Source organism: Biformimicrobium ophioploci (genome assembly GCF_030270605.1).
GTDB classification, from domain to species: domain Bacteria; phylum Pseudomonadota; class Gammaproteobacteria; order Pseudomonadales; family Cellvibrionaceae; genus Biformimicrobium; species Biformimicrobium ophioploci.
In genome coordinates, this window is the sequence record NZ_BSYJ01000001.1 from 632,794 (window position 1) to 690,464 (window position 57,671).

Consider the following 57,671-nt stretch of genomic DNA (forward strand, 5'->3'; position numbering starts at 1 on the left):
GGCAGTCTGCGCGGCCACCATGTCCATGCCCACCAGCAGCGGTGCGTAACCCAGTGCCTGGCTGGCGAAGGCCTCGAACTGGGTGCCGCTGCGGGCCAGGTAGTCCAGTTTGACTTCCTGCTCGTAATAGTAGGCACCCACTACGGCGTTGAAGCTTTCACCGCTGAAATCGAGGCGCAGTTCCTGCGACAGCGAGCTGAGCTCTGCATCGTTGGTGACATCCAGCATGTCCACGTCGCTGAAATCGGCATCGATCAGGTCAAACGACTCATATTCGCGTGAGGCGGTGATGGAGGTCAGGCGCATGCTGTCGCTGAGATCCCACTGCACGTCCACGGAGATACCGGCGTCCATGCTGCTGGATTCCGGGATCACATTGCTGGCGGTGCGGTAATCGTAGTAGTCATCGCCATCGAATACGGTGCCGCCAAGACCGGCGATCACCGCATCGGAGCCCGGTACCATGCTGCCATCGATGGGGCTGATCACGCTCAGGCTGTCCTGCACAGTGAGGGCCGCACAGCAGATCTCGTCGATCTCGGACTGGTCCGCAATGATGCGCACGGACAGGTCGTCATTGGGGGTGTACAGCGCCTGCAGGCGCACGCCCCAGCGGTCGCGGCTGTTGAGTACGTCACTGCCAACGCCGGCCACATCCACATAGCCATCGCGCTCGCTAGTGAAGCCGGTGGCGCGCACTGCCAGTACATCCTCTATTAGGGAAACGTTGGCGGCGCCGGCGGTGTTGATCAGGCCGTAGTTACCCGCGTTCACCTCCACAAAGCCGTCAGTCTCATGGCTCGGTGCTTTGGTGCGGAACTGCACCGCGCCGGCGGCGGTGTTCTTGCCGAACAGGGTGCCCTGCGGGCCGCGCAGCACTTCCACCGCTTCCATATCCACCATGTTGTTGATCATGGCGCTCTGGCGCGCGCGGTAGGTGCCGTCTACATACATACCCACGGAAGACTCGAGGCCGAAGTTCTGGCCCGAGGTACCGATGCCGCGGATGGCAAAATTCGAGGTGTTGTTGGTCTGGTTGCGGTTCGCGGTGAGGCCGGGGGTGTTGGCCTGCAGGTCGAAAACGTCCTTGATGACGTTCTGCTGCAGCGTGTCACCACTGATGGCGCTGACCGCGATCGGCACCTCCTGCAGGTTCTGTTCGCGCTTCTGCGCCGTTACGGTGACCTCTTCCAGTGCGCGTTCCTCCTGGGCGACGGCAGCGGTGCCGGCCGCCGCGAGGGACAGGGTTGCGAGTTGGATGGCGAGTGGGAGCTTCCTGAGTCCGAGCATGCTTCTCTCCAGATTTATTATTCTATTGGCGGACAACCTAAGCCGCCGGGAGCGGGCAATCTGTTCGGACAGAACACGTAACTGCTTACATATCGCGTTCAGAGGCAGGTGATACAAGGTTCCCGCTCAGTGAGCCCGGATACAGCAGATTGCCGAAAAACCAATTCGAGTGACAAAAGCTAACAGGTTTTAAGCCGGGAAAACACAAAATGAGGTCAACTTGCGCCTTATTGCGTCGAACTACCCGTTCCTGAGAAGAAACGTAACAATGACATCGCAACCGGGATTGCATGCCGTCGGGGTGGCCTTTGGCGCCATCAGGGCGCGGTAGTTAGTCGGGCGGGGAGATAAACACCACTAGCGGGTTTTGTCGCGGACATAAAAAAAGGGCCGGCAGAGCCGGCCCTTTCCAGGTTTTTTCACCCCTGGGGGTTAATTGACCTTATCAGGCTACCTTGCGGCGGCGGATGAACCCGGCCGCTGCCAGCAGAGCCAGCAGGTAGTAGACGGAACCACCACCGCTGCTCTTGCGCTTCGGCTGCTCTGGCGCAGAAGCCTGCTGCACGGTAACGCTTACTGTGGCTTCGGAGCTCATGCCGCCAGCGTCGGTGACGGTTACGGTGAACAGGTGCTTACCGTTGCTCAGGCCGTCGACAGTCGGGGTGGCCGTGTCGGCACCGTTGATGGTACCCGGGCCAGTCCAGCTGAAGCTCAGCGCATCGCCTTCAGCGTCGTAACTGCCGCTGGCATCCAGGGCAGCGCTTTCGCCTTCGGTAATGGTCACGTCACCGCCAACCATGGCCATCGGCGCGTCGTTAACGCCCATTACGCTCAGGGTAAAGCTTGTGGAGGCCTTGTCGTTCGGGAACAGGGCATCCGCTACAGTGACGGTTACGACGGTTTCACCGTCGAAGTCCGCGGCCGGGGTGATATCGAAGGTCGCGCCCGGCTCATTGCCGTTCACAACCGCGGAGATATTGTCACCGGTTACGGTAATGACGTTCACGCCATTGTCGTCGTCCATGTACGGAACTGCGATACCGCTCAGGGTCTCGTCCTCGTTCACCATCTGGTCAGCGATGTAGCCCAGTACGATGTTGGACGGCGCCACGATGTCTGCGGTTACCTGCAGGGTCTCCAGGCCTTCAACCGCGTTGGCGATATCGATGGTCTGGGTAGTACCCGCGCCACTCGCGTTCACGCGTACCTGGAAGGTTACGTTAAACGCAGAGCTTTCCGGGCCAACGTAGTCGAAACACCAGACCATGTTGTCCTGCAGGATCTGCGGCAGGTTGAAGTTGCCAACCGCCCTGGACGGCGTGCCATCAGCACCGAGGCCACCAACGGGGGTGACCGGGCCACGCACGCCGCGCACGCCGGCGGTCGCCAGGTCGTAGAACGCATCGCCCTGACCGAGGGATCCCCAGTTCAGGTTGTCGTAGGCCAGGTACATTTCGTACGCATTTTCGCTGTGGTCGTAACCGCGGGTCAGGATGAACTGCACGTCGTGGTTATTGTCCATCGGCTGGTAATCGTACTCGCGATTACCCAGGTAAACCGGGTTCAGGGTGCCGTAGCGGTCCCACTCCACGATCAGGTGCTTGTCGGTGAACGCGACCGAGGTGCCGGAGTTGGCATTGTCATCCGTGCTCGGGTTGTACGGTGCACCGGCCACCTGGCCCGGGAAGCCGAACCACATGCCGCCCACGACCTGCATCGCCGAGCCCCAAGGATAAGCGCCACCGAAGGACGCGTTGGACCCGAAGAAGCCCATGATGCCGTTCAGGTCAACGGCCGCGTTCGGGTGAACGAACAGAGTGTCGCTGGCCAGGTTGCTGCCTTCGTTATGGTAGAAGGTGTAGTCCTTGAAGCCCGGCCAGACCCAGTCGAACGGGAACGGCGTGACGCCATCCACATAAGCTGTGTTGAAGTAACTGGACGGGAAGATGCCGGCCTTCTTCAGGTCGATATAGCCACCGTCCGGATTCACGCCCACGTTCGGGTTGCGACACATGGCATCGTCAACGGAATTGGTGATGTTGTAGTCCGGTTTCCAGTCCTTGCTGCTCACCTGGCTGCCGGCGATGCTGAAACCGTTGCCGGTTTCGGTGGCGCCTGCCATGTAAGCGGCATTGCTGCTGAGGCTGCCCGCGACCAAGTCGAGGCCTTCCGGCAGTTCGGTGGAGAACTCGAAGCTGCGGTCGTAGCCGGACAGGTTCGGCTGCACCTTCAGGGTAACGTCGATCAGGTCACCGGCGCGTGCGCGGTCCTGGCTGGTGGCAAGGGCCACATCGTTATCGCCACGGGTCAGCTTGAGCGGCACCATGCCGAGATTACCGATATTTTCGGCACTGCTGCCCAGGTCGAAGGCGGTGTAGAAGAAGTCACCGGTCTGCGCGTCCAGGTTGGTCCAGCTGATGGTGGCAGCGAACTCCTCGCCCAGCTTGACGGTGGCCGGAACCTCGATGCTCATGTCGCTGGCTGTAGTCTCGGTTACGACACCGGTGGCAACCACGAATTCGTCGACGAAGTTTCCATCGCGGGTAGAGTGGTTCTGCCAGACAACCCAGTATTCACCGGCTTCCGGCTGGTTGATGTTACACCAGTCCTTACCGTCGATACTGTTGAGAACAGACTTACATACCGCTTCGCTGGCGAACTGTGGGATGCCGTCGCCATTGACGTCTTTACCAACGTAGATGCCGAGGTGGCCCCACTCTCCCGGAGTACGACTCTCGTCGCGGATGTTTTTCGCCGCTTCGGCAATGAAGCGCACCGCATTTTCCGGCACGGAAACCCAGCTGACCGCGATGGTCGGGTCTTCCATGTTATTGGTCACTTCCCACAGGTTGCTGCCGTTGCCGTTGGCGCGTTGGTTGACCTTGATGGTTTCCAGGGTCGGAGCAACTTTATCGAACACACGAGCGGTCAGCTGCGGCGCTTCGCGTACGCTCAGGCCGCTGATCACGTGGGAGTCGCTGTCACGGTTGGCAATGATGTGGTCGGAGGTCGGCAGGCCGCCCTCTGCAAGCACCATTTCCACCGGCAGGCGCGCCACGTTGACGCCTGCGTTGGCGGCGTTCTCGATGGCCACTTCACCGAACACGCTCAAGCCGTAAGGCGCGGAGTACATGTTCTGGGATTCAGTCCACTCACCGGTGATGACGACAGACTGCTTCTGGCCAGCCTTCAGGGTGAAGCTGGACGGGTTGGCAGTCAGCTTGATGCTGGTCTCGTCGGTAGTGGTATTGACATTCCAGCTACCGTCGACGGTCGCCTCGAAAGTACGAACCCAGGTACAGTTCAGGCGGCAGTTGGTGTCGACCATGTACGGGGTGTTCAGTGCGCCGACGTTGCCGCCGTTGGCCGGGTTGGCCTGCATGTACTGCTCAACCGGTACATCCATGATCAGTTCTGCGTCGATGGCCTTGGCCAGGTCCATGCGACCGGAGCCGGTCGCCCACATCAGGGCCTTTTGGTTGCGGGCCATGTCCTGAACTTCCGGGTTAGCGGTCAGCATCAGGGCAGACTGGACTTCAGCCGGGGTCCAGTCCGGGCGCGCCTGGTGGATCAGCGCCATGCCGCCGGCCACATGCGGAGCGGCCATGGAGGTGCCCCCGAGGGTCGCGTAATCGGAAGGAGACGGGAACGCGGTGAACGGCTGCTCGTCGGAGTAGGCCGCGTAAATGGACACGCCCGGTGCACCCAGGCTCGGTACCATCACTTCGCGGTTTTCCGCGTAGTAGGACGGGCCCTGAGAGGAGAAGTTGGCCAGTTGATCGGCCTTGCTCTCGTCGATGGTGCGGTTTACCTGTGACTGGCCGATGGTGATCATGTGGCCCTTCTCGGAGTAGCTGTCCACCCAGTCCTCGAGGCCGTCGTTCGGCCATACACCGTTCCACTGGTCGTAGGTGAAGTGTACGGACGGCAGCTCGTAAGAGGCCGGTACAGTACCCTGGTCACGATCGCGATTGAACATGATGAAGCCGTCGGCGCCGCCGGCCTTGACATTTGCAACCTTGGCGGTACGCGCATTGGCGCTCGGGTCGGTCGGGACGTGGCGCTGGCAGATGACGAACACATTGACGTCGCCGTTGGCTGCGGTGCCACCGGTGACCGGGTCAGTGATCGGGGTGCCGTCTTTGTAGAAGTCAAAGGTGCCGGCCGGGTACTCGGCGGTACAGTAGCCGTTGTAGTCCTTGAGGCCATTGATGTCTTCGTAGTCCTTGGCCCAAACCACAACACCGGTTATTTCAGTGCTGTTGAGGGAACCGCCCACCAGGCCGGTATCCGCCCACTTGGGTACTTCGGAGCCCAGCAGGGGGTCGATAAAGCCCGCGTAGGAAACCGGTACGTCGATGGACATCTGGCGGCTGTGGGTAGTCGCGGCCACGCTGGTCAGCCACGGGGATACGTGGTTGGCGGTCAGCAACGCTGGGCCCGAGTTACCGGCGGAAGCAGCAACGCTGATACCGGCTTCACGCGCGGCCAGGAATGCCAGCTCGGTAGAGCTGTTCCACGGGTCCATGCCGCCGGAAATGGAGTAGTTGATAACGTCCACGCCATCCATGATGGCCTGCTCGATACCCGCCACCAGGGCATCACCCGGACAGCCCGCATACGGGTCGCCGGCATTGCCCGGGTAGCATACCTGGTAGGAGATGATGTTGGCGTGCGGCGCAACACCGGAAATCATATCGAAGTCGAAGCCGGTGTCGATACCGTCGCTCACTTCCATGCCGGACTCAGGCAGGGAGTAAGGCGCACTGTAGAGTACGTTACCCGCAACGGTGCTCGCGGTATGGGAGCCGTGGCCGTTGTAGTCTTCACCTGTTGGCGGGCGCAGTTGCGGGCCCGGGCGGCAGCCACGGAAGCCGCAGACTTCTGGGCCCGTGTAGCTGGCGGTGATGGTCGGGTGGGACCAGACACCGATGAGCTTGTTGTTACACAGGCTTTCCTGACCTGTCACGGTACAGTCATGCATGAACACACCGTCACCCAGCGGGTTTATCACGGTGTAGCCGTCACCGCCGGTTTCGGCGAAGGACGGGTGGTCAGTGTTGATACCGGTGTCGAGGATACCGGCAACGATGCCCTCACCCTTGAATTCGATGCCCTGGGCATTGGTGCCATCCCAGGCTGCGCCGGCGCCGACAAATTCCGGGCCGATGTCGGTGTTCAGCTCATAGATCTTGACGCGCTCGATGCCCTGTACGCTCGGCAATTGTGCCAGACGCTCGGCATCGTCCTGGGTCAGCTCGATAGTCACCGCGTTCAGGGCGACCTGGAAGCTCTCCAGAACTTCTACGCTGACACCCTTGCCGGCAGCCGCGTTAACGAACTCGGACTGCACGCCTTTCAGGTGGTTGGTGTAGCTGTCCAGTGCCTGATTGCCGCGTACATTGGCGCCGCTCATGAGTAGGTCACGGGTGCCCTGCAGGCCTTCAACGCCACCTTCGTATACGGCAGCCGGTGCTTCGTGGAAGCGTACAAAGTACTTGTGGCTACCGGTGATGCCTTCCTCGCGCACAAACTTGCTGTGGGTGTCCGCGTTGCGAAGCTGGATGTTCGCGCCACCATTTTCTTGTACCTGGCTTTGCTGGTACTGCGCCTTGTACTCCCGGTACATCGGCAGGCTCAGGTCGAGGGTTCGCAGGGTCTGCGCCTCGTTGCCAGCCGCATGCACCGCGGAGATCGCGCCGAGGCTGTAAAGCCCGGCAGCGATGGCGCTGCTTAACGTCTTGATTTTCATTTCGACTCCCTAGTCGTTTTTATTATCGCGGATGCCTGTGCAGCGCAAAGGCAATCCCGCTGAGGGCATTGTATGGGGGGAGTGCTAGACAATTAATCGGCAGACTGTTTCGTTTTGATTCCTTTCGTTTCAATTTGTTTTAACCTCTTGCGTTGCAGTCACAAATTGTGCGTTTCTTGGTGCGCGGCTTGTGGTAGCCTTGCCGCCCGGCCAGATTTAGTAATTATCTATTTGTACAAAAAGTGAATATTGCAGCCATGTGGGCAATAAAGTTTTTAGTGATGGCAGTTTGCTTATTCGGCGCCGCCGGTGTTGCGCTGGCGGATGCGCCCCGCAGCGAATGGCAGCTTTCCCTGGCGGCGGGCACGGGCAATATCGAGAATCCGCTGAACGGCTGGTCTGAGCAGGCGGTCAGCGTGCTACCGTCCGTGCGCTTCCGCAGGGACCGCTTTTTTATAGAAAACCTCAACCTCGGTTACACCCTGAAAGAGGGCCACGACTTTTATGTGGACCTGCTGTTGCGCCCCAACGAAGACGGCTTCTATTACCAGTTCGAGTCCGCCCATGAAGAGGTGAGCAGCTTTGGCCTTTTGCCTGGCCGCGGGCCGGGGAGCGCGGTGTTGGATGCCACCTCGATGGAGCGCGACCTGTCATTCCTGTTCGGGCCTAGCGCAACCTTTATCACCCGCCTTGCCGATATTTCGTTCGGTTACTTCCAGGATGTCAGTGAGGTCCACTACGGTAGTGAAACGCACCTGTCCTTCTCCAAGAGTCACCGCCTTTTCGGCGGCGCAGTCGGCTGGAAGTTCGGTGCCGTGCAGAAATCTACAGGGCTGGTGGAATACTATTACCACCCCATGGGAGAAGAGGCCGCGGTGCTGCATTTCGCCCTTTCCCGTGAATTCCCGGCTGACAAGGTGCTAGACCAGTATTTCAACCTGCATCTCGAGTACCCGCTGACCAAGCGCCTGAGCGCGACCGCGGTTGCGCGCTACGACAAGTTTGACCTGGATGGACGCAACCCGGAAATAATGGGGGTCGGGTCAGCTTTCAGCTGGTTTGCCGGCCTTCGCTACGCAATAGGCTCGGGCCGGTGAAACAGCTCGCGGGCAAAATTCTGTGCATGATTCTGTTTGCCGGTGCCAGCCCGGTGTTCAGTGCCGAGCTGCAGATACTGCCAAAGGTTTGCGCGGTTACCCAGGATACCGGTAGCTGTAACGTTACTGTGAAAATAAAATTCAGTGGCCCCGATGCTGCCGAATATTGTCTGAAGATAGAGGGCCGCGGCCTGATTCGTTGTTTTCAGAACACCGGGCAATTTTCCGAAACTGTCAATGTCAATACAAAGGACAGCCTCGTTTTTCATGTCGAGGACACGCGACAGCGAAAATTTGTAGCGAAAAATACGCTCGTTGTTCGACATTTTAAACCCAAGCGTCTTGTGCGCCGTTATGGCTGGGATCTGTTGTGAATGAATGTGGCTACCTCAACATCCTGTTGTTAGAAGATGATATCCAGCTGGCCCGACTGATCGTGCAGTTCCTGAGCCAGTATGACTGCAGCGTTGCGCATGCGGAGAACAGTACTGAGTTCGAGCGCCTGCTGAAATTGGGTAACTATGATCTGCTGATCAGTGACGTAGTACTTCCAGATACAAACGGGTTTAAGTTGATCGAGCATTTTCGTGAGGAAATCAGCTGCCCGGTCATATTTCTTTCTGCGTTGGGTGACACTGCGGACCAGATCCGTGGTCTGGAGCTGGGTGCGCATGATTATCTGGTGAAGCCGATCGATCCCGAGTTGCTGTGGGCCAAAATCAAGGTCAATGCACGTAAACGGCTACCTCCAGCAGCCCAACCTGCTCGTGTCGTCGCAGAAGCGGAATTGCCAGAGCATATAAGGTTGCTGCTACGTAGTGCAGCCGATGCACATAAGCAGCGTCAGCTGACCTATCAGGATTACAGCCTCCTCAAACTGTTCGCCGAATTTCCGGGGGAAATGTTGAGCCGCGATTTCCTTTTTAAGCAGATGGTAGGACGCGAGTTCGACGGCCAGGACCGTACTGTCGATATGCGCATATTCCGCTTGCGCAAAAAACTGAAACGCCTCGGCATTGATGTCGGCTTCTCCTCTGTGCGTGGTCGCGGTTATGTCATGCAGGGGATTGGCGGCCAGTAATCATGCGATGGCAGTTGTTGCGTTTTCTTGGTCTGCTGATTCTGGCCGTGTCGCTGTTGCTCCTTGGTATTGGGACGTTGTTTGACGAGTATTCAGAGGATCCTGGGCGCTACTCTGTGGATGCGCAGCAGCTGACGGAAATTCTCGCGAGTGGCGAAACCGAAATCGTCAGTCGCATGGACCCTGAGACCCTGTATTTTCCCCCTGAGCTCGCTGATCCGCTTGAACGCGGGGAGGTAATCGGGCTTGGTGGAGAGGCGGGTGAAATTTTCTTCTATCGCAAGAACGGTTCAGAAGTACTGCGCATCGGACCATTCCGTGATCGTGCGCCAGTCAACCTGGAACAGTGGCAGTTATTGATGTTCGGGGGCGTGTTGCTTGCGTTCTTGTTGCTTGTCGGCCCCATGTTCAGGGATCTGAGTAGGGTACAGAAGAGTGCCCTGCAATTTGCTAAAAAGCCGATTGCGATGACCCCCAGTGTGGCTCGACACTCTTTGATATTCCCATTGGCCGATACTTTTCGCCGTGTAGGTAACCTGGTCTTGGGTTATTGCCAGCTCAATCAGGATCTCGCGCGCACCCTCGCGCATGAAATCCGGACTCCGCTGGCGCGGATCAAGTTCCAACTCGCGATTTCGGAGATATCTCCGGATTCGAAGGCGGTGATCAAGCAGTCTGTGGTTGAAGTCGAATCGTTGGTTGGTAAGTACCTGAATTTCTCGCGTATGGAGTATGGAGAGCAGTTCATCCGGCGCCTTTCAACCGATGTTGAGCCCATGTTCGCGCGGCTAGCCGATACTTTGGAGCATGACGCGCCGGATTTGGATGTGCGTTTCTACTACCCGGATGGAGAAGTTTGGCTTGAGCCTGAGTCGCTGCTCATCGCGATTCAGAACCTCGTGGCCAATGCACGTAAATACGCAGGGTGCAGGCTGGACATTCGACTCGAAGTTATCAAGGGCGAGTGCCGCCTCATAGTCGAAGATGACGGCCCGGGCCTCGATAGTACTAACGCGGATGAACTCACACGTCCTTTCTATCGGGCCACAACTGAAGAGCAGGGGTATGGCTTGGGGCTGTACATCGTCAAGAAAGTGATGATGTGGCACGACGGGTCACTGGAACTTAGCCGTTCTGAGCGCCTTGGCGGCGCCCGGGCAACCATGACCTGGCCCAATTGCCCTTAACAGCTACACCGGGTCGGGGTGCCGGAATTTACTTCTCTGGACGATAGACGCTGAAATTGACGTAGCCCGCGTCCGCAAGGTGCGAGGCATGCAGCTGGCTCATCACACCCTTGTCGCAGTACAGCAGGTAGCTCCTGTCCTTATCCAGTTCCTGCGCCGCAGTGCTGAGGCGGTAGAATGGAATGGCCTGCACTTCGATGCCATCCATTTCCAGCGGGTTGATCTCCTCGTCGGTGGGGTGGCGGATATCGATGATCACCGCACCGGCCGGCACACTGGAACTGACCCGCACTTCCTGGTGCTCGTGCAGCACATCCTCCATCACCTCATCGATGTTCTGCGCCACGCGTTCCTCGATCGCGCGGTCCAGCACACTGAAGTCAAAATTGTTTTCTTCTTCCAGCACCCGCTCCAGCTTGGCTTTGGTGGTGGGGCGCACGGAGATCACGCCGCAGTACTCAGGGATATTCGCCGCGAAATCCTCGGCGCCGATCTCGCGCGCGGTGCGGATGATGTCGTTCTTGTCCGAGGTGGCAAGCGGCCGCAGTACCAGCATGTCGGTGGCACGGTCGATCACGGACAGGTTGCGCAGCGTCTGGCTGGAAACCTGTGCCACCGCCTCGCCGGTAACCAGCGCATCCACGTTGTATTCATTGGCCACCTCGGTGGCGGCGCGCAGCATCATCCGCTTGAGGATCACGCCCATGTGCGAATCGTCGACATTCTCCAGGATCTCCGCCACCACACCGTCGAACGGCACGGTGATGAACTGTACCCGGTGCGAGCTGCCGAACTTGTTCCATAGGTAAAACGCAATCTCCTTCACGCCCAGCTCGTGCGCGCGCCCGCCCAGGTTGAAGAAGCAGAAGTGGGTGCGGATGCCGCGTTTTACGGTCAGGTAGCTGGCCACGGTGGAATCGAAGCCGCCGGACACCAGCGACACCACCGCCTCCTGGGTGCCGAGCGGGAAGCCGCCAAGGCCTTTATGCTGCTGCTCGATCACATTGACGGTGTCCTTGCGGATCTCCATGCGCACGGTGATATCCGGGTGCTTGAGCTTGACCCCGGCGCTGTCGAAATGCTGGTTGAGGCCGCCGCCGACGTACTGCTCCACGTCCAGCGAACTGAAGTCGTGCTGGCCGGTGCGCTTGACCCGGACGCAGAAAGTTTTGCCCGCCAGCGCCTTGCCCCAAATTGAGGCAGTCTTCTCGTAGATATCGTGCAGGTCGACCAATGGGAACTGCTGTACCCGGGCAAAATTGGCGATACCCGGCGTATGCGCCAGTACCTCTTCCACGCGCTCGCCCAGATGCGCCTCGCCGTCCGGTACGGACACATCGATTTTCTCCCAATCCTGGCGAACCTTGATGCGCTCATCCACCGCGCGCAGTAGCCTGCGCAGGTTTTCCTTGAGCTGGCGCGACATGCGCTTGCGCACCGGGTTGCTCTTGATGGTGATTTCCGGGAAGAATTTGACGACAAAATGCATGGATTTCGGATTCCGGTGGATGAAGTGAATGCTGGCACCATTATAAACTAGCGACTCGTCAGCAGCCCGACGGATGTTCTGCACCAAAAAAGTGCGCCCTGTTTTTGGGTGCGCACCATAATAGTGCTTCGGTCCCCGCTGCAGTCCGGCAATTCACGTAAAACCCCGCGCCAGCTGCGGCTTGGCAAAGTGGCACGCAAATTGCTGGTAATGGATCATTCCGGTCGCAACCGCGGCCGTTCAACTTGAAATCTGGAATTCACTGGAGAAGCCTGAATGTCACAGAACACCCTGGGGTTAATCAAGGAACACGAAGCGCGCTGGGTAGACCTGCGTTTTACCGATACCAAGGGCAAGGAACAGCACGTTACCCTGCCGGTCTCTGAAATCGACGGCGAGTTCTTCGAAATCGGTAAGATGTTCGACGGCTCCTCCATCGCAGGCTGGAAAGGCATTAACGAATCCGACATGGTACTGATGCCGGACGACGAAACCGCCTTTATGGATCCCTTCACCGACGACGCTACCGTGATCCTGCGTTGTAACATCGTTGACCCGATCACCGGCCAGGGCTACGAGCGCGACCCGCGTTCCATCGCCATGCGCGCGGAAGAGTACCTGAAGTCCACCGGTCTGGGTGATGCGGCGTTCTTCGGCCCGGAGCCGGAGTTCTTCGTATTCGATGACATCAAGTGGGGCTCCGACATGTCCGGCGCCTTCTACAAGATCTCCTCTGACGAAGCAGCCTGGTCTTCCGGCGACCACTACGACGAAGGCAACACCGGCCACCGTCCGGGCGTAAAGGGCGGCTATTTCCCGGTTCCGCCGGTTGATTCCCTGCACGACATCCGTGCCGCCATGTGTACTGCCATGGCAGACATGGGCCTGACCATCGAAGTACATCACCACGAAGTGGGTACTGCGGGCCAGTGTGAAATCGGCGTTGGCGCCAACACCCTGACCAAGAAGGCGGACGAAGTCCAGATCCTCAAGTACGCGGTACACAACGTTGCGCACGCTTACGGCAAGACTGCGACCTTTATGCCGAAGCCGCTGGTTGGCGATAACGGTTCCGGTATGCACGTGCACCAGTCTTTCGTTAAGGACGGTGTAAACCAGTTCGCGGGCGACGCTTACGCTGGCCTGTCCGAGACCGCACTGTACTACGTTGGCGGCATCATCAAGCACGCACGCGCACTGAACGCGCTGTGTAACGCTTCCACCAACTCCTACAAGCGTCTGGTACCGGGCTTCGAAGCACCGGTAATCCTGGCGTACTCCGCGCGTAACCGTTCCGCTTCCATCCGTATCCCGTACGTGGCGAGCGCCAAGGGCAAGCGTATCGAGACCCGCTTCCCGGATCCGACTGCCAACCCGTACCTGGCCTTCTCCGCGCTGCTGATGGCTGGCCTCGACGGCGTGAAGAACAAGATCCACCCGGGCGATGCTGCGGACAAGGACCTGTACGACCTGCCGGCGGAAGAGCTGGCCGAGTACCCGACCGTTGCTTCCAGCCTGGAGCAGGCCCTGGACGCGCTGGACCAGGACCGCGAGTTCCTGACCGAAGGCGGCGTATTCACCGACGACGCGATCGATGCCTACATCGAGCTGAAGCGTGAGGAAGTAGAGCGTCTCAATATGACCACTCACCCGGTCGAATTTGAAATGTACTACTCCGTGTAAGTCGCGACAGCGCTTACCAGAAACCCGCGCCACGGCGCGGGTTTTTTTATGCCTGCAGCTAGGCTTGTTAGGGAGCCTGTGAACGAGGCGGGTGCAGCCCTGTCTAAATCACGGTATACAGGTCGCAGGTAATTGGGATGATTGGATCATGAGAACACTGGCATCAGCTGTGCTGATACTGCTGTGCAGTACGCTGGCACTGGCGCAGGGCAATCAAGGGAAAAGCGATGGCAAGACCATCTACAAGGTGGTGGGGCCGGACGGCACTGTCACGTTTACCGATGTGGCGCCGAAAAACGGCAAGGCAGTAAAGCTGCCGCAGCGCCAGGTCAGTACCGTACCGGCAGTGAAGCCGAAGATGCCGGAGCGCAAGCTGAGCGTGGATGACGGGCGCGCGCCAGCGATGCAGGGCGGTGACTTCTATATTGTCTATCCCGCAGACGGCAGCACCATTACCCCCGGTGAGCGCGTGCTGATGATGGAGGTGGCGATCAACCCCTGGCCGCTCGGGGGCCACAGTGTCATTGCACTGATTGACGGGCGCCCGTCCCCGGCCGTGCCCGACAGCACCGCCGTGAATATCTCCGCCATCGAGCGCGGCACCCATACCCTGCAGGCGGTGCTGCTGGATGCGGACGGGCGTGAACTGGGCCGTAGCCAGGTGATTACCGTATTCGTGAAGCGCCCCGGCCTGCAGGTACCGGATATCCCGGCCGCGGGTGCCCCCCAAGCGCCACAGATGCCCGCCGCACCGGGTGTGCGGCCCCGCCCGCAGCCGCTCAATCGCTGACCGCTAGTCCGTTTTATTTGAGATGCCGGCGCCCTCGCACCATAATGGTGCAAGGGCGTAATCCCCTCCCGGGCGTCCGCCCATCGTATTTACCATCAGCCGGCGTTCCGCCAGTACAGCAGTTCGCCGAAGTTTTTTATCGCGCCTGTAAAAAGTTGGATTGCTTTTTGCAGTGTTGAAAACAGCGAGGATGGATTGGGAATTCCAATGCTCAACGACAGCCAGGTGCGCCAGATACTGGACAACCTCAGTACGGCCCTGCTGGTACTGGATGACGAATTGACGCTGCGCTACATCAATGGCGCCGGTGAGGATCTGCTGGCGACCTCCAGCGAGCGCCTGCTCGGGCAGTCTGTTACGCAGCTGTACGACGAGTCCGGTGATGCGCCGGCAGAAATGCACAGCGCACTCGCCAACGGCCTGCGCTTCACCAAGCGCCGGGTCGAGTGGCACCTGCCGGGTGGTGGCTCCTGTACCGTGGATTACTCCGTGACCCCGGTTCAGGACCAGGGCCTGCTGATGCTGGAAGTGCAGCCGATGGATCGCCTGCTGCGCATCGCGCGTGAGGACGAGTTGATCGCTGCGCACGAGACCACCCGCGACCTGGTGCGCGGCATGGCGCACGAAGTGAAGAATCCGCTGGGTGGTATCCGCGGCGCGGCGCAGTTGCTGCAGCGCGAATTGCCGGAACCGGGCCTGGAGGAATACACCCGCATCATCATCGATGAGGCGGATCGCCTGCGCAATCTGGTGGATAGACTGCTGGGCCCGCGCCGCGCGCCCAAGCTCAAGCCGAGCAATGTGCACCAGTTGCTCGAGCGGGTGGCGCAGCTGATCGATGCGGAGTGCAAGGGGCGCCTGCGTATCCGGCGCGATTACGACGTTTCCATCCCCGATCTGCCGCTCGACGGTGAGCAAATGGTGCAGGCGCTGCTGAATATTGTACGCAACGCGATGCAGGCCATTGCCGAGGGCCCGGGGCTGGAAAACGGTGAGATCACGCTGCGCACCCGGGTGCAGCGCCAGTTCACTATTGGCCGCCATACCCATCGGCTGGTATGCCGTATTTCGGTCATCGACAACGGTCCCGGTGTTTTGCCGGAGATCCGCGAGCGGATTTTCTATCCGATGATTTCCGGCCGCGCGGCCGGCAGCGGTATCGGCCTGTCGATGGCGCAGCAGATCGTCAACCAGCACGAAGGCCTGATCGAGTGCGATAGCGCTCCGGGCAATACCGAGTTTTCAATATACCTGCCGCTGCAAGCCGGGCAGGGTTAAGGGGATTTACAACCGATGCCGAAAAGAGTCTGGATCATCGATGACGACCGCTCCATCCGCTGGGTACTGGAGCGCGCCCTGCAGCAGGTCGATATCGAGACGCGCTGTTACGAAAGCGGCGACGATGCGCTCTCGGATTTCTACAACGAGCAACCGGATGTGGTGATCAGCGATATCCGCATGCCCGGCATCGATGGCCTCAAGCTGTTGCAGCGGATGCAGGCCGAAGCACCGCAGATGCCCATGATTATCATGACCGCACACTCGGACCTCGACAGTGCCGTGGCGGCCTACCAGGGCGGTGCTTTTGAATACCTGCCGAAGCCATTCGATGTGGATGAAGCCGTAGCCACAGTGCAGCGCGCACTTGCGCACTCGGATGAAGTGCTGAACGCCGGTGGCACCGTTGAGCCACCGCAAGAGGCGCGCGAGATCATCGGCGAGGCACCTGCGATGCAGGAGGTGTTTCGCGCGATTGGTCGTTTGTCCACTTCCAATATCACTGTATTGATCAATGGTGAATCCGGCACCGGTAAGGAACTGGTGGCGCGCGCGCTCCACAACCACAGCCCGCGCCGCGACCGGCCGTTTATCGCCCTGAACATGGCGGCGATTCCGCGCGACCTGATGGAATCCGAATTGTTCGGCCATGAGAAGGGCGCGTTTACCGGCGCAACCGCACAGCGTGCGGGTCGTTTCGAGCAGGCCGACGGCGGTACCCTGTTCCTGGACGAGATTGGCGATATGCCGGCGGAAACCCAGACGCGCTTGTTGCGGGTGCTGGCCGATGGCGAGTTCTATCGCGTTGGCGGCCGCACGCCCGTGAAGGTGGATGTGCGTATCATTGCCGCAACCCACCAGGACCTGGAGATGCTGGTGGAAAAGCACCAGTTCCGCGAGGACCTGTTCCACCGCCTCAACGTTATCCGTATCCATATCCCGCGCCTTTCTGATCGGCGCGAGGATATCCCGCGTCTGGCCGAGCATTTCTTTGCCGCCGCCGCACGCGAGCTGGGTGTGGAAGCCAAGAAGCTGTTGCCGGAAACCGCCACCTTTTTTTCCGACCTGGACTGGCCCGGCAACGTGCGCCAGCTGGAGAACACCTGCCGTTGGATTACCGTCATGGCATCCGGCCGCGAGATTCATATCGAAGACCTGCCGCCGGAACTGCAGCAGCGCCCTGCGCCTACCGCCATTGCCGGCAGTTGGGACAGCGCCCTGAAAATGTGGGCGGACGCGGAGCTGGCTGCAGGTCATCGCGACATCCTTGCCGAGGCCGTACCCAAGTTCGAGCGCGCGCTGATCGATGTGGCCCTCAAGCACACCGGCGGGCGTAAGAAAGAAGCTGCGGAACTGCTGGGCTGGGGCCGCAATACCCTCACGCGCAAGCTGAAGGAACTCGATATTCAGTAAACGTGGTACTCTTTGCGATCTCAATTCGTATCAAGAGCAAGCCATGTTTGTCTATAAAATCGAACCGCGCTTTTGCGAAACCGATGCCCTCGGCCATGTCAGTAATACCGCACTGCCGAAGTGGTTTGAGCACGGGCGCGAGCCAATTTTTCGCATGTTCAACCCCGCACTTTCCATCGCGGACTGGAACCTGATCCTGAAGAAGATGGAAGTGGATTTCATGGCGCAGATCTACCTGTTCAAGCCGGTGGAAATACGCACCAGCCTGTCCAAGGTAGGCAACTCCTCGTTCGGTGTGCACCAGGAAGCGTGGCAGGACGGCAAGCAGGTGGCCGCCGGTGACTGCGTAATGGTGCACTTCGACTATGCTGCGCAGAAGTCTGCGCCGATTCCCGACGATATCCGCGCCCAGCTGCAGGCCCACCTGGCCAGCTGAATTTAAACGTACCCATTTTCTTCTAGGAAGGAGTGCACATTGATACTCAAGCGCATGCTGTTACTGGTCGGCGCACTGTCGGTCGCCTTTTCATTGAATGCACAGGAATTGCAGCTGCCGCAGAAGTTACCGGAGCTGAAAGTCAGCTCCGAAGCGTCCCTCGGCAAGGGTGCGCAGGGCCTGCGCCCGGGGGCTGCCGTACCGAAGTTCAGTATCGATTCCTACAAGGGCGAGCCGGTCAGCTGGGATAACCTGCTGGAACGTGCGCCGTTGCTGGTGGTGTTCTACCGCGGCGGCTGGTGCCCCTACTGCAATGTGCAGATCCGCCAGCTGACCGAGGCCTGGCCGGAGTTTGAAAAGCGCGGCGTCACCCCGGTACTGATCAGCGCCGACAAGCCGGACGCTGCTGCCATCGCCCAGGCCGGGTACAGCATCCCGTTTCCGGTACTGTCGGACCCGGATATGGTGGCGCACAAGGTGTTCGATGTGGTGGTACAGATCGATGAGGCTACCGCCAGGAAATACCGCAAGTACGGCATTGTGCTGGAAGACTGGTCCGGGCGTGAGCATCACCAGATCGGCGCGCCGGGCGTTTTCCTGGTGGCCAAGAACGGCCGGGTGACCTGGGCGCACGTCTCTGCCGACTACCGCGAGCGTCCGAGCGTGGCGCAGCTGCTGGCGGCCATTGACGCGCAGTAAGTACTTGCGCTGACTATTCCTCCACAGCCCCCTGGCTGGACATTCTCTTCGCCGCGGTAATAATGCGTGACGAGAATAAGAGAATGCCAGGGGGCAATATGCAACTCAAATCACTGGTCGCAGCCATCGCGCTGTCCGGCCTGGTCAGTGCCTGCGGCAACGCGGACAAAGACACGGCCAATGACGCTGCACAAGCCGATGCGGCCAAGGCAACCGATGCCGCTGTCGCGGCACCGCGCAACGAGATCTACGTACCGGTAGAGCTGACCACCGACCTCTCCCACCTGTCCGAAAACCAGAAAAAGATGATTGGCCTGCTGATCGATGCCGGCCGGGTCATGGATGGCCTGTTCTGGCGCCAGTCCTATGGCTGGCGCAAGGACCTGCTGGGTGCGCTGAAGGACGACCCGGAGGCGCGCAACTTCGCCAGGATCAATTACGGTCCCTGGGACCGCCTCGCGGACAACCGACCGTTCGTGGCCGGTTACGGGCCCAAGCCCAAGGGTGCCCAGTTCTACCCGGCTGACATGACCAAGGAAGAGTTCGAAGCCTGGGATGAGCCGGACAAGGACGACCTCTACTCGCTGGTACGCCGCGATGACGCCACTGGCCAGCTCAAGCTGGTGCCGTACAGCGAGGTATACCGCCGTCCGCTCGAACGCGCTGCAGCACTGTTGCAGGAGGCGGCCAAGCTGGCGGAGCACAAGGGTTTTGCCGACTACCTGGAGATGCGCGCCGAGGCGCTGCTGACCGATGACTACCAGCCCAGCGACTTCGCCTGGATGGACGTCAAGACCAACCCGATCGACGTGGTGATCGGCCCCATCGAGACCTACGAAGACCAGCTGTTCGGTTACCGTGCCGCCTTCTCCACCTACGTGCTGGTCAAGGACCTGGCGTGGAGCGAGCGCCTGGCCAAGTTTGCGGCTTTCCTGCCGGAACTGCAGCGCGGCCTGCCGGTGGCGGACGAGTACAAGGAAGAGGAGCCGGGCACGGATTCCGACCTCAATGCCTATGATGTGGTTTTCTATGCCGGCGACAGCAATGCGGGTTCCAAGACCATCGCCATCAACCTGCCGAACGACGAGCAGGTGCAGCTGGAAAAAGGCACCCGTCGCCTGCAGCTGAAGAACGCCATGCGCGCCAAATTCGACAAGATCCTGCTGCCGATTTCGGACGTACTGATCGCCGAGGAGCAGCGCAAGCACATCACCTTCCCGGCGTTCTTTGCTAACACCATGTTCCACGAAGTGGCGCACGGCCTCGGTATCAAGAAAACCATCACCGACGGCAAGACCGTGCGTGCGGCGCTGAAGGAAACCGCTTCACCGCTGGAAGAGGGCAAGGCGGATATCCTCGGCCTGTACATGGTCACCGAGCTGTTCAACAAGGGCGAGATGGATGAGGGCGAGGTGATGGATAACTACGTCACCTTTATGGCCGGCATCTTCCGCAGCGTGCGTTTCGGTGCCGCCAGTGCACACGGCCGCGCCAACATGATGCGATTCAACTTCTTCCGTAATGAAGGCGCCTTCAGCCGCGACGAAGCCACCGGTCACTACCGTGTCGACTTCGACAAGATGCAGGCGGCCATGGCGAAGCTGTCCAACCTGATCCTCACCATCCAGGGCGACGGCGACTACGAACAGGCGAAGAAGCTGCTGGAAGAGCAGGGCCTGATCCAGCCGGAATTGCAGGCAGACCTGGATCGCCTGGCGTCGGCGAAGATCCCGGTGGATGTCACGTTCATCCAGGGCAAGAAGGTGCTGGGGCTGGAATAAACCGGCATTACCGGCACAAATAAAAAAGGCTCCCATTTCCAAACGAAAGGGAGCCTTTTTTATTGCCCCGTCGCCGGGGCTTGTTCAGGAGCTGTGCGCCAGTGATCAGGCGTCAGCTTGTTCCTTGGCCTGAGCTTCCTGCGCAGCCTGCTGCATGGCAGCGGCGAACAGCGCGTCGAAGTTGATCGGCGGCAGCATCAGGGCCGGGAAGGAACCCTTGGTGACGGTGTTGTCGATGACTTCACGGGCGTACGGGAACAGGATGTTCGGGCATACGGTGTTCAGCACCTGCGCCAGCTGCTGGCCTTCGAGGCCGGCAACGGTGAACAGGCCAGCCTGCTGCACCTCGATCAGGAAGGCTACTTCTTCCTCGAACTTGGTGGTAACAGTCAGGGTCAGGTTGACCTCGTACAGGTCTTCGTCGACCTTGGTGGTCTTGGTGTTCAGTTCCTGGTTAACCTGCGGCTGCCACTGCTTCTTGAATACTTCCGGACCCATCGGGGTCTCGAAGGACAGGTCCTTCAGGTAGATGCGCTGCATCTGGAATTGCTGTTCCGGGGCCTGTGCTTCGGTTGCTGCGGCGTTCTGTTCTTCAGCCATGTTACTGCCTGCTATCTCTTGAGTTAATTTATTGCCCTGGCGGCCTGGCCGCAGCGGCATTTTCTTATGTTGTGCATATCCGTATGGGGGCCGCCCCTGAGGCTTTCAAGGGCGACTTCCAAATTTATGCGCTCTGCCGGCCCAGCAGGGAATCCAGCTGGCGACTGCGCTCCAGGGCCATCAGTTCGTCACAACCGCCGACGTGATGGTCATCAATCCAGATCTGCGGCACTGTGTGGCGGCCGCCGGCCTTGCGCGTCATTTCGGCGCGCAGTTGTGCCTTGCCGTCTACCGCGATCTCGCGGTAGTTGACGCCCTTGCTCTTCAGCAGGTGCTTGGCACGGATGCAAAAGGGGCAGAAGCGCGTGGTGTAGATGACGACATTCGCCATGGTGCGTTTACCTCTTTATTCCTGCTCTGGCCGCCCACCGGGGACGGCCGCAAAATCATTACTTGACCAGTGGCAGCTGCTGGCTGGTCCACTCGGTCATGCCGCCTTCCAGGCGGCGGACTTCGAAACCCTCACCGCGCAACAGACGTCCGGCGGCGCCGGCGTGCTGGCCGATCTTGTCGGCGACGATCAGGGTCTTGTCCTTGTGCTTGTTCAGTTCCGCAAGGCGCTCTTTCAGCTGGCCGTGCGGGATGTTGATCGCATCCACGATATGGCCGCCGGCAAACTCGTCCTTGTCGCGCACATCCACGATCACAGCCTGCTGCTGGTTGAGCATGCGGGTGACTTCATGGACACCGGTGGGCTTGCCCGCCTTGGCGCGCTCGGTAAAGGCAAAGGCGTAAATCAATACGACTAACAGGCTGACCAGCAGCCACTGTTCACTGATAAATTGAAAAAAATCCACTGTCGACCTTCTTGTCCGTTGCTGGGTGCGCGCCGCGTCCCGCCCTTCACCTTTTTAAGGGGGCGCAGTATACACCATTGTGGTGGTTTCTTAACCAGAATGGGCGGCCCGTAAGCGGCTGGCTGCCTGAGTCTGGTCACGCGGCGCCGGGCAGTTTCGCGCCAAACGGCCCGAATTACCAGCCTCGCGCCGGTCCGCCCCGGCCGGGCGGGCAAACGCGACCCGTGGCGCGAAATTGGGTAAAATGCCGCCTCTCTGGTTTTTGCGCTACGACCGCCTGGTCGTGCGCCGGTTAACCCGCATCTAATTAGGTCTGTTTAACAGGTAATAGGTTCATGGTGGAAATGAAGAACTCAGCGAAACGCCCGTTGGTGCTGCTTATCCTGGACGGCTTCGGTCACAGCGATAACCCGGAACACAACGCCATCCACGCTGCCAATTCACCGGTTTGGGACCGCATCTGGGCCGAGCGCCCGCACACCCTGATCCAGACCTCTGGTATGGCGGTGGGCCTGCCGGAAGGGCAGATGGGTAATTCCGAGGTGGGTCACATGACTCTGGGTGCCGGCCGTGTCGTCTACCAGAACTACACCCGCATCAACAAATCCATCAAGGACGGCGACTTCTTCCGCAACCCGGCCTACACCGAGGCGGTGGACAAGGCCGTGGCCGCCGGCAAGGCGGTCCATATCATGGGCCTGCTGTCGCCGGGCGGTGTACACAGCCACGAGGACCACTTTGTGGCCATGGCGACCCTGGCGGCGCAGCGCGGTGCCAGCAAGATCTACCTGCACGCATTCCTCGACGGTCGCGACACGCCGCCGCGCAGCGCGGAGGATTCACTGGCGCGCCTGGACCAGGTGTTTGACGCACTGGGCGTGGGCCGTATTGCCAGCATCTGTGGCCGCTACTACGCCATGGACCGCGACCAGCGCTGGGATCGCACCGAGCGCGCCTACCGCCTGCTGACCGAGGGCGTGGCCGAATACAGCGAGGGCTCCTCCGTTGCTGGCCTCAAGGCCGCCTACGCGCGCGATGAGAACGACGAATTCGTACAGCCCACCGCGATCGGCGATGCGGTCGCAATCGAGGATGGCGACGCGCTGCTGTTTATGAACTTCCGCCCGGACCGCGCGCGCCAGATCAGCCGCGCGTTTGTCGATGGCGACTTCGATGGCTTCAAGCGTGCACAGCAGCCGCAGGTGCGCTTCGTGATGACCACTGAATATGCAGCCAATATCGACGCCGCCTGTGCCTTCCCGCCGGAGCCGCTGACCAACTCCCTCGGTGAGTACCTGTCCGGTATCGGCCGCAAGCAGCTGCGCATTGCCGAGACCGAGAAGTACGCGCACGTGACTTTCTTCTTCAGCGGTGGCCGTGAAGAACCTTATGCGGGCGAGGAGCGCATCCTGGTGAAATCCCCGGACGTCGCCACCTACGACCTGCAGCCGGAAATGAGTGCGCCGGAAGTGACCGACAAGTTGGTCGCGGCCATTGCCAGCGACGAGTTTGATGCCATTATCTGTAACTACGCCAACGGCGACATGGTGGGCCACACCGGCAGCTTTGACGCCGCAGTAAAGGCGGTGGAAGCGCTGGATGGCTGCGTGGAGCGCGTGGTCGAAGCGGCACTGGCCGCCGGCGGCGAGGTGCTGATCACTGCGGACCACGGCAACGTCGAGGAGATGTTCGACGCCGGCTCCGGCCAGGTCAGCACCCAGCACTCCACCCTGCCGGTGCCGTTTGTGTATATCGGTGAGCGCGCGGTGAAGCTGTCGGACAATGGCAGCCTCGCCGATGTGGCGCCGACCATGCTGGCGCTGATGGATCTGCCGCAGCCGGAAGAGATGACCGGCCGCAGCCTGGTGGAATTTGACTGAACCTTGAAGCTTAGAAGCGTAAAAAATAAAAACCGATGCACAGAGTTTTGATATTTCCGTTGCTGCTGGCGAGCCTGTTGCTGGGCACGCCGGCAATGGCCGATGACCAGAAACGCCTGGAGGCCGTGCAAAAGAACATTGCATTGCTGAAGAAAGAACTCAGCGAGGTGAAGACCGAGCGCCAGAAATTACTGGCCGCGCTCGAGCGCAACGAAGTGGACATCGGCACCCTGAGCGAGCGGGTCGACAAGATCAAGAAAGACCTGAAGACGCGGCAGGATAAACTCAAGAAGCTGCACCAGGAAAAGAAAACGCTGGAGACGGGCCAGCGAAGTATGCAGGGGCAGGTGGAAAGGGAAATCGCCACCGCCTACCAGATGGGCCGGCAGGAGCAACTCAAACTCCTGCTCAACCAGCAAGACCCGCAACAGGTCGCCCGCCTCCTCCGCTACCACGATTACCTCCTCTCCGCCCGCAGCCAGACCCTCACCGCCTATAGCGAAAACCTCGAATCCCTGGAACGGGTGCGCCTGGATATCGAGGCGGAGACCAGCGCACTGCGACGCGAGCGCGACCAGCTCGCCAGTCGCCAGCAGGATTTACGCGCGCGCCAGCAGGACCGGCGCCAGACCCTGGATGCACTGGCGAAGAAACTCGGCAGCCGCAGTGAGCAATTGCAGCGCCTGCAGGCAGACCGGCAACGGCTGCAGAAAATACTCGACAGCGTCAGCGACGCGCTGGCCTCGCTGGTAAGCCCGCAGGACGGTGCCAGCTTCAAGAGCCGGCGCGGCAAGATGGCGTGGCCGGTCAAGGGGCGCCGCGGCAATGCATTTGGCAGCCGCCGTGACAGCGGGCTGGACTGGCAGGGCATCAACATCCGCGCCAGTGAGGGCACCGCAGTGCGCGCCATCCACCGCGGGCGCGTGGTGTTTTCCGATTACCTGCGCAACCTGGGCCTGCTGATTATCCTCGACCACGGCGACGGCTACATGAGCCTGTACGGCCACAACCAGGCGCTGTCCCGTGAGCTGGGCGACTGGGTAGAAGCGGGCGACACCATCGCCCGCGTCGGCAACAGTGGCGGCCACGATCGTCACGGTGTTTACTTTGAGATACGCCGTCACGGCAAGCCGGTCGACCCGATGAGCTGGTGTCGCGGCTGACAGCGAACCGTGTCGCAGTTGGAATTGCGCGTCGCGCGCGCCGGGTAATCCGGCGCCATTTTCAGCAGGCGGGGGGAGCCTCGGGTCTACACTTCTAATCTGAAGGGAAGTCAGGGCCGAGGAAATCTCCATGCAAATCCCCCGCAAGTTAAAGCGCCTGTGTGTCGGTGTCATTGGCGCAACAGCGCTGGCGACCCTGCCGGTAATGGGTCTGGCTGAAGCCGGATCGGAGCAGGCTGAAAATCCGGAGGCGCGCCTGCCACTGGAAGACCTGCGCACCTTTGCCAAGGTGTTCGAGCAGATCCGCCGCGGCTACGTCAATGAAATCGACGACCGCACACTGCTCGAGCATGCCATCCGCGGCATGTTGCAGGGCCTCGATCCCCACTCCGCCTACCTCGACAGCAGCTCCTTCTCCGACCTGCAGGAAAACACCACCGGTGAGTTCACCGGCCTGGGGGTGGAGATTGCCGTGGGCCGCGGCCACATCACCGTGGTCACGCCGATGGACGGCACCCCGGCCGCACGTGCCGGCCTGCAGGCGGGTGACGTGATCCTGCGCCTTGCGGGTGAGTCCATGCGCGGCGCCACGCTGGACAAGGCGATCAAGAACATGCGCGGCCCGGTGGGCACCAGCGTCAACATGACCATTGCGCGCGAAGGCATCGAACAGCCGTTCGAAGTCACCGTGCGGCGCGACCGCGTGCGGGTGCCGAGTGTGCGTGCGCAGATGCTGGAGCCCGGTTTCGGTTACGTGCGCATCGGCCAGTTCCAGATGGAAACCGGCCCTGATGTCATCAAGTCTGTCACCGACCTGCAGCAGCGCAATGACCTGAAGGGTCTGGTGCTGGACCTGCGCAACAATCCCGGCGGTGTGTTGCAGGCCTCCGTGGATGTGGTGGATGCATTCCTGGAGAAAGGATTGGTGGTCTATACCGAGGGCCGCGATGACACGTCCGAATTCAGCGCGTCCGCGCAGCCGGGCGACATCATCAACGGCGTTCCGATCGTGGTGCTGATCAATGAGGGTTCCGCGTCGGCTTCGGAAATTGTCGCCGGCGCATTACAGGACCATCGCCGCGCCGTGGTGATGGGTACTGACAGCTTCGGCAAGGGTTCGGTACAGACGGTAATCCCGATCAGTAATGAGCGCGCCATCAAACTGACCACTGCGCTGTATTACACACCCAGTGGACGCTCGATTCAGGCCCAGGGCATCACCCCGGATATCGTGGTTGAGCGCGCGAAAGTGGAAACGCTGCAGGCGCGCCGCCGCACCACCGAGGCGGACCTGGCCGGACACCTGGCTAACGGTAACGGCGGTGCAGAGAACAATGCCGCTGCGCGGGAAGAAGCCAGTGATGATGGCGTGGAGGCTTGGCAGTCCCGCGACAATCAGGTGTTCGAGGCGTTGAGCCTGCTCAAGGGGCTGCAGATACTGTCGGCGAACTCAGTACAGAACAGTGCCGCCGGGAGTGTCGGCACGGACAAGGCTGCGGTGCTGGATCGCTAGCTAGCGCCCCCAACCAAACTATTTCAGCTCCCACTCTGGCTGCAACACAGTTGTGTCGAGCTGAAAATTTCTACTATCTAACAATCCAGGTAGGTTTTGGACCTTTTCTGTTTGTATAGATGGTTCCGACAGAACCATTGATCATCTGGGATCTAGTCAATTGCAGATGATTTCTCAATGCGTGAGTAGCCTCGATACCGGTGCAATGCGCGCCGATGAAGTGTTCTATTCCTACACCTTCTAACTCTCTCGCTGTCCATTGTAGTTGGTTGTCATCTTTGTCAAGTAAATGGAACCCACCGATTGCGGCCTTAAGCTGAGGCGACTTTGTTACGGATGCTGAATGCTTGATTATGTTGACCAGCCCTGCGTGACCGCAGCCAGAGACCACGATGGTTCCGTCGGCCGTCTGAATATAGAGAGATAAGCTTTCCGGGACAGTGTCGACGTTCCATTGATTGTTAATTCTTACCTGAAACTTTTCATCTCGGCCATAGTTCTGCTCGTTAGTCACTCTCGGTACCGGTCCGCTAATCCACACCCCGGGAAAAATCTCTTTTTCCTTATCGTATACGAAGACCTGGCCACCTGATTGCTCATACAGTTTTCTTTCCTGAATCATCTGATTGAGCTGCGCGGGCTCCCCTTTATACTTCCTTTTGCTAAAAAGGTGCTTGTTCACGTGCAGGCGTGAAAGCGCATCGGGGTTTCGAGGGGCGAGTTGGTTGCGAAGGTGCAGGAGGCCGCCGGTATGGTCATCGTGAAAGTGACTGAGAACGACATCAGTCACATCGGAAAGGTCTAACCCCAGCGCTTTTGAATTCTCCCAGACTGTTTTTCTGGTGCGGCCGGTATCGAATAGCAGCTTCTGGCCGTCCACCTCTACCAGCGCGGAAAACCCCCATTCGCCAAGGAGTGGCCTATCAGGGGTTCCGTAGTCTGCAATCATGGTTGATAGGAGGGTGATCTTTACATCTTCCGCCTGCTTGGCAGCAGCATAGGAAAATAGGCCAAAAAAACTAACAGCAAAGATTATGAGTCTCATTGGGTTACCTTTTGGCGCTATTATTCATGATGTTGCGCAACTTGTTTCGCGCCCAGTTTTAGGAGTCGTGCAGCGTCGTTATAAAAAATCTCGCGTTTCTGGTTTTCGCTAAAGACGTCGACCGCCTCGATCACCGCGAAACGGTCCGCCCTAACATTTTGGCTCAGGCGTTGTCTGGCAGTGCTGGCGCGCTTGTCGTCTGTGCGCGTCGCATAGGCTGGCGTTGCCAGTAGGTGAGGGAACGCCACAGCCACTCGAAGGGCCCGAAACGGAAATACTGCAGCCACAGGCGGCTCCAGATGATTTGTACCACCCAGATGGCGAAGACAAAAAAGTAAAGCTGGTAGCCGAAATATTTGCCGAACAGGCCCGCGCCAAAACCGTAGAAAACCAGCGCACAGATGATCGACTGGGTCAGGTAATTCGTGAGGGCCATCTGCCCGACATATTGCATGCTGCGCGCGAAGCCGCGCAGTAGTCCGGATTTGCAAAACAGGATGATCAGGCACATGTGGCCAAGCGTCAGCAGTACACGGCAAATTTCATAGGTGATGCCTGAAGACTCCCACACGATCGGGTCGAAGTCACTGCTGTATACCCGCCACACGGCGATTGCAGCCATGGGTATGGCGATGCCGTAGCAGATAGCCATTCCCCTGAGATAGAAGCCGGCAGCGCGCTGGCCGGTGATGATACCGGCTTTAAATAAAACCATGCCAAGCGTCATCATCAGGATGACATCCCAGAACCAGTACTCGAACAGGAAGAAACCGTTTTTCCAGAAAGGTGCCGCGGCGTCTGAGAGGAAAATATCGCCGAGGCCGCCCTGCATTGTTTCAAGATGTTCCTGCACGACCTTGTCGTCGTAAGCGGTTGGCCGCTTTTCCCAGCCCTCAATCGCGGACTCCTGCTCTTCCGATAGTTCCTGACTCGCATTCTTGACCGTCAGTGCCGCCTCATAGTCGGCTTTTTGCTCGATGCGCTCCTGCCAACCCAGGTAAATGACCGAGGTCATGCCAATCAGAATGATCAGGGAGAAGGCAATGAGGTGGCGCGATGGGACGTTTCTGAGCGGGAATAGCAGCAGCGCGGCGAGCGCATAGGGCACAAGTATGTCGCCACTCCACATGAACAGGAAGGCATTCACCAGACCGAACACCAGCAGCCACAGGTTGCGCCGGAAATAGATGTCCGCAGCGAGCGGGCCGCGCTGGCCGGATTCCATCCGGCTGGTCAGGAGTATGATCCCGGCACCAAACAGCAAGCTAAACAGGCCGCGCTGCGTTCCCGAGAAGAAGCCGTCAATCACCAGCCAGGTTTCCGGCCAGGCGCCCGGCTGCCCGGCAGTAATACCTGGGTTCCACCAGACATGGTAGGGCTGTGCGAAAACGACGATATTCATCAGCAATATGCCGAATACTGCAAAGCCGCGCAGGATATCGAGGGTGTCGATCCGGTTGTTGTCGGAAACCGGGGATGGCAATACGGTCATGAGCTCCTCCTGAGGATGCCCGTAACCCTAAACTGCAGGGAATGTCTGAAAGGGGTGTGTTGAACGGGTTATGAAAAGCGCTTTCGCAACCCGCGTCAATCACAGGCCATTACAGCTACCTCTTGTTGCAACCCCTGTCACAAAAGCAGTCACAACCGCACTTCAATACCACGCGCCTGCATATGGCGCTTGGCCTCTTCCACGCTGTACTCGCCGAAGTGGAAGATACTGGCGGCGAGTACCGCATCCGCACCGCCTTCACTCACCCCTTCCGCCAGGTGATCCAGGTTGCCGACACCGCCGGAGGCGATCACCGGTACCGGCACTGCGTCGCTGATGGCGCGGGTTAACACCAGGTCGAAGCCGTTCTTGGTGCCGTCGCGGTCCATGCTGGTCAGCAGGATTTCACCAGCGCCCAGCTCGCACATTTTCCTGGCCCACTCGACCGCATCGATGCCGGTCGGCTTGCGCCCGCCGTGGATAAAGATCTCCCACTTGCCCTCGCCTACCTGCTTGGCGTCGATGGCAACCACAATGCACTGGGCTCCGAAACGCTCCGACGCGGCGCGCACGAAATCCGGGTTCTTCACCGCAGCGGAATTAATCGCCACCTTGTCCGCACCCGCATTGAGCAGAGTGCGGATATCTTCCAGCGTGCGCACGCCGCCGCCGACGGTCAGCGGGATAAACACCTGCGCCGCAATCTGTTCCACCGTGTGTGCGGTGGTGTCGCGGTCTTCGTGGGTGGCGGTGATGTCGAGGAAGGTGATTTCATCGGCGCCGGCATCGTTGTAGCGCTTGGCGATTTCCACCGGGTCGCCCGCGTCGCGGATGCCGACAAAATTCACGCCTTTGACGACGCGGCCGTTGTCCACGTCGAGGCAGGGAATGATGCGTTTGGCCAGGGTCATGCGCGTTTCTCGCTTGCCAGTGTCTTCAGGGAATTATTGTGTTGCGGCGTCACACAGACGCTGCGCTTCGGCCAGGTCCAGCGTGCCTTCGTAGATGGCGCGGCCGGTGATGGCGCCCTCGATACCCGGGTGGCCGGCGGCCAGCAGGCGCTCGACATCACCGAGGTCGGTCACACCGCCGGAAGCGATCACCGGGATCGGTGAGGCCTCTGCCATTTCCACCGTGGCCGGGATATTGACGCCCTGCATCATGCCGTCGCGGGCGATATCGGTATAGACGATGCTGCTGACACCGCAGTCGGCAAAACGTTTGGCCAGTTCGGTGGCGCGCTGCTCGGACACTTCCGCCCAGCCCTCTGTTGCCACCAGGCCGTCGCGCGCGTCGAGGCCGACAATGATGTGGCCCTCGAATTCACGGCAGGCCTCTTCCACCAGCTTCGGGTTCTTTACCGCAGCGGTGCCGATGATGGTCCACTGCACGCCGGCATCGAGGTAGGCCTCGATGGTGTGCAGGTCGCGGATGCCACCGCCGATCTGGATTGGCAGGCCGGCGAATTCCTTGGCGATTGCATGTACGGCGCCGTGGTTGACCGGCTTGCCGGCAAAGGCACCGTTCAGGTCCACCAGATGCAGGCGTTTGCAGCCGGCATCGACCCACACCTTTGCAGTGGCAACCGGGTCTTCCGAAAATACGGTGGCGTCTTCCATTTCACCCTGGCGCAGGCGCACGCACTGGCCGTCCTTGAGGTCAATCGCGGGAATGATAATCACAGCAAAATCCTTATCGGGAGTGGGCAGCCTCAGGGCTGCCAGTTCACAAAATTCCTGAGCAGTTGCAGGCCGGCGTCGCCACTTTTTTCCGGGTGGAACTGGCACGCAAACAGGTTTTTATCGGCCACGGCCGCCGCCAGTTGCACACCGTAACCGGTGGTGCCGCAGGCGTTGGGGTTACCTTCTGCCGGCACATAGTAGGAGTGCACGAAGTAAAAGCGGCTGCCGTCCTCGATGCCCTGCCACAGCGGGTGAGCCTGGTGTTGTTGCACCCGGTTCCAGCCCATGTGCGGCACCTTGAGGTTGTGGCCGTCCGGGCCCGGCAGCTCGCCAAAGTGCAGTACCGGTTGCGGGAAGATATTGAGGCAGTCGACGCCGCCGTTTTCCTCGCTGTGGTGCATCAGGATCTGCATGCCGACACAGATGCCGAGCACCGGCAGGCCGGCCTCGAGGGCATCGCGCAGCAGTGGCGCAAAGCCGGCATTTTCAAAACCTGCCATGCAGTCGCGCATGGCGCCCACGCCGGGCACGATCAGGCGGTCGGCACCTTCACATTCGGATGGGTGCTGTACAAGGCGCACGTCGGCGTCCGGCGCCACCAGGTGCAGGGCGCTGGCCACGGAGTGCAGGTTGCCCATGCCGTAGTCGAGAATTGCGATGGTTTGTTTTTGCATCTTTCCTAACTGGTTCAGTCGCGACCTGATCGCCGGTACTGCCCGTTGCAAACTGCCTGTTCGGCAAATGTTTGCAAGGCCAGCACACGGCGCGGTCGCTTAAGGCCTGAGCTTAAAGCACACCCTTAGTAGAGGGCATTTCGCCCGCCATCCTCGGATCGAGTTCGAGTGCCATGCGCAGCGCGCGCCCGAACGCCTTGAACACGGTTTCGATCTGGTGGTGCGCGTTGAAGCCGCGCAGGCAGTCGATGTGAAGCGTGACCTGGGCGTGGTTCACAAAGCCGTTGAAGAACTCGTAGAACAGCTCGGTATCAAAGCTGCCGATGCGCTTCTGGGTAAACGGCACATTCATGGTCAGGCCGGGGCGACCGGAGAAGTCGATCACCACGCGCGACAGCGCTTCGTCCAGCGGCACATAGCTGTGGCCGTAACGGGTCATGCCTTTCTTGTCGCCCACCGCCTGCGCGATGGCGCGGCCGAGGGTGATGCCGATGTCTTCCACGGTGTGGTGGTCGTCGATATGGGTGTCGCCGCGACAGGTGATATCCAGGTCGATCAGGCCATGGCGCGCGATCTGGTCGAGCATATGCTCGAGGAAGGGCACGCCGGTATCGAACTGGCCCTTGCCGGTGCCGTCGATGTCGATGGCAACCTTGATCTGGGTCTCGAGTGTATCCCTGGTGACGCTGGCGGTCCTTGGCAAAGCGGTTTCCTCACTGCAGTGTGACGCCCCGGTCTGTGAACGGCGGGGCAATTATGCTGAAAAGGCGGCGATTATAAGACGATTCTGTCGCCAAGGCGAAAACTGTAACACTTGAAACGGCGGGGGCTAGCGCTCGATGCGCCGGACCGATAGAATCCTGCGGATGAACCGGTCATTTGCCCAAAATCCGCACAGTTTGCGACGTGTCGGCGCTTTCACCAGCCTGCTGCTGGTGGTGGCGTTGTTGTTCGCACAGCCGCTGTGGGCCGGGCATATTCACCTGGATCACGGCACTGTCCTGGAGCAGTGTGACGACGGCAACCTGCATGCGCCGGCGGTCATTGCGTCCACTGAAGCCACTATGCCGGTGCCGGCTGCTCAGCAAGCCACCTCGAGCGCCGAGCGCGCCCACTGCCCTGCGGCAATCTACGCGGCCACTGCCCGCGGCCCCCCTGTTTCCTGTTAACACCACTCTATCCATAAAAACCCGAAATTGAATTCGTTGGCATACGGGCAGCGCCCCGTGTGCGTGTGTGTGAACAGGAATCCCTGATAATGAACAAGAAATCCCGTCTTGCGCTGGCCATCGCCAGTCTGTCTGTTGCCCCCGTGGTTTCGGTCAATGTCGTTGCCGCCGAGCAACTGGAAGAAATTGCCGTAACCGTGTCGCCGCTGGAGAAATCTGCCGACGCCGTAGCCGCCCCGGTCAGCATCCTTTCCGGTGACGAGCTGCGCCGCAAGGCCGCCGCTACCCTGGGCCAGACCCTGGAGAGTGAGCTGGGTGTGGCCAATGCGTCCTTCGGTGGCGGTGTGGGCCTGCCGGTGATCCGCGGCCAGAGCGCCAACCGGGTCAAGGTACTGCAGGACAACCTGGCGGTGGCCGATGCCTCCAACACCAGCTCCGACCACGCCAATGCACTGGAGCCGCTGCTGGCACAGCGCATTGAAATCCTGCGTGGCCCGGCTTCCCTGCGCTACGGCAGCGGCGCCATCGGCGGCGTGGTGAACGTCATCGATTCCCGTATCCCCACTGCACAGCCGCAGGCGCTGGATGGCGCCATGGAAATACGCCACAACACCGTTACCGACCAGGACACCGGCGTATTCCGCCTGCAGGGTGGCCTGGGCGATGCCTTTGCGCTGTACCTGGATGGCATGTACCGCGACAGTAACGACACCCGCATCAAGGGGGAAGCGGTGCGCCACGTGGACGACCACGATGACCACGAAGAGGCCATGCACGGCGCCGAAGACCTCGAGATACACGAAGAGCACGAGGAAGAGGAGTTCAACACCGACGGCTTCGTCAGCAACACCAACTCCCGTGCCCACAGCTACAGCTTTGGCGGCTCCTGGATCGGTGACAACGGCTTTCTCGGGCTGAGCGTCAACCGCCTGGAGAACAACTACGGTATCCCGCTGGGTGCGCATGAGCACCATCATGAAGAAGAACACCACGAGGAGGAGCATGCAGGCGAGGAGCTCGTCGGTGAAGAGCACGAGGAGCATGACGAGCACGGCGAAGAGTATGTGCGCATCGGCCTCGAGCAGACCCGCTACGACCTCAAGGGCGAGCACAACTTTGGTGACGATAACTACTGGAACAAGCTGAGCCTGCGCGCCGGCTACACCGATTACGCCCACACCGAATTCGAGGGCGAGGAAGTCGGCACCAAATTCAGCAATGACACCATCGATGGTCGCGTGGAACTGACTGCCGGCTACGAGGATGGCCTGCGCAGCGCCTACGGCCTGCAGTGGTCCGACAGCGACTTTGTCGCCGATGGCGAAGAAGCCTTTATCCAGCCTTCCCGCACCCGCGCGCTGGGCGCCTTCACCATGCAGGAACTTGCCTGGGATGCGTGGCACCTGGACCTGGGTGCGCGTGCCGAGACCGTATCCGTGGATCCGGAATTCGGTGCCGAGCAGGACTTCAACCTGTGGGCCGCGAGTGCCGGCCTGCAGTACTTCGTCGGTGAGCACAACCACCTGAGCCTGATCCTCAACAGCGCCGAGCGCGCACCGGTGGCGGAAGAGCTGTTTGCCGACGGTTTCCACGTGGCGGAGAGCCGCGTGATCCTGGGTGACAGCAACCTCGATAGCGAGCGTTCCAACAACTGGGAAATCGGTTACCACCACCACAACGACAATGCCGAAGGCTGGCACGCGATGAAGTTCGAAGCGAGCCTGTACCACAACAGCGTGGCCGACTACATTTACGCCGCCAACACCGGTGTGGAAGACCTCGAGGAAGAGGCGGACATCTACCAGTACGAAAACCGCGACGCGACTTTCTACGGTGCGGAAATGTCTGTGGCCATCCCGGTACACACCCTGTTTGCGGTGAGCGTATTCGGTGACGTGGTGCGCGCCGAGTTTGATGACGGCGAAGGCGAAGACCGCTATGTACCGCGCATGCCGCCGGCACGCGTGGGTGTGGGCCTGAACGGTGCCTACCGCCAGCTGACCTGGGACCTGCGTGCGACCCGCGCCCAGGCACAGGAGCGGGCCGGTGCGAATGAATCCGCGACCGATGCCTACACCCGTGTCGACCTGGCCATGCAGTACGATACCCAGCTGAAGGGCAAGGACGCGGTGGTATTCCTGAACGGCCGCAACCTGCTCGATGAGGAAATCCGCAACTCGGCTTCGCTGCTGCGCGATGTGGCGCCGGAAGCCGGCCGCGGCTTTGAAGCGGGGGTGCGCTTTTATTTTTAAGCGCGGGCTGTTTCAATAGCCGTCTTAATTGACGGCGCAGTCGTGATCAAATGGGCCTGAAAGGGCCAGGGGCCTGCGTTTTGCAGGCCCTTTTTGTATGGGCTGCATACACTGGACGCAATAAAGAGAACGCTCAGGGAAAAGGGAATTCGGCAATGCTGAAAAAACTGTTCATCTTTCTCATGGTGCTGGTCGCCATTTTTGTCGGCGCACTGGCGTGGCTGGTCTTCGCGGTGGACCCGAACCAGTACAAGCCGCAACTGCAGGACATGGCTGCCAAGCAGGGCATCAAGCTGGAGCTGGCGGGTGATATCGGCTGGCAGTTCTGGCCCTCCATCGGCCTGCAGGTGAGCGATGTCAGCATTGCGCCGAATGTGCGCCCGCTGGACAAGATCGTGCAGGCGGAACAGCTCAGCGTGGGGGTGGCATTGATGCCGCTGCTGCAGAAGAAGATCCATGTGGCGGACCTGGCCCTGCACAAGCCCACCATTACCCTGACCGTGGATGAACAGGGGCGCGGCAACTGGGAGGCCTTCAGCCAGCTCGCGGCAGTGCAGCAGAGTGCGCCGCTGGGTGGTCGTGGCCGCAGCGTGCGCCAGACTGCCAGCGCCAATGGCCTGGACCTGGCGGTGGACCAGGTCAGCATCAGTGACGGCACCCTTTCCTACAGCAATGCGCAGGACAAGAGTTCGCTCGAACTGCGGGAACTGGACCTGGTGGCAGACAGCATCCAGCTCGGTGGTGATCCCGGTGCCCTGGACCTGAGTGCCCAGCTGCACAGCAGCACCCTCAAGGCGCCGGTGGACCTGGAGCTGGAAGGCACCGTCGGCCTGGACAAGGCCCTGCGAGGCCTTCGCCTGCAGCCGCTGACCCTGCGCGCCGGCAGTGGCGATGCCAGTGCCACCGTCAACCTGCGCGGCAACGTGCAGCGCAAGGCCGAACACGGCCCTTGGCAGCTGCAGGTATCGGTCGACGGCAGCTTCAAGGAACTGAAAGACTGGCTCAAGCTCACCGGCACCGAGCTGGAAACCCGCGATCCGTCTGCCATGCAGCGCCTGACCCTGAATACCGAACTGCGCGGCGATACCGACAAAATGCAGCTGGAGCCGCTGCAGCTGCAGCTGGACGATTTCAAGCTCACGGGCCTGGCCGAGGTGGACAATACCCCGGCGGTACCGAACCTGACGCTGCGCCTGCAGGGTGAGGACCTGGTAGTGGACGGTTATCTGCCGCCGCAACAGGAAGGCGAGGAAGAAAGCGCCGCGGCGGCGCCGGTGGCAGCCCCGGCAGCGCTGCTGCCACTGGGCTCACTGCGCGGCTTTACCGCAGACCTGCAGCTGACCCTGAACCGCCTGCAGGCGCTGGACCTCACCATCGAGCAGCCGCGCGTGGCGGTCACTGCCAACAACGGCCTGGTAACCCTGAAGGAACTGGGCGGCGGCCTGTTCGGCGGCAAATTTGAAACCACCGGCAAGCTGGATGCGCGCGAGGAGCTGGCGCTGGTGGAATTCACCGGCGGCCTGCTTGGCGTCAAACTGGATGAGGTACAGGGTACCTATGCGCCCAGCGACAAGTTCAAGCTCGGCGGCAATGCGGACATCAAGTGGCAGGGCCGCACAGGGGGTGTTACCGACAAGGACCTGCAGGAGCAGCTGGAAGTGAATGCCAGCCTCGGCAGTGCCGATATGACCATGGCCCCGATCAATGTCGAGCGCGGCCTGTGTGAGCTGGTCGCCTATGTGGAGCGCGGTACGGGTGGACAGAGTACTGAACAGGCGCCGGCAGCAGAAGGTACAGAAGCGGGTACAGGACCCAAGCAGTGGCCGGCCGAGACCCGCCTGCAGAACCTGCAGGCGCGCATCCACTTCCTCGATAACATCGCCAAGGTCTCCGGTATCCAGGCCGGGGTGGAGAACCTGACCCTGACCGGTGACGGTAAGGTGGACCTGAACGCACAGAACTTTGACTTCGCCCTGGGCCTGTCGGTACAGGGCGAGGCCACATCGGAAGATGGCTGTAGCATCAAGAACCCGCGCTGGCGCAATCGCATCCTGCCGCTGCGCTGTGCCGCGAGCTTCGATGCCGTCAGTGCCACCACCTGCAAGCCGGATACCCGTCGCCTCGACGATCTGATCCGCGACGAGGCAGAGCACAAGCTGCGCAAGAAGTACGGCGATAAAATCGACGAAAAGAAAGAAGAGCTGAAAGACAAGCTCAAGGGCCTGTTTAAGCGATGAAACCGGTCGAATTCCAGCGCGCGGTACTTCGCTGGTTCGACCAGTTCGGCCGCAAGGACCTGCCCTGGCAGCAGGACATCAACCCCTACCGGGTGTGGGTGTCCGAGATCATGCTGCAACAGACCCAGGTCACTGCGGTGATCCCCTACTTCCAGCGCTTTATGCAGAGCTTCCCCACGGTGCAGGCACTGGCCGCGGCGGAGCAGGGCGAGGTGCTGGCGCACTGGAGCGGGCTCGGTTACTACGCCCGCGCGCGCAACCTGCACAAGTGCGCGATCGCGGTGATGGAGCAGCACGCTGGTGAATTCCCCCGGGACGTGGAACAGCTGGCGGAATTGCCCGGCATCGGCCGTTCCACCGCCGGCGCCATCGCCAGTATCAGTATGGGCCTGTCTGCACCCATCCTCGATGGCAACGTCAAGCGGGTGCTGGCGCGTTTCTATGCGGTACCCGGCTGGCCCGGCCAGAGCGCGGTGGCCAAACAGCTGTGGGCGCTGGCGGAGGAACTGACCCCCACCGAGCGCTGTAACGATTACACCCAGGTGATGATGGACCTGGGCGCTACCGTCTGTACCCGCAGCAAGCCGCGCTGCGGCGAGTGCCCGCTGGCCCGGTACTGCGCGGCCCACCAGGCCGGCAACCCGCAGGAATACCCCGGCAAGAAGCCCAAGAAGGAAAAGCCAGTCCGCGCCGCTCAGCTGCTGCTGGTGCTGAATGACAGGGGCCAGATCTGGCTGGAGCCGCGCCCGCCCAGTGGCATCTGGGGCGGCCTCTGGAGCCTGCCGGAAACCGACAACACCGGGGAATGGCTCAGCCAGCAGGGGCTGGCGCTGCTGGAGGAATCCAGCCTGCCGGCCATGCGCCATACCTTCACCCACTTCCACCTGGACATCGATCCGCTGGTGCTCAAGGTCGATGGCACAGCCGCCGCAATCGTGGCGGAGGGCGGCGGGAACTGGTATAACCTCGCCGACTTCGATGCCCCGCGCGCCGCCCAGAAACTGGGGGTGCCGGCGCCGGTGGTCAAGCTGGTGCAGCAACTGCTGGCACTGGATGCGCCGTTACTGGCGCTGCAGTAAACGAACACATCCGGGCGGCCCGAGCCGCCCGAAGCGAAAGCCCGAAGTAAAGAAAGGAGAGTCGAATGGCCCGTATGGTGCACTGCCGCAAATACCAGAAGGAAATGGAAGGCCTGGAGTCCCCGCCGTTTCCGGGGCCGCGCGGGCTGGATATCTTCGACAACGTCTCCAAACAGGCCTGGCAGGAGTGGCTGGCCCACCAGACCATGCTGGTGAACGAAAAGCGCCTCAACATGATGGAGCCCTCCACCCGGGTCTACCTGACCGAGCAGATGGGCAAGTTCCTGAACGGTGAGGAATACGACGCAGCGGACGGCTACGTGCCACCCAGCGAGGGCGACAAGTAACGCATTCCGCGCCGATGCGGGGCACTGAGAACGCCCCGGTCAGCATCAAAAAAACTTTGTGCAATCAAGGGCTTGACTCCCTCCCGGGGAGCGGGTTTAATACGCGCCTCCTGACGGTGCAAGCCCGACGGAAACAGTGCCCGGATAGCTCAGTTGGTAGAGCAGCGGATTGAAAATCCGCGTGTCGGTGGTTCGACTCCGCCTCCGGGCACCATAAAACAAAGCCTCACCCTAGCGGGTGGGGCTTTTTTTATTTCTGCCATTTGAGGTTGGACGAGAACCACCGATTGGTTCGACCAAACGCGCCAGCGTTTGGATACGAGCGCGTTAGCGCGAAGCCCGAAGGGGCAGAACAGCCCATAGGCTGTTCTGATTACTCCGCCTCCAGACATCGTAGAAAATAAAATCTCGATCTTCGGATCGGGCTTTTTTTATGCTCGCTCACCGCCACATGTGTCGGTGACCTGCGCGGCCCAAGTCTACACCGACCTTCGGGCATCATCTTCAAGCCCGTATGGTTACTGGCTTCGCGGGATAATTTTTTGCCCTTTCTCAGTTATACCCCTTTCCAAACTATCTCTATACCATAAGTGGTAGGGCGCGCGGTTCTACTACCCGTATACGCTATAACGCAATGGGGGTAAGAATTAACGTATGTTGAAACCGCTGGATAATGCGTCTGACTTCATCTGCGCTGTAGGCAACTGAACAGTTAGGAAGCTGCGGGCTGGGGAGAAGGCGACTGCACCTAGGTTGACCTCCTTGAAGCGTTTATAAAGATAATCCAGGTTGTTGATAACGCCTCTCTGTGCCCTTATGGAGTAATGCCGAACGCTAGAAGGTTAGCTAGGGAAGCGCTCAACATTAGCCGCTCCAAGTTCTTGAGATGCTTTTTCATATGGAAGTAAGTGAAGCGCCGAACCAAATCAATTTGGGTCTTTTTGATTGGGTAGGTGAGCCCTGTCGACCGAAAATGGAGGCGCAATCGACTGAGAATCCGCCCACCAATAAACCTGAAGGCATCCCTTCCATAAAAGTGCAATACCCCGCGGCCCCACGGGAACAATAAGCTCTCATTACTGCCTCTATGCAACATTAAAAAGTGATTTTCGTCACAAAATAGTCGTGATAGTCTTCGGAGAAGACATTTAAATTTGAAATACCGGTAGCTTTAGATATCCCCGGGTCTCAGGAGTTAGTAGTGAATTCAAATTACTCAATGTTACAAACTGATGCGAAATATCAATTTTATCCAAGCCTTATGTTTAGCGGTCTTATTCAATTTTCGAGGCGGAGTAAATTTTTAATCAATCGCCATCCCTGAGAATAACTATAAGGAAACAGAAGTAGCCATGGAACCATTAGCCCTCCCACCTGTAGCAGGGCCATTTGTAGAAAGCTTAAGAAGCATCGGCTATTCGTTAGAGTCAGCCGTAGCAGATGTCATCGACAATTCAATTTCCGCGAATGCGAAAGTTATTGAGGTGGATACACGTTGGGCAAGCGGAAATCCGTATCTGATGATTTCTGACAATGGACATGGGATGGATGAAAGTGGGTTGCAGTCTGCTATGCAACTTGGATCAATTGGACCGTCAACACGTAGAAACAAAACAGATCTTGGCCGCTTTGGCATGGGACTAAAAACGGCATCTTTCTCTCAGTGCAAGAAACTCACTGTAATAAGCCGCATGAAAACCAATACCCCATGGAAGGGGATATGCTGGGATCTAGATTTCGTGGAGAAGAAAAATGAATGGCTAGCGCAGAAGCTATCTGAAGGAGAAGTTAAAAGAAAGCTAGAAGCCCTTAATTTTTCATTCGAGCAAGGCACCGCCGTAATCTGGAATCGCTTTGACAAAATAATTGATCTAACCGCTCCACATGCAGAAAAAGACTATGAAAGAAGTATTAGAAGCCTAAAGGAACATCTTGCACTTACATATCATCGGTTCCTAAAGGGCGAAAATTCACATGGTAAAATATCACTTAGAGTGAATGGCCGAGAAGTTGATGCCAAGGATCCTTTTGCGCTCTATCCTCCAGACAAGTGTTCCAGCTCAACTCTTTTAACGAATGAAATAATTCGCTTAGGTGAGAAAAATATACTTGTAAAGGCATATCAAATTCCTCATCCGAGTCAAATGCCACACGATTTCCAGCAAAGAGTTTCTCCTGGGGGAAACCATCATCTAGGGCAGGGAATTTATATCTACAGAGCAGGAAGGCTAATATCTGCGGGAGGATGGATGAGATTAGCGAAAGCATCTGAAGCCAACAAGTTGGCAAGAATCCATGTGGAGTTTGAAAATGATGCTGATGACATCTGGAAAATAGATGTTAAGAAATCTCGAGTTGAGCTCCCATCCTCTCTGCGAGAGCAACTGAGGAGAGTCGTGTCCGCATGCTCGCTAAAATCTTCAAGAACATTCACAAGGCGAGCTAAAATGAAATCAACTGATAAAAGTCCTGTATGGGACAGATATTTCGATAGGGAACGAGAGCGGGTTCTGTACAAGCTAAACACAAAACACCCGGCACTTTCCACAGTTTTCGCAGAGATGCCTGAAAGGTACTCCAAAACACTGATTAACCTCCTTGAGCAAACCCTGCCGTTAGAGCTTATAAAAAATGATATATCTGCTACCAATATAGAGGTCGGTCAAGCCAATTCTGACCTACAAAAAAATGTTGCTGAATTGGCGAATCAGTTCCACCTGTCAGGATTTAGCAAAGATATTGTTCGTGAAAGCATCCTCGGCGATGGCAATATCGCCATCAATGCAAAAACTCTAGAAGAAATATTAAATAACATTTGGGGATAGCATGCTTGACCAATCTGTAATAATAAAAATGTGCGCCAATCAACTCGAAACAGATGCATTGGAAAGCTCAGATTCGATTACTGTCAAGTGGCTTTCAGAAAAGTTAGGTCTTTATTCATCACAGTTGAGCCTAACTCAGGACCAACTCGAATCTGTTGAAAAAATATTTAGACAAAAAATTGAGGTCCTTGTAGATGTTCGAGACACTTCAATACTTGATACAGATGAAGAACAAGTTCACTGGCTAACGGATGAACGAATAAAATTAAATAACAAGTATTATTGGACGCGGTTCGCAAGGAATTTCAAAGCCAAAAATATCCCGAAAAATATTTTTGATAGGACAAATAAAGATACAGATAAAATATTGACTAGGATTGGCGATCCGGAGTCAGATAAGGGTTTTAAATGTCGAGGAATGGTAATAGGCGATGTTCAATCAGGAAAGACCAACAATTATTCTGCTTTGATCAATAAAGCCGCGGATTATGGTTACAAACTGATCATTGTTCTCACCGGAACTGTAGAAGATTTAAGACAGCAAACACAAGAGCGCCTCGATAATGACTTTGTCGGCAGTGTGTCCATAGCCGGCAAAAAGGGGAAAGATAGAGAGACAAAAATTATTGGCGTGGGAAAAGCGGACAATTCACGACTGCCTTTTTGCCTTACCGACAAAGATGACGACATTAAGAAAGACCCGAGACATAGAATCTCTACGATTAGTGAACCGATTCTTGTCGTTACTAAAAAAAATAAGCATCCTCTAACGCGTCTCAATACCTGGTTAAGCTCTACTCTAAATGCAAAGAATGGCCTTGTTGAAGAGCCTGTACTGATTATTGACGATGAAGCCGATAACGCTTCCGTAAACACTGGCAATGAAGATGAGGATCCGAAAACAATTAACCGCCTGATTCGGCAGATACTCGGATCTTGCAAAAGGTCAAGCTATGTTGCTTACACAGCAACGCCTTTTGCGAATATTTTTATCCATCCAGATTCAGAGGCTGACACTCTAGATCAGGATGATCTATTTCCTAAAGACTTCATTGTCGCACTTGAACCACCAAATAACTACTGTGGAGCAAGGTTTTTCTTTAGGACTGAGTATTCAGAAAGCATCTGTCAGATTATCGCCGATGCTGATTCACACCTGCCAATATCGCATAAAGCGGGGATATCAATTGTATCCATACCGGAATCTCTAAAAGAAGCAATAGGAGCATTTCTTCTAGCCGCTGCCACGAAAGATATTCGAAGACGCAAAGGAGTCATTAATGGGACGCATGATTCCATGCTGATCAACATGTCTCGATTGACAACTGTGCAGTCAGACATAGCCCCTTTCGTCGAAGAGGCAATGGAAAGCTATTGGGATGCGATAGAAGCCGTTGGAGTAACGCCTGGATCATGGAAGAATTCGTCAACTGCCAAACTATTGAGAGACATTTGGGTAAAGCACTATCAAGGCGTTGCGGAAGAAAGTTGGGAAGATGTCTGGGTATCATTATCAAAAATGGAAAAGCCATCGATCGTTACGGTCCACAGCAAGTCTCCTGATAACCTCGAGTATGAATCCGATGGCCCCAAGAAGATCATCGCTATTGGGGGCCTAAAACTATCCAGAGGCTTAACCCTTGAAGGGTTGGTCGTAAGCTACTTCTATCGAAGGTCTGTTATGTACGACAGTCTTATGCAAATGGGGCGGTGGTATGGGTATAGGGATAACTATCAAGATTTACTTAAGCTCTGGCTGACAGATGAATCTTGGGACTGGTATTCCCATATATCAGAAGCATCCGATGATTTACGTGAGCAAGCAGCGGAGATGATGAAGCGAAAAATGACGCCGAGGCAGTTTGGCTTGAGAGTCAAATCGTCACCCGATGCTCTCATGGTAACCGCAGCCAACAAGATGCGAACTGCCAAAGCAGTAAATGCCAGGGTCAGATTTGACGACCGACTTTTGGAAACTGATTGCGTTGATAGCAGAGATGAAATAATCGCCAAAAATCTAAATGAGTTTAACTCCTTTATGGAGAGCATCAAGAATAAGGCTAATGAAAGACTTGATCACCCAGAGCACTACAGTGCACATATCAAGCTCACAGGAATACAATTTGAAGATGTGATTCCATGCCTTAGAAACCTGGTTAATCATCCGAGCTGCGGACCGTGGGCTGAAAATCACTTGTTCCTGCAATACCTGTTGGAACGTTCTGTTGACGAGTTAGCAGTGTGGGATGTTTTTGTATGGCAACCCAAAAACGATCGTGGTGGAAATTGGCAATCTCCGACAAATCCAGAAGCAATCTACAAAAGGAACAAGCGCTCAGTGGTGGTTGGATCACCAAGAAATCCAGATAACAAGCATGAGCTGAGGCTGAATAGAAAGCAGCATATTGTTGATAACCGCTCCGTGGAAGGGCTCGGGCTTACGAATCAAGAATTCAGCGAGCTTATCGGTGACAAAAAACCTAAAGATATATCTGGCACTCAGTACAGAAATTGTAGGGAAAAAAACAGAAATCGACCATCGTTGATTTTTCACCTGATAAAAGCCGAATTTCCGGATGGTAAAGAGAAAACCGTTCTTGGCTGGGCAATATCTATCCCTCCCTCATCTCATGATCAACCTGACATAAGCTATCAAGTCACTGTCGATTGGTACAATAAATTTGTTGCCAGCATTTCAAATGAGGATGAGTCATGATTGGTATGGAAACGCCTTGGGATGCTCTATCTCGAACCAGTGGAATGCTAAACACAAAAGCGGCAAAAGGAGATTCATCCGGGCGTTGGTTTTGGGTTAGGCTTTCAAGCAGCAGCTTTGGTATCGCTTATCGCATGCCAAAATCAAACCCTTCTGTTGAAAGCTACTTCAAAGCAACCTCTGAAATCCAATTCCTAAGCGTTCCAGAATCTAATGGTCGAGAGTATCTATGCATTTTGATACGCAGCTCTGAACTGGCAACTATTTTTCACCATCTTTGTGTAGACCTGATGGTTGCGTGCGACGGCTTTTCTGACAGTGATGATATCCTGCGCCTTATCAGTAACAGAGTTAAGTCTTGGCAAAGACTATTTCGACGTGGAACAAGAAAGCTCAACAGAAATCAGATAGTCGGCCTTATGGCTGAATTAAAATTTTTATGTGATTTTTGGCTTGCAGACCTTGAAAGAAAAATAGATGGCTGGGTCGGTCCCTTGGGCTACCCCCAAGATTTTCTCGATGAGAAAACGAATTTTTCTGTTGAAGTTAAAGCGTTTAGCCCAGATAGACAAAATGTACAAATATCATCACTAGAGCAGCTCGACTTTGAAGGAAATCTTTTTTTAGCTGCCTACCCGGTAAGCCTGTCTCAAGAAGATGGCGCACTTTCTCTAAATGAGTTCGTCGAGCGCTGTAGAGCGTTAATTCCAAAGGAGCTAGCGTCTGCATTTGATGGCCGGCTAATCGAGGCAGGATACATTGAGGATCCTTTTTACGATGAAGAGGCGTTTCTAATCGATGAAGCAAAATTATTCGAAATTCGCGACGACTTTCCCTGCCTAAGGAGTTCGACTATAGATCTGGCTATCCCAAAAGCACGTTACGAGCTCTCTCTCAACTGCCTTGTATCATTTCGAGTAACAAAGGAAAAAATTCTACAGGAGGTATGCCGTGGATGAGAAAGCCATCATTGACGATTACTATAGCGACTTACTTGAACACATAAAGGCAAGCTCCGACGTCGAAGGGCAGCTTATAGAGCACGAATATCTGGAATACATCCTGGCCTTACTGTCCGACTCCGGAGAATTCGACGACTATAGCATCGTCGAGGATGGACGTGATGGCGCTGAAAGATGGCTCGTGGATGGTTATTCCTACGACGAGAATAATTATACGCTAACGCTATTTGCAACTTTATTTTCCACCGACCCCGCCCCCGATAAGCTTACCCGACGCGAAGTCGAGTTGGCAGTTCGAAAACTTTTTTCATTCCTTGAGATAACCTTATCGAATGATATCTCGTCAGTTCTCGAGCCAACCAGTACCTGCTACCAAGCGGCGGAATTTATACAGAAATATTGGGGGAATGTATCAAAAGTTAATTTAATGGTTATTTCGAATCGCCAGTCGATTGACTTTCGAAAAGGAATCGAGTCCAAAGATTTTGGATCTCGTCCATGCTCGGTGCACATCTGGGATCTCAACAGAATCTACAAGCTTGAAGCTTCCCGAACTGAGCGCGAGGAGATGGATATTGACCTAAAAGCGTCTCCCATTCCCTGTCTTCCGGCGAACCTTTCCGGAGAAGAGTTCCAATCACTTTTGGCTGTAATTCCTGCGGCAACTCTTGTCGAGCTTTATGGAAAGTGGGGAAGCAGGCTTTTAGAGCAGAATGTTCGAAGTTTTTTGCAAAATCGGGGAAAAGTTAATAAAGGTATCAGATCTACAATTATCGAAAATCCAGGAAATTTTTTCCCTTATAACAATGGCATTACCGCGACCGCGGAGGCTGTCGAAATTGATGTTATTGATGGCCAAAACTGCATTACCGGATTTAAGAATTTACAGATTGTGAATGGGGGGCAAACTACTGCATCCATATATAGTGCCTATTTTAAGGATAAAGCGGATATCTCCAACGTTTTTGTGCAAATGAAGTTGACCGTTCTTTCCAGCATTGAAGATAGCGACCTAATTTCAAAGATTGCACGATACGCAAATTCTCAGAACAAAGTATCGGATGCCGACTTATTTTCCAACCATCCTTACCATGTAAGAATAGAGGGCTTTTCGAGAAGGATCTGGGTTCCTATAAAAGCGGATCAAAATTCTCAAACGCATTGGTTTTACGAGAGAGCTAGAGGGCAATATTTAGATGCTCAAGCTTATATGTCGAAAGCCGAACGACGAAAGTTTCAAAAGTTGCACCCTCGCAATCAATTGCTGACTAAGACTGATGTCGCCAAGATAATGAATTCTTGGGATATGCTGCCTCATGAGGTAAGCAAGGGAGCGCAAAAAAACTTTGCAAAATTTGCCGGCTCAGTCGATAAGGACTGGATGAAAGATGATCTTTATTTCAACGAACACTATTTTCGGAAGTTGGTAACTAGAGCTTTTATTTTCCGTAAGCTGGAAAAAGACGTTTTGAAGGCTTCTTGGTATTTAGGCTATCGAGCAAATATTGTTACTTACGCGATAGCTAGGCTGGCATTGGCGATTCAGGATCGTGGAAAAGATATCGATTACGATGTTTTGTGGCGAGCCCCGCAAGTTCCAGAGGCTTTCGTCGAAATACTGATGACACTTGCAGAATCCATTAATGAGAAACTGCACGACGAGAATCGCCCCATTGGCAATATCAGTGAATACGCAAAGAGGCAGACTTTTTGGGAAGCTATTAAAAATATTGCCTGCGATATAGAAACTCTAAAGTATTGCCTCGTTGATCGGAGTGATGCAAGAAGGCTTGAGGCGAACTCTAAATCTATTCAGAAAGAAGACAATTCAATCCGCGCTCAGGAATTGGCTCTAAACACTAGTAAGGAAATATGGGCGAAAATTGAATCATATCTGCTTGAGGAAGATGCCGCGACTCCATCTCTGATGGGAATTCTCAAGACAGCAAAGAACCCAGCGAAATTCCCATCGGAAAAACAATCTCAGGTGCTTGTTAAGCTACTTGCAAGGTTCGAAGATCGACTAGCGTAATATCTTATAAACAACATCTGCAAGCTGTCTCGCCAAGTATGGCGGGACGGCATTTCCTACTTGGACATATTGTTCAGTTCTGTTTCCAACGAAGTGATAGTTGTCCGGGAACGTTTGTATTCTTGCGGCCTCTCGGACAGTGAGGCTTCGGCACTGAAGCGGGTCATAGTGTATAAAATAGTGGCCATCTTTAGATATATGGCTTGTCACAGTTGTACCAGGCCGGTCTTTTATTTGAACTCTAAACCTATCAGCAAACTTACCGCTACCGAAATTTTGGTGATTAGGCCAGAGTTCCTTTGGTAGTGTTTTTGAGTTTGGAGATTCGCCCAAATGTCTTGCATGGGTCGAATAATACATATACCGATGCAAGTCAGCACGGATATGCCCTCGCGACTCATGATTAGTAACATAGGCACCCAATCTCTCATCTTGGTACCAAGCTGCCAATTCATCAGGTAAATTTTCGCAAAGTTTACTTCGTTTTAGTCCCTTTTCAGCTCCAAAATTCAAATTGGATTGACTGATACTCTCCAAGTTTAAATAAAAATTTTCAATTACTTCCTGATTTAGGCTTCTATTTTTTCTCAATGAATTAATTTTCTTTTTGGAAAAACCAGCCACGGCATCTCTCCAGTTCTCCAAGCTATCTTTGCCTTTCGATAGCTTACTTCTGAGCCTAGGAAGGTCTGATATTACTGATCTAACATCCACATGCGGCGAGCTTTCATCTAGTGGCTTCAAAAATGACAATTCAGATGCGATGTCTTCTCTTATTCCCAGCAGGATTACCCTATGCCGCGCTTGGGGAATGCCGTATCTTTCTGCATTGATTACAAAATCTCGCGGCAGCAAGGAGTCATGACTAATGGGTTCTTGCTCCATGTCGAACAGATCCCCAGCGCCTGCCTCAGGAACAAACGAAAATATTTTATATCGATGTTCTTTCTTTTTGCCATCTGGGGTAGTTGATACCGCTCTGCATGGATTTTTTAGGTCGCTCATTATTGTTGGGAAAATAGGAGCATTACCCACCTTCGCAGATAGCATGCCTTTCACATTTTCCATTACAAATATCAACGGTTGAAATTTGGCGATAATCTTCAAATATTCTTTATAAAGAAAGTTACGGTGATCATCTTGCGCAGAGTATTTTTTATCCTTGGCACCATAGTTCCTCGATCGTCCAACGAGTGAGTATGCTTGGCACGGCGGGCCGCCGATCAAAATGCAGTCGTGCCCTTTCAGCGACTCTCGGATTTTGGAATACACCGTTCTTGCCGAGGTTTCGCCGAGAGTGAGTTGTTGTGCCTCATTCCTAGCAGCCTCAACAGCATCTTGAAGTGACGGGACTTTGTATAGCTCGTCCTCTGGATTCTTACCTAGCTCACCTCGCATAAAGGCATAGTACTCTTCTGGTGCTTTACTTGGCCCGAACTGCCTGAAAAGTGACCTCAGAGTTAGCGTCCGGTGTGCACTAGCCTCTTTCTCAATAGAGATAGCAATTTTGAATGGATTCTTTTTACCTGACCGGTACGCAGAAAATCCTTCACCGAGCCCTCCAGGGCCAGCGAACAAATCAATTACTTTTATAGGACTGCTCATATTTCGCGCTATCTTTCATAGTAGATTGTAAGAATACCAAGTTTCTATCGCTGGGCCAGGCCCAAATTGAGGTTCACCCTAAATGACCGACACTGTGAGTAAAGGAAAGCGCTCAGAGATGATGGCTGGTATAGGCAGAAAAGATACCAAACCAGAACTTATGATTCGAAAAGCGTTGCATTCACTTGGGTTCCGATATCGGCTACATTGCGGCAAGCTGCCCGGAAAACCTGACTTAGTATTTCCTAGGTATAGAGCAATAATTCTTGTTAATGGCTGCTTTTGGCACGGGCATCACTGCCACCTATTTCGGTTGCCGAAAACAAACACTCAGTTCTGGAAGGAGAAAATTGCGGCCAATTGTGCACGAGATAGAAAGAATCAAGAGATGTATGCAATGCGCGACTGGCGGGTTTTGATAATTTGGGAATGCTCGCTCAAAGGAAAAACGAAGCTTCCCTTCGATGAGGTTATTGACCGCGCTGTCGAATGGTTACTGAGCGACATAGCCCTCGCGGAAATATCGACTTGCTAGTTTTGTGTCGTTGATTTTCTTCGTATGATCAATTGTCCACCCGCTCAGCTCGGCTTCACATTCTTTTCTTTAAGTCGCAATCGGACCGAGCAACAATATTCCTCAACGCCCGGCTACAAGATTGTCAGGGAAAAGCACCATATTTAGTTAGTCGAATTTTCCATCATTTTCCGAGTATTCAGAGGTATAAACTAGTTGCGGATTGCCATGCTTCCCTTTCATTGTGAAGTGGGAAAGTACTTCAAAAAGAAGGAAGAGCTCACGTACAGTGAGGGAGCTAGAAGGGGGCAGTTTAAAAGCTGGGTCGGTTTTTTGCCGGTAGCGAAGGAGGAAGAAGCTATAGCTTTTCAAAAGTATTTAGTGTCGAAAAATCTGAGATAGCTACCCAATAGGATATTTTACAGTTCCCGCCAGCGCGTCTAAAGTGGCGCCACAGGGACACTATTTTATGTTAGCGCCGGTTGGCTCTTCATCCGCCGGCCACACCAGCCCCGCCCGTATCCCTGCCAAGAAAATCACATAGGACATTTCCAGCGCCAGGAAGACCCCAATCGGATGGCCCGGAACACCGCGTATCATAAGGTAGATCAAATAAGCCGTGGCGAGCAGGTTGCCTGCCAGGGTGAGATTAAGCGCGTAGCGCCGCGCTTGCCATAGTGGTTTACAGAGCAGGAGGTTCAGCGCGGCGGTGCCGGCGAGCATCGCGCCGGGCAGTATCAGCAGTACGCGCCGTAGAGAATCTGTGTCCTCGTCAGTGAGCTGCGCCCACACCGCAACAAAATGCCCGCGCGCGCCGAGGATAAGCAGCAAGCCGAGGAGCACGGCGCCGACGGCGGCCAGGTTATACAGTGCGTTGCGCTGTGGATTCTGTAGCCAGCTAGAAACCGACATCGCGCTCCCCCACGGCGGCGAGGCCGCATTCGTAGGCAAATACTACCGCCTGGGCACGATCGCGCAGCCCCAGTTTGGACAGCAGGCTGGAAACATGGGTCTTGACTGTGGCCGGGCCAATAAACAGCGCTTCGGCGATCTCGGCATTGCTCTTGCCGGCGGCTATGGCCTCCAGCACTTCGCGCTCGCGTGTGGTTAAACGCTCCAGGCGTTCGGCCAGGTTGCGCCCGGTTCCCATCTTTTGTGCGAACTGGCTGATCAGGCGTTGGGTGATGCCGGGCGCGAGCATGGCGCCGCCATCGGCAACCGTGCGCACCGCCTCCACCAGCGCTTCCGGCGGGATATCCTTGAGTACGAAGCCGCTGGCGCCCGCCTGCAGAGCCCGAAATACATATTCGTCGGGATCGAAGGTGGTGAGGATAATGACCCGGCAGGGAGTGCCGTCTGCTCCCCCGCTTTCCGCCGTTTGCAGTATGCGCGCGGTGGCTTCCAGTCCGTCCATTTCCGGCATGCGGATATCCATCAGGATGATGTCCGGTTGATGTTCGCGCGCGGCCTCGATGGCCTCGATGCCGGTGCCGGCTTCCGCCACTACTTCAATGTCGGGCTCGTTGTTCAGCACCAGCGCAAAACCGCGTCGCACCAGCGCCTGGTCATCTACCACCATCACTCGCAACATTATATTCTTCCATCAGTTGTGGGCAGCTGTGCATACACTTCAAAGCCACCGTCATCGCGTGTCCCGGCACGCAGGTGGCCGCCGAGCAGTTCAGCGCGTTCACGCATGCCTGCAATGCCATGGCCGCCGGGTTGCGCAGCACCAGTCTTTTCTTCTACTGATGCAACACGGGCGGACTGTTTACCGGAAACCCGTCCATCATCGCGCACGCATATTTCAAGATAACCGGGCTCTGCGCTTACGCGTACCTGCACGCTCGCATCGGCACCGACGTGTTTGATGACGTTGGTCAGTGACTCCTGCACGATCCGGTAGGCGGCCAGGCCGACCCGGGTTGGCACCTGCCCGAATTCGCCGTGGCTAGCAAAATCGACCTTGGGCAGCACCTGCCGGACCTGCTCGATCAGCGCGGGCAGGTCATTGAGATCCGGTTGCGGGGTCAGTGCGGCCGTATCGCTGGCGGGGCGCAGTACGCCGAGCAGGTGGCGCATCTCCGTCATGGCTTGGCGGCCCGCGGCCTCCACTGCCTCCATGGCCTCGCTGGCGGCCTCCGGGTTGTTGCGGCTGATCGCCCTGGCGGCGCCAGCTTGCACTGTCATCAGGCTCACCTGGTGCGCCACCACGTCGTGCATCTCGCGTGCGATGCGGGTGCGCTCTGCGGCCACGGCCCTTTCCGCCTCGGCATTGCGCTCGCGCTCCAGATATTCCGTTCTCTCTTCCAGCAGGCGCAGATACTCACCGCGAAAGCGCAGGCGGCGGCCGATATACCACAGGGCCCAGGTCAGCATGATCACCACGGTACCCGCGGCCGTGGGCTGCAGCAGGACGCGCTGATCAAACACGGCAAAAACCAGTGCCGCCAGCACCCCGATAAAGCTGGCGCGGGTATTGGCCTCGTAGCGGCCAAGGCTATATAGCGATACTGCCAGGGCCACGATGCCATTCGCCGGCAAACCCAGCTCCAGCATCAGGGTGGCGCCGAGCACCACCGCGTGTACCTGCCAGGGGTGGCTGCGGCGCCAGAGCAGGGCAAAACAGCCAATAAAGGCGCACTGGAACGCGGCCACATCCCACAGGCTTTGCAGGGCCAGTACCTCGCGCGCATCCCTGCCTGACCACATCAGCAGCGTCAGCAAAAACATCAGGATGGCGATGAGCAGGTCGGTGAGGTGCGGCCAGCGCTCGAACGGTCCGCGGAACGGCAGCCAGCCCGGCAGCCCGGGCACCTGAGATGTATTGGGGGGCGGGGATTTCATGTAGGCATGCTAAACCAGCCCCGCGCAGCTGTCATGAGACTTGCGGCGGAGGCAGCAGCGGCACATCTCCACCTTTTGGGGGAGGCCAGATTCAGGCTTGTGGCGGATGTGCCGCAGGCGGAAAAGGCGGACCATGCCCGGCAGATACATTGAGTCTCAGCCCACGGGAAAAAAGCCCGCTGAAAAGGGAAACACCATGAATGACGCCGTAATTTACCAGACGCTCCCCCAAAAACAGTCCCGCCCGATCGACACGCGCCGGGCCGTCGACCTTTCCGTAAAGACCTGGTTCAGCATCGCGGCGCTCGGCCATGCCATCTTCTTTTTCTACATACTGGCCGTGTTCTACCCGCCCATTGCCGAGTCCGGGTTTTACGGCCTCAAGGGCATGCACCTGCCCGCTGGTTTTCGCGAGGGCGATACGCTGGGCAACCTGGCCGCGGTGAGCCATGTGCTGCTGGCCGCAATTGTGATTGGCGGCGGACCCCTGCAGCTGATCCCTGTCGTGCGCCAGCGCGCACCGCGCTTCCACCGCATACTGGGCCGCAGCTACCTGCTGGCGGCTGTGATCAGCAGTATTGGCGGGCTCTATATGACCTGGACCCGGCACAGCATTGGTAACCTGGTGTCCCAAATCACCATCACCATCGACGGCGTACTGATTCTGGTATTTGCCTTCCTGGCTGTGCGCACCGCGATGGGCCGCCGCCTCGGCGAGCACCGGCGCTGGGCCCTGCGCCTGTTTATGGCTGGCAGTGCGGTGTGGTTCTTCCGCGTGGCATTGATGGGTTGGGCGATGCTCACCGGTGGCGTGGGTATTGATTGGGAAAGCTTTACCGGCCCGTTCCTGTATGCGCTGGGTTTTGGCCAGTACCTGCTGCCGCTGCTCATGCTGGAGTGGTATTTCCACTGTCAGAAGCGCGAGACCGGTAGCGGTGCGCAGCTGGCGTTCATCGGCACCTTGTTGCCGCTCACTGTCTTCATGGCGATTGGCATCTTTGCTGCGACCATGGGCATGTGGCTGCCGCGGATGTAAGCTTGGTTTCTCTGCGCTGGCAGATACGCGAACAGACTCAATAGGGAACGAACAATCTGTGTATATCCCCGGAAATTTCCACATCAAAGACGAAGCCGAAATCTTCGACTTCATCCAAAGCAACGCTTTTGGCCAGCTCTTCTCCAATGTAAACGGCAGATTGTTTTCCACGCACTTGCCGGTGCTCCTGTCAGAGGACAGGAAGTACCTGATTGGGCACCTGGCCAGGGCGAACCCGCAACACCTGCAGCTCGATGGCCAGGAAGTGCTTGTCACCCTGACGGGACCGCACGGATACATTTCGCCAAGCTGGTATGAAAACCCCGGTGTGCCTACCTGGAATTACCAAGCGGTGCATATCTATGCGCGCGCCCGGGTGTTTGATGATCGGGAAAAATTAATGGGAGTGGTGGAGGCACTCACCCGGAATTATGAGCGGGACCAGGCCGAGCCGTGGAGGCCCGCTTATAACGAGGTAATGCTCAAGGCCATTATCGGTATCGAGCTGGAGATTGAAGAGATCCAGTGCAAGTTCAAGCTCGGCCAGAACCGGGTGCAAGAGGATATCGCCGGTGCGGTAAAAAACCTCAGAGCCACCGGCGCGGTAGAGCTGGCGGCGGCGATGGAGAAGCACGCCTTGGGAGAATAGCTATATAGTCTTTGAATGGCTGGATACCCCGAGCCCGCTACACAGCGCCTGCCCCTAGCTCAGGTTTTGTGCTTTCTTTATGGCGAAATAGCTTCCGCCCAGTGCGAGCAAAATCATGCTAAGGCCAATCACGGCGACAGGATCATATTCAGATAGATCCAGCAGTATCACCTTTCTGGACATCGCGATAACCGCGATCAGTATCACCACCTCGGCGTGAATGATATTTTCCCGGAAGTAAACCTCGATGGCTTCGATCAGCTCGAAGCCAATGATCACCATGAATGCGAACCCGAAAATACGCAGCAGTTCGCCACTGTCCAGAAAGATGGAATTGTCCGGATTGTTGGTGAGGTCACGGTAGAGAATGATCGTCAATTCAATGATCGACGCTGCCACCACTATCACCAGAATCAGCAGGACAATGAACACCATCCAGCGCTTGATGACGCGCATGCCCTCTAATGCGGTATCGAGTTTCTTTCCCATCGGCTTCCTGCTTCTGCAAATAACGGGGCAGTAATATGGCGCCAGATCGGCCCTGGCTGTTTGGTTTCCGTTGCCCGATACAAGATAGTAGTTGACGGCAGAGGGTGGTTTTTGCCTGCACAGAGGGCAGAGCGGCAGGGCAATGCCTGCTAGGGGCTGCACGTCAGGATGCAGCGCAGTAGCTCCTTTCGCATGTAGAATGGCCGCCAGCATCGGTAATTACAGGAGAGTACGCAAAATGGCCAAGGCGCCCGCAGAACCCTATCCAATCGGTACCCCGGGTACGCCCTGGGGCGACGCAGAACGCGCTGAGTGGCTGTCGCGGCAGATTCATCATCGCAGTTACGAGCAGGAGGTGCTGAGCGTGATCGAACGTCTGAGGCCGCGCTTCGATGTGGAGGAGTACGGGCGGCTGGCCTATGACCAGATTGAGAGTGACGCTGGCAGCTACCCGCTGATGGCGATCCGCAACCGGGATTGGCGCGAAGCGCTTCCGGTCGTGCTGGTCACGGGTGGCGTGCATGGTTACGAGACCAGCGGTGTGCATGGCGCGCTGCAGTTTGTGGACCAGCACGCAGAGAAATATGCGAGTCGCGTCAATCTGCTGGTGGCCCCCTGTGTCAGCCCCTGGGCCTACGAATGCATCAACCGCTGGAACCCAAACGCGATAGACCCCAACCGCTCTTTCTATGCAGACAGCCCGGCAGAGGAGTCAGCTGCACTCATGCGGCTGGTGGCGCCGGTTCGCGATCGCGCACTGCTGCATATCGACCTGCACGAGACCACCGATACCGACGAAACCGAGTTCCGCCCGGCGCTGGCTGCCCGAGATGGCAAGCCGTTTACACCCGGCGGCATCCCGGATGGCTTCTATCTGGTGGATGACAGCGAAAGCCCGCAGCCGGCATTCCAGCAGGCGGTGATTGAGGCGGTGGAGCGGGTCACCCATATTGCGCCGGCGGATGAGAATGGCGAGATCATTGGCTCACCGGTGGTCGCGCGAGGCGTCATCCAGTACCCGCTCAAAAAGCTTGGCCTGTGCGCCGGCATCACCAGTGCGCCGTACAAGACCACCACGGAGGTCTACCCCGACAGTGCGAGGGCCACGTCGGAACAGTGCAACGCCGCGCAGGTTGCCGCGGTGTGTGCGGCCATCGACTACGCTCTGGCAAACCGTAAGTGAGGAGTCACTGTCTTGACCGCACCCGACTCTCCTGACTCTGCCCTTGAAGGCGGGCACCCGCGCGATTTCCAGTCGCTGCCGCTGAAGGAGCCGCTGCTGCGCAACCTGGCGGACCTCGGCTATAAACGTCTCACAGAAATCCAGGCGGCGGCGCTGCCGGCGATGGTGGAAGGCAGGGATGTCATCGGCCAGGCCAAGACCGGCTCCGGCAAGACGGTGGCCTTCGGCCTCGGCCTCCTGCATAAGCTGCGCGTCGAGCAGTTCCGGGTGCAGGCGCTGGTGTTGTGCCCTACCCGGGAGCTGGCCGATCAGGTGGCGCGGGAGCTGCGCAAGTTGGCGCGCGCCATTCACAACATCAAGATCCTGACGCTTTGCGGTGGCATGCCGTTCGGGCCGCAGATCGGCTCGCTCAGGCATGGCGCACATATCGTGGTGGGGACGCCCGGCCGTATCGAGGACCACCTGCGCAAGGGCAATCTCGACCTCAGCAGTGTGGACACGCTGGTGCTGGATGAAGCAGACCGCATGCTCGATATGGGCTTCCAGGCGGTGCTGGACCAGATTCTGGCGGCGCTGCCCCGGCAGCGACAGACCCTGCTGTTTTCCGCTACCTATCCGGAAACCATTGATGCGCTGGCCACCCGGGTGCTGAGCAACCCGATCAAGGTGGAAGTCGCGACAGCGCATACCAAGAGCACCATCGAGCAGCATTACTACCGGGTGGAAAATAACGAGGCGCGGCCCGGTGCGCTTTACCAGTTGCTGGCCAATCATGATGGCGCGTCTGCGCTGGTGTTCTGCAACACCAAAAAAGAAACCGACGAGGCGGCCCAGTCGCTGAAACAGGCGGGCTTTGCCGCGCTTGCGCTCCACGGCGATATGGAGCAGAAAGACCGCGACCGCACCCTGGCCCTGTTTGCCAATGGCAGTGCCACGATCCTGGTCGCTACCGACGTGGCCGCGCGCGGGCTGGATATCGAAGAGCTGCCGGTGGTGGTGAACTATCACCTGTCCCGCGATCCTGAAGTGCATGTGCACCGGGTTGGCCGTACCGGCCGTGCCGGTCAAAAGGGGGTGGCGCTATCACTGGTGAGCAAGAAAGAGATCTACAAGCTGGAGCGACTGGAAGAACTGTTGCAGCTGTCGATCACGCTCCAGGACCTGCCCGAGCTACCGAGAGGTTTTGTGCCAACTCGCCCGCTTGTGTCCACGCTGCAGATTGATGGCGGCAAGAAACAGAAAGTGCGCGCCGGCGATGTGGTCGGTGCCCTGACCGGCGAAGGCGGCATCGACGGCACGCAGATTGGCAAGATACAGCTGTTCGACTTCTCCACCTTCGTCGCGGTAGAGCGCGCGGTTGCCAAGAAGGCCCTGAAGAAGCTTGCCGATGGCAAGATCAAGGGCCGCAAGTTCCGCGCGCGGATTGTGGGCGTCTAGGAGCGGGCGCCTAGGCCGCGCCCTTCTAGGTTGAATGCTCCGGCTTAACCTCCGGCGCTACATCCCGCGCATAGGCTTCCCAGGTACCAATCGGGAAGCCGTCATCCCAGTCCGTGCAGGGCTCCAGGTACTCCGGGTGATACCGCTCGGTATAGTCGAGCACTTTTCTGGGAACATCCACCAGGCCCTGGTTGGACTTGTGCGAGTTCATGCGCCCGAACAGCACGCCATCGATACCGCTTTGTCCCATCTTCATCCACGGCCACCAGGGCGATAAACGTGAGAAGCCGCAGCTGAATGAAGCGGATGGCGTGTCGCGATCGCTGATCTCCTTAAGCGGAGAGGAAAACGTAAAGTGCTCGGACGGGTTGATGTAGGGCCCGGTACTGGCCTTGGGCCACAACTCCGGGGTGACCGGGTTGCGGTAGCGGTGGGTGTAGTCCCACTCCAGCATCAGGTTATCGCCGAACGTCTGCCACGGCAGTATGAACGGCACGCTGCCATCTTCGTTCACAATCGCGGTGCCTTCATTCATCAGCGTGGGCGCGTCCTCGCCATCCCCCATCTGGAAGCGCGGCATGACCGGCCCCAGTTCGCCGCGTATTCGGTCATTGAGAAAGTTATAGACCTCAACGCGTTCGCCCGTATACGGGTTGAGCCAGTCGCGCAGTATGTCGCCGCTGGCGGGATCATAGAAGTAGCCGGTTTCCTTGCCGCGCAGGCGCACATTGCCGTTATCCAGCAGGCGCGCCTGAAACTGCCCGAAGCCGCAGTAGCCAAACAGCGGTTTTGCGCGGGTGTTCCCTACCAGCCCATACATCAGACCGTGAAACGCGGAGAACACTGGCTCGTCGGCGTAAGTGGCCCAGAGTTTGCCGAACGCGTAAAGATTGTCTGCAGGTGTACTGAAATCCAGTGCAGGGCTTGCCACCGGGGCCTGCATCGGGCGAATTTGATATTTGTCATTTTTCCGCAGTAAGCGCCGGAATAGATTCGAAGTACCAGTCATGGGCCTTATCCATTAGCGTTTGCGTTGAGTATTGGGTTGTGAGACTGTGTAGTCAATAAGTTGTGAATTATATGTCACAAGGCGATGCGTTAGGCAGTGGTCAGGCTTTTCGCCGGGTGAGAGAGGTACGCTTTCGATCATCTACGAGGACCAGGCCGATGTATAACTACAAGAAACAAGTACTTGCCGCCGCGATCGCGATGGCAATTTCCCCTTTAGAGCTGATTGCGCAGGCAGAGGGGGAATCTGCCCAGGCAATCGAAGAGTTGGTGGTTACGGCACGTCGTCGTAGTGAGAACCTGCAGGAAGTACCCATTGCGATTTCCCCGGTAACTTCCGAAGAGATTCGTCAGCGTGCCTACAGCGGCCTGGAAGATATTGCTGCGGCCACCTCCGGCTTT

At 57.3% G+C, this 57,671-nt stretch carries 47 protein-coding genes and 1 tRNA gene (2 of these 48 only partly in view); 30 read left to right on the top strand and 18 right to left on the bottom strand.

The annotated features are described in order from the left end of the window. Positions 1–1,290, bottom strand: partial view of a TonB-dependent receptor gene (locus QSJ80_RS02755; RefSeq protein ID WP_285762735.1) — the start only. The gene continues 1,320 nt to the left of window position 1, outside the view; 1,290 of the gene's 2,610 nt are visible here — the first part of the coding sequence; its start codon is at positions 1,288–1,290; its stop codon lies beyond the left edge, outside the window. Between the two features lie 445 nt (positions 1,291–1,735). Further along, a complete protein-coding gene (locus tag QSJ80_RS02760; RefSeq protein WP_285762736.1) occupies positions 1,736–7,042 on the bottom strand; it encodes a S8 family serine peptidase in 5,307 nt (1,768 codons plus the stop codon). Between the two features lie 281 nt (positions 7,043–7,323). Here QSJ80_RS02760 and QSJ80_RS02765 point away from each other — a divergent pair, with 281 nt between their 5' ends. Genes QSJ80_RS02765 through QSJ80_RS02780 form a run of 4 tightly spaced genes read left to right on the top strand, consistent with a single transcriptional unit; the run spans position 7,324 to position 10,407 of the window. After that, positions 7,324–8,139: a TonB-dependent receptor domain-containing protein gene (locus QSJ80_RS02765; protein WP_285762737.1), complete on the top strand. Its 816-nt coding sequence runs from the start codon at positions 7,324–7,326 to the stop codon at positions 8,137–8,139. A gap of 26 nt (positions 8,140–8,165) precedes the next feature. Further along, on the top strand, positions 8,166–8,513 hold the full coding sequence (locus QSJ80_RS15620; RefSeq protein ID WP_352176074.1) for a DUF3019 domain-containing protein: 348 nt from the start codon (positions 8,166–8,168) through the stop codon (positions 8,511–8,513). Next, positions 8,510–9,220: a response regulator transcription factor gene (locus QSJ80_RS02775; RefSeq protein ID WP_285762739.1), complete on the top strand. Its 711-nt coding sequence runs from the start codon at positions 8,510–8,512 to the stop codon at positions 9,218–9,220. The genes QSJ80_RS15620 and QSJ80_RS02775 overlap by 4 nt, the downstream gene beginning before the upstream one ends. 2 nt (positions 9,221–9,222) lie before the next feature. Beyond that, on the top strand, positions 9,223–10,407 hold the full coding sequence (locus QSJ80_RS02780; protein ID WP_285762740.1) for a sensor histidine kinase: 1,185 nt from the start codon (positions 9,223–9,225) through the stop codon (positions 10,405–10,407). 28 nt (positions 10,408–10,435) lie between these two features. Here QSJ80_RS02780 and thiI read toward each other — a convergent pair whose 3' ends face one another. Beyond that, positions 10,436–11,896: a tRNA uracil 4-sulfurtransferase ThiI gene (gene thiI, locus QSJ80_RS02785; RefSeq protein ID WP_285762741.1), complete on the bottom strand. Its 1,461-nt coding sequence runs from the start codon at positions 11,894–11,896 to the stop codon at positions 10,436–10,438. A gap of 276 nt (positions 11,897–12,172) precedes the next feature. On the opposite strand from thiI, the gene glnA reads away from it, so the two are divergent. The 7 genes from glnA (at position 12,173) to QSJ80_RS02820 (ending at position 19,976) form a co-directional block, all read left to right on the top strand. Continuing rightward, the gene (gene glnA / locus QSJ80_RS02790; RefSeq protein ID WP_285762742.1) at positions 12,173–13,579 is read left to right on the top strand and encodes a glutamate--ammonia ligase; all 1,407 of its coding nucleotides are present in this window, start codon (positions 12,173–12,175) and stop codon (positions 13,577–13,579) included. 148 nt (positions 13,580–13,727) lie between these two features. Then, positions 13,728–14,369, top strand: a complete 642-nt coding sequence (locus QSJ80_RS02795; protein ID WP_285762743.1) for a DUF4124 domain-containing protein — start codon at positions 13,728–13,730, stop codon at positions 14,367–14,369. A 207-nt stretch (positions 14,370–14,576) separates the two neighbouring features. After that, on the top strand, positions 14,577–15,647 hold the full coding sequence (gene glnL, locus QSJ80_RS02800; protein WP_285762744.1) for a nitrogen regulation protein NR(II): 1,071 nt from the start codon (positions 14,577–14,579) through the stop codon (positions 15,645–15,647). Positions 15,648–15,662: 15 nt separating this feature from the next. Beyond that, positions 15,663–17,060: a nitrogen regulation protein NR(I) gene (gene ntrC / locus QSJ80_RS02805; RefSeq protein WP_285762745.1), complete on the top strand. Its 1,398-nt coding sequence runs from the start codon at positions 15,663–15,665 to the stop codon at positions 17,058–17,060. 43 nt (positions 17,061–17,103) lie between these two features. Further along, positions 17,104–17,496: an acyl-CoA thioesterase gene (locus QSJ80_RS02810; RefSeq protein WP_285762746.1), complete on the top strand. Its 393-nt coding sequence runs from the start codon at positions 17,104–17,106 to the stop codon at positions 17,494–17,496. A 39-nt stretch (positions 17,497–17,535) separates the two neighbouring features. Then, positions 17,536–18,195, top strand: coding sequence for a peroxiredoxin-like family protein (locus QSJ80_RS02815; protein WP_285762747.1), 660 nt, complete (start codon positions 17,536–17,538; stop codon positions 18,193–18,195). A gap of 98 nt (positions 18,196–18,293) precedes the next feature. Continuing rightward, on the top strand, positions 18,294–19,976 hold the full coding sequence (locus QSJ80_RS02820; RefSeq protein WP_285762748.1) for a DUF8614 domain-containing protein: 1,683 nt from the start codon (positions 18,294–18,296) through the stop codon (positions 19,974–19,976). Between the two features lie 105 nt (positions 19,977–20,081). On the opposite strand, the gene secB is transcribed toward QSJ80_RS02820, so the two are convergent. The 3 genes from secB to QSJ80_RS02835 all read right to left on the bottom strand — a co-directional run bounded on the left by secB (position 20,082) and on the right by QSJ80_RS02835 (position 21,433). Next, complete coding sequence (gene secB, locus QSJ80_RS02825) at positions 20,082–20,591, bottom strand: protein-export chaperone SecB (protein ID WP_434219161.1); 510 nt, start codon at positions 20,589–20,591, stop codon at positions 20,082–20,084. Positions 20,592–20,700: 109 nt separating this feature from the next. Beyond that, the gene (gene grxC, locus QSJ80_RS02830) at positions 20,701–20,967 is read right to left on the bottom strand and encodes a glutaredoxin 3 (protein WP_285762750.1); all 267 of its coding nucleotides are present in this window, start codon (positions 20,965–20,967) and stop codon (positions 20,701–20,703) included. A 58-nt stretch (positions 20,968–21,025) separates the two neighbouring features. Continuing rightward, positions 21,026–21,433 (bottom strand): rhodanese-like domain-containing protein, encoded by a 408-nt coding sequence (locus tag QSJ80_RS02835; protein WP_285762751.1) that lies wholly within the window; start codon positions 21,431–21,433, stop codon positions 21,026–21,028. 344 nt (positions 21,434–21,777) lie between these two features. Between QSJ80_RS02835 and gpmI the strand changes: the two genes are divergently transcribed. From gpmI to QSJ80_RS02850, 3 genes are all read left to right on the top strand, one after another. After that, positions 21,778–23,313, top strand: a complete 1,536-nt coding sequence (gene gpmI, locus QSJ80_RS02840; protein WP_285762752.1) for a 2,3-bisphosphoglycerate-independent phosphoglycerate mutase — start codon at positions 21,778–21,780, stop codon at positions 23,311–23,313. 47 nt (positions 23,314–23,360) lie between these two features. Continuing rightward, the gene (locus tag QSJ80_RS02845) at positions 23,361–24,476 is read left to right on the top strand and encodes a murein hydrolase activator EnvC family protein (protein ID WP_285762753.1); all 1,116 of its coding nucleotides are present in this window, start codon (positions 23,361–23,363) and stop codon (positions 24,474–24,476) included. Between the two features lie 130 nt (positions 24,477–24,606). After that, positions 24,607–25,989 carry a S41 family peptidase gene (locus QSJ80_RS02850; protein WP_285762754.1) on the top strand — a complete coding sequence of 461 codons (1,383 nt, stop codon included), beginning with the start codon at positions 24,607–24,609 and terminating at the stop codon, positions 25,987–25,989. A 73-nt stretch (positions 25,990–26,062) separates the two neighbouring features. Here the strand turns inward: QSJ80_RS02850 and QSJ80_RS02855 are convergent, their stop codons facing one another. The 6 genes from QSJ80_RS02855 to hisB form a co-directional block, all read right to left on the bottom strand. Continuing rightward, positions 26,063–27,034, bottom strand: a complete 972-nt coding sequence (locus QSJ80_RS02855; RefSeq protein WP_285762755.1) for an MBL fold metallo-hydrolase — start codon at positions 27,032–27,034, stop codon at positions 26,063–26,065. A 163-nt stretch (positions 27,035–27,197) separates the two neighbouring features. Beyond that, positions 27,198–28,526, bottom strand: coding sequence for a DUF418 domain-containing protein (locus QSJ80_RS02860; protein ID WP_285762756.1), 1,329 nt, complete (start codon positions 28,524–28,526; stop codon positions 27,198–27,200). 149 nt (positions 28,527–28,675) lie between these two features. Next, a complete protein-coding gene (gene hisF / locus QSJ80_RS02865; protein ID WP_285762757.1) occupies positions 28,676–29,437 on the bottom strand; it encodes an imidazole glycerol phosphate synthase subunit HisF in 762 nt (253 codons plus the stop codon). 33 nt (positions 29,438–29,470) lie between these two features. Further along, positions 29,471–30,208, bottom strand: a complete 738-nt coding sequence (gene hisA / locus QSJ80_RS02870; RefSeq protein WP_285762758.1) for a 1-(5-phosphoribosyl)-5-[(5-phosphoribosylamino)methylideneamino]imidazole-4-carboxamide isomerase — start codon at positions 30,206–30,208, stop codon at positions 29,471–29,473. A gap of 29 nt (positions 30,209–30,237) precedes the next feature. Next, positions 30,238–30,882, bottom strand: a complete 645-nt coding sequence (gene hisH, locus QSJ80_RS02875; protein ID WP_285762759.1) for an imidazole glycerol phosphate synthase subunit HisH — start codon at positions 30,880–30,882, stop codon at positions 30,238–30,240. 112 nt (positions 30,883–30,994) lie between these two features. Next, positions 30,995–31,585 (bottom strand): imidazoleglycerol-phosphate dehydratase HisB, encoded by a 591-nt coding sequence (hisB, locus tag QSJ80_RS02880; protein WP_285762760.1) that lies wholly within the window; start codon positions 31,583–31,585, stop codon positions 30,995–30,997. 163 nt (positions 31,586–31,748) lie between these two features. Between hisB and QSJ80_RS02885 the strand changes: the two genes are divergently transcribed. From QSJ80_RS02885 to QSJ80_RS02930, 10 genes are all read left to right on the top strand, one after another. Then, entirely contained in the window at positions 31,749–32,051 is a 303-nt protein-coding gene (locus QSJ80_RS02885; RefSeq protein WP_285762761.1) for a hypothetical protein, read from the top strand. Positions 32,052–32,140: 89 nt separating this feature from the next. Further along, on the top strand, positions 32,141–34,303 hold the full coding sequence (locus QSJ80_RS02890) for a TonB-dependent receptor (protein WP_285762762.1): 2,163 nt from the start codon (positions 32,141–32,143) through the stop codon (positions 34,301–34,303). Positions 34,304–34,458: 155 nt separating this feature from the next. Next, positions 34,459–36,540, top strand: a complete 2,082-nt coding sequence (locus QSJ80_RS02895; RefSeq protein ID WP_285762763.1) for an AsmA family protein — start codon at positions 34,459–34,461, stop codon at positions 36,538–36,540. Then, entirely contained in the window at positions 36,537–37,619 is a 1,083-nt protein-coding gene (gene mutY / locus QSJ80_RS02900) for an A/G-specific adenine glycosylase (RefSeq protein WP_285762764.1), read from the top strand. The genes QSJ80_RS02895 and mutY overlap by 4 nt, the downstream gene beginning before the upstream one ends. Positions 37,620–37,684: 65 nt before the next feature. Next, a complete protein-coding gene (locus QSJ80_RS02905) occupies positions 37,685–37,966 on the top strand; it encodes an oxidative damage protection protein (RefSeq protein WP_285762765.1) in 282 nt (93 codons plus the stop codon). Between the two features lie 138 nt (positions 37,967–38,104). Beyond that, positions 38,105–38,180 (top strand) — tRNA-Phe (locus QSJ80_RS02910). A 1,138-nt stretch (positions 38,181–39,318) separates the two neighbouring features. Next, entirely contained in the window at positions 39,319–40,791 is a 1,473-nt protein-coding gene (locus QSJ80_RS02915) for an ATP-binding protein (RefSeq protein WP_285762766.1), read from the top strand. Position 40,792: 1 nt separating this feature from the next. Then, positions 40,793–43,507: a Z1 domain-containing protein gene (locus QSJ80_RS02920; protein WP_285762767.1), complete on the top strand. Its 2,715-nt coding sequence runs from the start codon at positions 40,793–40,795 to the stop codon at positions 43,505–43,507. Continuing rightward, positions 43,504–44,466, top strand: a complete 963-nt coding sequence (locus QSJ80_RS02925) for a PD-(D/E)XK motif protein (RefSeq protein ID WP_285762768.1) — start codon at positions 43,504–43,506, stop codon at positions 44,464–44,466. Before QSJ80_RS02920 ends, QSJ80_RS02925 begins: the two co-directional genes overlap by 4 nt. Then, positions 44,459–46,501 (top strand): AIPR family protein, encoded by a 2,043-nt coding sequence (locus QSJ80_RS02930; protein ID WP_285762769.1) that lies wholly within the window; start codon positions 44,459–44,461, stop codon positions 46,499–46,501. The genes QSJ80_RS02925 and QSJ80_RS02930 overlap by 8 nt, the downstream gene beginning before the upstream one ends. Here the strand turns inward: QSJ80_RS02930 and QSJ80_RS02935 are convergent. Beyond that, positions 46,493–48,106, bottom strand: a complete 1,614-nt coding sequence (locus QSJ80_RS02935) for a DNA cytosine methyltransferase (protein ID WP_285762770.1) — start codon at positions 48,104–48,106, stop codon at positions 46,493–46,495. The genes QSJ80_RS02930 and QSJ80_RS02935 overlap by 9 nt on opposite strands. A gap of 82 nt (positions 48,107–48,188) precedes the next feature. Between QSJ80_RS02935 and QSJ80_RS02940 the strand changes: the two genes are divergently transcribed. Then, the gene (locus tag QSJ80_RS02940) at positions 48,189–48,641 is read left to right on the top strand and encodes a very short patch repair endonuclease (RefSeq protein WP_285762771.1); all 453 of its coding nucleotides are present in this window, start codon (positions 48,189–48,191) and stop codon (positions 48,639–48,641) included. Between the two features lie 441 nt (positions 48,642–49,082). Here QSJ80_RS02940 and QSJ80_RS02945 read toward each other — a convergent pair whose 3' ends face one another. Genes QSJ80_RS02945 through QSJ80_RS02955 form a run of 3 tightly spaced genes read right to left on the bottom strand, consistent with a single transcriptional unit; the run spans position 49,083 to position 51,467 of the window. Then, positions 49,083–49,532 carry a hypothetical protein gene (locus QSJ80_RS02945; protein ID WP_285762772.1) on the bottom strand — a complete coding sequence of 150 codons (450 nt, stop codon included), beginning with the start codon at positions 49,530–49,532 and terminating at the stop codon, positions 49,083–49,085. Further along, positions 49,519–50,211 carry a response regulator gene (locus QSJ80_RS02950; protein ID WP_285762773.1) on the bottom strand — a complete coding sequence of 231 codons (693 nt, stop codon included), beginning with the start codon at positions 50,209–50,211 and terminating at the stop codon, positions 49,519–49,521. Before QSJ80_RS02950 ends, QSJ80_RS02945 begins: the two co-directional genes overlap by 14 nt. Then, positions 50,211–51,467: a sensor histidine kinase gene (locus QSJ80_RS02955; RefSeq protein WP_285762774.1), complete on the bottom strand. Its 1,257-nt coding sequence runs from the start codon at positions 51,465–51,467 to the stop codon at positions 50,211–50,213. Before QSJ80_RS02955 ends, QSJ80_RS02950 begins: the two co-directional genes overlap by 1 nt. Positions 51,468–51,663: 196 nt before the next feature. Here QSJ80_RS02955 and QSJ80_RS02960 point away from each other — a divergent pair, with 196 nt between their 5' ends. Further along, the gene (locus QSJ80_RS02960) at positions 51,664–52,503 is read left to right on the top strand and encodes a DUF2306 domain-containing protein (protein WP_285762775.1); all 840 of its coding nucleotides are present in this window, start codon (positions 51,664–51,666) and stop codon (positions 52,501–52,503) included. A gap of 58 nt (positions 52,504–52,561) precedes the next feature. Continuing rightward, positions 52,562–53,152 carry an FMN-binding negative transcriptional regulator gene (locus QSJ80_RS02965; protein WP_285762776.1) on the top strand — a complete coding sequence of 197 codons (591 nt, stop codon included), beginning with the start codon at positions 52,562–52,564 and terminating at the stop codon, positions 53,150–53,152. A gap of 54 nt (positions 53,153–53,206) precedes the next feature. Here QSJ80_RS02965 and QSJ80_RS02970 read toward each other — a convergent pair whose 3' ends face one another. Further along, positions 53,207–53,641 carry a phosphate-starvation-inducible PsiE family protein gene (locus QSJ80_RS02970; RefSeq protein ID WP_285762777.1) on the bottom strand — a complete coding sequence of 145 codons (435 nt, stop codon included), beginning with the start codon at positions 53,639–53,641 and terminating at the stop codon, positions 53,207–53,209. 238 nt (positions 53,642–53,879) lie between these two features. Here QSJ80_RS02970 and QSJ80_RS02975 point away from each other — a divergent pair, with 238 nt between their 5' ends. Beyond that, the gene (locus tag QSJ80_RS02975; protein ID WP_285762778.1) at positions 53,880–54,824 is read left to right on the top strand and encodes a M14 family metallopeptidase; all 945 of its coding nucleotides are present in this window, start codon (positions 53,880–53,882) and stop codon (positions 54,822–54,824) included. Positions 54,825–54,836: 12 nt separating this feature from the next. Then, entirely contained in the window at positions 54,837–56,261 is a 1,425-nt protein-coding gene (dbpA, locus tag QSJ80_RS02980; RefSeq protein WP_285762779.1) for an ATP-dependent RNA helicase DbpA, read from the top strand. 25 nt (positions 56,262–56,286) lie between these two features. Here the strand turns inward: dbpA and QSJ80_RS02985 are convergent, their stop codons facing one another. Then, positions 56,287–57,192, bottom strand: a complete 906-nt coding sequence (locus QSJ80_RS02985) for a DUF1838 family protein (protein WP_285762780.1) — start codon at positions 57,190–57,192, stop codon at positions 56,287–56,289. A gap of 236 nt (positions 57,193–57,428) precedes the next feature. Between QSJ80_RS02985 and QSJ80_RS02990 the strand changes: the two genes are divergently transcribed. Beyond that, a protein-coding gene (locus QSJ80_RS02990) for a TonB-dependent receptor (protein WP_285762781.1) crosses the window boundary here: on the top strand, positions 57,429–57,671 show its 5' portion. Its footprint extends 2,379 nt past the window's final position; 243 of the gene's 2,622 nt are visible here — the first part of the coding sequence; the start codon lies at positions 57,429–57,431; its stop codon lies off the right edge, out of view.

Coding starts and splice junctions, on each gene's coding strand:
- QSJ80_RS02760 (WP_285762736.1), bottom strand. CDS start 7,042: ATGAAAATCAAGACGTTAAGCAGCGCCATCGCTGCCGGGCTTTACAGC.
- QSJ80_RS02765 (WP_285762737.1), top strand. CDS start 7,324: ATGGCAGTTTGCTTATTCGGCGCCGCCGGTGTTGCGCTGGCGGATGCG.
- QSJ80_RS15620 (WP_352176074.1), top strand. CDS start 8,166: ATGATTCTGTTTGCCGGTGCCAGCCCGGTGTTCAGTGCCGAGCTGCAG.
- QSJ80_RS02780 (WP_285762740.1), top strand. CDS start 9,223: ATGCGATGGCAGTTGTTGCGTTTTCTTGGTCTGCTGATTCTGGCCGTG.
- thiI (WP_285762741.1), bottom strand. CDS start 11,896: ATGCATTTTGTCGTCAAATTCTTCCCGGAAATCACCATCAAGAGCAAC.
- glnA (WP_285762742.1), top strand. CDS start 12,173: ATGTCACAGAACACCCTGGGGTTAATCAAGGAACACGAAGCGCGCTGG.
- QSJ80_RS02795 (WP_285762743.1), top strand. CDS start 13,728: ATGAGAACACTGGCATCAGCTGTGCTGATACTGCTGTGCAGTACGCTG.
- glnL (WP_285762744.1), top strand. CDS start 14,577: ATGCTCAACGACAGCCAGGTGCGCCAGATACTGGACAACCTCAGTACG.
- ntrC (WP_285762745.1), top strand. CDS start 15,663: ATGCCGAAAAGAGTCTGGATCATCGATGACGACCGCTCCATCCGCTGG.
- QSJ80_RS02810 (WP_285762746.1), top strand. CDS start 17,104: ATGTTTGTCTATAAAATCGAACCGCGCTTTTGCGAAACCGATGCCCTC.
- QSJ80_RS02820 (WP_285762748.1), top strand. CDS start 18,294: ATGCAACTCAAATCACTGGTCGCAGCCATCGCGCTGTCCGGCCTGGTC.
- grxC (WP_285762750.1), bottom strand. CDS start 20,967: ATGGCGAATGTCGTCATCTACACCACGCGCTTCTGCCCCTTTTGCATC.
- gpmI (WP_285762752.1), top strand. CDS start 21,778: ATGAAGAACTCAGCGAAACGCCCGTTGGTGCTGCTTATCCTGGACGGC.
- QSJ80_RS02850 (WP_285762754.1), top strand. CDS start 24,607: ATGCAAATCCCCCGCAAGTTAAAGCGCCTGTGTGTCGGTGTCATTGGC.
- QSJ80_RS02855 (WP_285762755.1), bottom strand. CDS start 27,034: ATGAGACTCATAATCTTTGCTGTTAGTTTTTTTGGCCTATTTTCCTAT.
- QSJ80_RS02860 (WP_285762756.1), bottom strand. CDS start 28,526: ATGACCGTATTGCCATCCCCGGTTTCCGACAACAACCGGATCGACACC.
- hisF (WP_285762757.1), bottom strand. CDS start 29,437: ATGACCCTGGCCAAACGCATCATTCCCTGCCTCGACGTGGACAACGGC.
- hisH (WP_285762759.1), bottom strand. CDS start 30,882: ATGCAAAAACAAACCATCGCAATTCTCGACTACGGCATGGGCAACCTG.
- QSJ80_RS02885 (WP_285762761.1), top strand. CDS start 31,749: ATGAACCGGTCATTTGCCCAAAATCCGCACAGTTTGCGACGTGTCGGC.
- QSJ80_RS02890 (WP_285762762.1), top strand. CDS start 32,141: ATGAACAAGAAATCCCGTCTTGCGCTGGCCATCGCCAGTCTGTCTGTT.
- QSJ80_RS02895 (WP_285762763.1), top strand. CDS start 34,459: ATGCTGAAAAAACTGTTCATCTTTCTCATGGTGCTGGTCGCCATTTTT.
- mutY (WP_285762764.1), top strand. CDS start 36,537: ATGAAACCGGTCGAATTCCAGCGCGCGGTACTTCGCTGGTTCGACCAG.
- QSJ80_RS02905 (WP_285762765.1), top strand. CDS start 37,685: ATGGCCCGTATGGTGCACTGCCGCAAATACCAGAAGGAAATGGAAGGC.
- QSJ80_RS02915 (WP_285762766.1), top strand. CDS start 39,319: ATGGAACCATTAGCCCTCCCACCTGTAGCAGGGCCATTTGTAGAAAGC.
- QSJ80_RS02920 (WP_285762767.1), top strand. CDS start 40,793: ATGCTTGACCAATCTGTAATAATAAAAATGTGCGCCAATCAACTCGAA.
- QSJ80_RS02925 (WP_285762768.1), top strand. CDS start 43,504: ATGATTGGTATGGAAACGCCTTGGGATGCTCTATCTCGAACCAGTGGA.
- QSJ80_RS02935 (WP_285762770.1), bottom strand. CDS start 48,106: ATGAGCAGTCCTATAAAAGTAATTGATTTGTTCGCTGGCCCTGGAGGG.
- QSJ80_RS02940 (WP_285762771.1), top strand. CDS start 48,189: ATGACCGACACTGTGAGTAAAGGAAAGCGCTCAGAGATGATGGCTGGT.
- QSJ80_RS02945 (WP_285762772.1), bottom strand. CDS start 49,532: ATGTCGGTTTCTAGCTGGCTACAGAATCCACAGCGCAACGCACTGTAT.
- QSJ80_RS02950 (WP_285762773.1), bottom strand. CDS start 50,211: ATGTTGCGAGTGATGGTGGTAGATGACCAGGCGCTGGTGCGACGCGGT.
- QSJ80_RS02955 (WP_285762774.1), bottom strand. CDS start 51,467: ATGAAATCCCCGCCCCCCAATACATCTCAGGTGCCCGGGCTGCCGGGC.
- QSJ80_RS02960 (WP_285762775.1), top strand. CDS start 51,664: ATGAATGACGCCGTAATTTACCAGACGCTCCCCCAAAAACAGTCCCGC.
- QSJ80_RS02970 (WP_285762777.1), bottom strand. CDS start 53,641: ATGGGAAAGAAACTCGATACCGCATTAGAGGGCATGCGCGTCATCAAG.
- QSJ80_RS02975 (WP_285762778.1), top strand. CDS start 53,880: ATGGCCAAGGCGCCCGCAGAACCCTATCCAATCGGTACCCCGGGTACG.